This window comes from Sporosarcina siberiensis (assembly GCF_042681925.1).
In the GTDB taxonomy this organism is placed as follows: Bacteria; Bacillota; Bacilli; order Bacillales_A; family Planococcaceae; genus Sporosarcina; species Sporosarcina siberiensis.
The window spans coordinates 403,700-461,370 of sequence record NZ_JBHUGI010000032.1 but is presented as its reverse complement, the minus strand read 5'-3'; the positions used below and the strand labels follow the sequence as shown (position 1 = coordinate 461,370).

57 protein-coding genes and 1 other annotated feature (1 of these 58 cut by a window edge) are annotated in these 57,671 nt (G+C 40.1%); of the genes, 52 read left to right on the top strand and 5 right to left on the bottom strand.

The genetic code is table 11. The features are described from left to right. The first annotated feature begins 409 nt into the window (after nt 1-409). The gene (locus ACFSFY_RS13170; protein WP_381538732.1) at nt 410-1,006 is read left to right on the top strand and encodes a protein kinase; all 597 of its coding nucleotides are present in this window, start codon (nt 410-412) and stop codon (nt 1,004-1,006) included. Nucleotides 1,007-1,219: 213 nt separating this feature from the next. Here ACFSFY_RS13170 and ACFSFY_RS13165 read toward each other — a convergent pair whose 3' ends face one another. Together ACFSFY_RS13165 and ACFSFY_RS13160 are read right to left on the bottom strand one after the other, a co-directional pair. Next, nucleotides 1,220-1,663, bottom strand: coding sequence for a DUF4279 domain-containing protein (locus tag ACFSFY_RS13165; RefSeq protein ID WP_381538730.1), 444 nt, complete (start codon nt 1,661-1,663; stop codon nt 1,220-1,222). 29 nt (nt 1,664-1,692) lie between these two features. Then, on the bottom strand, nt 1,693-2,040 hold the full coding sequence (locus ACFSFY_RS13160) for a hypothetical protein (protein WP_381538728.1): 348 nt from the start codon (nt 2,038-2,040) through the stop codon (nt 1,693-1,695). 1,125 nt (nt 2,041-3,165) lie between these two features. Between ACFSFY_RS13160 and ACFSFY_RS13155 the strand changes: the two genes are divergently transcribed. Continuing rightward, nucleotides 3,166-3,543 carry a YhfM domain-containing protein gene (locus ACFSFY_RS13155; RefSeq protein WP_381538726.1) on the top strand — a complete coding sequence of 126 codons (378 nt, stop codon included), beginning with the start codon at nt 3,166-3,168 and terminating at the stop codon, nt 3,541-3,543. Between the two features lie 193 nt (nt 3,544-3,736). Here the strand turns inward: ACFSFY_RS13155 and ACFSFY_RS13150 are convergent, their stop codons facing one another. After that, nucleotides 3,737-4,648 (bottom strand): glycerophosphodiester phosphodiesterase family protein, encoded by a 912-nt coding sequence (locus ACFSFY_RS13150; RefSeq protein WP_381538724.1) that lies wholly within the window; start codon nt 4,646-4,648, stop codon nt 3,737-3,739. A gap of 134 nt (nt 4,649-4,782) precedes the next feature. On the opposite strand from ACFSFY_RS13150, the gene ACFSFY_RS13145 reads away from it, so the two are divergent. Genes ACFSFY_RS13145 through coaD form a run of 4 tightly spaced genes read left to right on the top strand, consistent with a single transcriptional unit; the run spans nt 4,783 to nt 7,576 of the window. Further along, nucleotides 4,783-5,055 carry a YlbG family protein gene (locus ACFSFY_RS13145; protein WP_381538723.1) on the top strand — a complete coding sequence of 91 codons (273 nt, stop codon included), beginning with the start codon at nt 4,783-4,785 and terminating at the stop codon, nt 5,053-5,055. A gap of 40 nt (nt 5,056-5,095) precedes the next feature. Further along, nucleotides 5,096-6,538 (top strand): hypothetical protein, encoded by a 1,443-nt coding sequence (locus ACFSFY_RS13140; protein WP_381538721.1) that lies wholly within the window; start codon nt 5,096-5,098, stop codon nt 6,536-6,538. Then, a complete protein-coding gene (gene rsmD, locus ACFSFY_RS13135; RefSeq protein WP_381538719.1) occupies nt 6,535-7,083 on the top strand; it encodes a 16S rRNA (guanine(966)-N(2))-methyltransferase RsmD in 549 nt (182 codons plus the stop codon). Before ACFSFY_RS13140 ends, rsmD begins: the two co-directional genes overlap by 4 nt. A 10-nt stretch (nt 7,084-7,093) precedes the next feature. After that, nucleotides 7,094-7,576, top strand: coding sequence for a pantetheine-phosphate adenylyltransferase (coaD, locus tag ACFSFY_RS13130; RefSeq protein ID WP_381538717.1), 483 nt, complete (start codon nt 7,094-7,096; stop codon nt 7,574-7,576). A gap of 45 nt (nt 7,577-7,621) precedes the next feature. Here coaD and ACFSFY_RS13125 read toward each other — a convergent pair whose 3' ends face one another. Continuing rightward, complete coding sequence (locus ACFSFY_RS13125; RefSeq protein ID WP_381538715.1) at nt 7,622-8,509, bottom strand: hypothetical protein; 888 nt, start codon at nt 8,507-8,509, stop codon at nt 7,622-7,624. 166 nt (nt 8,510-8,675) lie between these two features. Here ACFSFY_RS13125 and ACFSFY_RS13120 point away from each other — a divergent pair, with 166 nt between their 5' ends. After that, nucleotides 8,676-9,722: a SepM family pheromone-processing serine protease gene (locus ACFSFY_RS13120; protein WP_381538712.1), complete on the top strand. Its 1,047-nt coding sequence runs from the start codon at nt 8,676-8,678 to the stop codon at nt 9,720-9,722. Here ACFSFY_RS13120 and ACFSFY_RS13115 read toward each other — a convergent pair whose 3' ends face one another. Beyond that, entirely contained in the window at nt 9,723-10,943 is a 1,221-nt protein-coding gene (locus ACFSFY_RS13115) for a nucleotidyltransferase (RefSeq protein ID WP_381538710.1), read from the bottom strand. It lies immediately after the preceding gene. A 124-nt stretch (nt 10,944-11,067) separates the two neighbouring features. On the opposite strand from ACFSFY_RS13115, the gene ACFSFY_RS13110 reads away from it, so the two are divergent. From ACFSFY_RS13110 to ACFSFY_RS12890, 45 genes are all read left to right on the top strand, one after another. Further along, nucleotides 11,068-11,601, top strand: coding sequence for a YceD family protein (locus ACFSFY_RS13110; RefSeq protein ID WP_381538708.1), 534 nt, complete (start codon nt 11,068-11,070; stop codon nt 11,599-11,601). Nucleotides 11,602-11,626: 25 nt separating this feature from the next. Beyond that, the gene (gene rpmF / locus ACFSFY_RS13105) at nt 11,627-11,800 is read left to right on the top strand and encodes a 50S ribosomal protein L32 (RefSeq protein WP_381538706.1); all 174 of its coding nucleotides are present in this window, start codon (nt 11,627-11,629) and stop codon (nt 11,798-11,800) included. Nucleotides 11,801-12,217: 417 nt separating this feature from the next. Then, nucleotides 12,218-12,991, top strand: a complete 774-nt coding sequence (locus ACFSFY_RS13100) for an enoyl-CoA hydratase/isomerase family protein (RefSeq protein WP_381538704.1) — start codon at nt 12,218-12,220, stop codon at nt 12,989-12,991. A 93-nt stretch (nt 12,992-13,084) separates the two neighbouring features. Next, a complete protein-coding gene (locus ACFSFY_RS13095) occupies nt 13,085-14,440 on the top strand; it encodes an acetyl-CoA carboxylase biotin carboxylase subunit (protein ID WP_381538703.1) in 1,356 nt (451 codons plus the stop codon). Continuing rightward, nucleotides 14,441-14,656: an acyl-CoA carboxylase biotin carboxyl carrier protein subunit gene (locus tag ACFSFY_RS13090; RefSeq protein ID WP_381538701.1), complete on the top strand. Its 216-nt coding sequence runs from the start codon at nt 14,441-14,443 to the stop codon at nt 14,654-14,656. A 57-nt stretch (nt 14,657-14,713) separates the two neighbouring features. Further along, complete coding sequence (locus ACFSFY_RS13085; RefSeq protein WP_381538699.1) at nt 14,714-16,255, top strand: acyl-CoA carboxylase subunit beta; 1,542 nt, start codon at nt 14,714-14,716, stop codon at nt 16,253-16,255. A 116-nt stretch (nt 16,256-16,371) separates the two neighbouring features. After that, a complete protein-coding gene (locus ACFSFY_RS13080; RefSeq protein WP_381538697.1) occupies nt 16,372-16,761 on the top strand; it encodes a DUF3397 domain-containing protein in 390 nt (129 codons plus the stop codon). Between the two features lie 85 nt (nt 16,762-16,846). Beyond that, entirely contained in the window at nt 16,847-18,463 is a 1,617-nt protein-coding gene (gene bshC, locus ACFSFY_RS13075; RefSeq protein ID WP_381538696.1) for a bacillithiol biosynthesis cysteine-adding enzyme BshC, read from the top strand. A gap of 205 nt (nt 18,464-18,668) precedes the next feature. Continuing rightward, complete coding sequence (gene mraZ, locus ACFSFY_RS13070) at nt 18,669-19,100, top strand: division/cell wall cluster transcriptional repressor MraZ (protein ID WP_381538694.1); 432 nt, start codon at nt 18,669-18,671, stop codon at nt 19,098-19,100. 43 nt (nt 19,101-19,143) lie between these two features. After that, a complete protein-coding gene (gene rsmH, locus ACFSFY_RS13065; RefSeq protein WP_381539078.1) occupies nt 19,144-20,076 on the top strand; it encodes a 16S rRNA (cytosine(1402)-N(4))-methyltransferase RsmH in 933 nt (310 codons plus the stop codon). A 16-nt stretch (nt 20,077-20,092) separates the two neighbouring features. Further along, nucleotides 20,093-20,464 (top strand): cell division protein FtsL, encoded by a 372-nt coding sequence (ftsL, locus tag ACFSFY_RS13060; RefSeq protein ID WP_381538693.1) that lies wholly within the window; start codon nt 20,093-20,095, stop codon nt 20,462-20,464. Then, nucleotides 20,461-22,668 (top strand): penicillin-binding protein, encoded by a 2,208-nt coding sequence (locus ACFSFY_RS13055; protein WP_381538691.1) that lies wholly within the window; start codon nt 20,461-20,463, stop codon nt 22,666-22,668. The genes ftsL and ACFSFY_RS13055 overlap by 4 nt, the downstream gene beginning before the upstream one ends. 57 nt (nt 22,669-22,725) lie before the next feature. Next, complete coding sequence (locus ACFSFY_RS13050) at nt 22,726-24,639, top strand: penicillin-binding transpeptidase domain-containing protein (protein ID WP_465270269.1); 1,914 nt, start codon at nt 22,726-22,728, stop codon at nt 24,637-24,639. Nucleotides 24,640-24,708: 69 nt separating this feature from the next. After that, the gene (mraY, locus tag ACFSFY_RS13045) at nt 24,709-25,689 is read left to right on the top strand and encodes a phospho-N-acetylmuramoyl-pentapeptide-transferase (protein WP_381538689.1); all 981 of its coding nucleotides are present in this window, start codon (nt 24,709-24,711) and stop codon (nt 25,687-25,689) included. After that, complete coding sequence (gene murD / locus ACFSFY_RS13040; protein ID WP_381538687.1) at nt 25,690-27,039, top strand: UDP-N-acetylmuramoyl-L-alanine--D-glutamate ligase; 1,350 nt, start codon at nt 25,690-25,692, stop codon at nt 27,037-27,039. A gap of 34 nt (nt 27,040-27,073) precedes the next feature. Next, entirely contained in the window at nt 27,074-28,168 is a 1,095-nt protein-coding gene (ftsW, locus tag ACFSFY_RS13035; RefSeq protein WP_381538685.1) for a putative lipid II flippase FtsW, read from the top strand. Nucleotides 28,169-28,183: 15 nt separating this feature from the next. After that, nucleotides 28,184-28,972 carry a cell division protein FtsQ/DivIB gene (locus tag ACFSFY_RS13030; RefSeq protein WP_381538683.1) on the top strand — a complete coding sequence of 263 codons (789 nt, stop codon included), beginning with the start codon at nt 28,184-28,186 and terminating at the stop codon, nt 28,970-28,972. After that, nucleotides 28,953-29,675, top strand: a complete 723-nt coding sequence (locus ACFSFY_RS13025; RefSeq protein ID WP_381538681.1) for a DUF881 domain-containing protein — start codon at nt 28,953-28,955, stop codon at nt 29,673-29,675. Before ACFSFY_RS13030 ends, ACFSFY_RS13025 begins: the two co-directional genes overlap by 20 nt. A gap of 21 nt (nt 29,676-29,696) precedes the next feature. Then, the gene (locus tag ACFSFY_RS13020) at nt 29,697-30,416 is read left to right on the top strand and encodes a DUF881 domain-containing protein (protein WP_381538679.1); all 720 of its coding nucleotides are present in this window, start codon (nt 29,697-29,699) and stop codon (nt 30,414-30,416) included. 3 nt (nt 30,417-30,419) lie between these two features. Beyond that, nucleotides 30,420-30,791, top strand: coding sequence for a small basic family protein (locus ACFSFY_RS13015; protein ID WP_381538677.1), 372 nt, complete (start codon nt 30,420-30,422; stop codon nt 30,789-30,791). Nucleotides 30,792-30,884: 93 nt separating this feature from the next. Then, nucleotides 30,885-32,168 (top strand): cell division protein FtsA, encoded by a 1,284-nt coding sequence (ftsA, locus tag ACFSFY_RS13010; protein ID WP_381538675.1) that lies wholly within the window; start codon nt 30,885-30,887, stop codon nt 32,166-32,168. A 43-nt stretch (nt 32,169-32,211) separates the two neighbouring features. Then, entirely contained in the window at nt 32,212-33,411 is a 1,200-nt protein-coding gene (gene ftsZ, locus ACFSFY_RS13005) for a cell division protein FtsZ (RefSeq protein ID WP_381538673.1), read from the top strand. A gap of 564 nt (nt 33,412-33,975) precedes the next feature. Beyond that, the gene (locus ACFSFY_RS13000; protein WP_381538672.1) at nt 33,976-34,830 is read left to right on the top strand and encodes a sigma-E processing peptidase SpoIIGA; all 855 of its coding nucleotides are present in this window, start codon (nt 33,976-33,978) and stop codon (nt 34,828-34,830) included. Then, nucleotides 34,820-35,530, top strand: a complete 711-nt coding sequence (gene sigE / locus ACFSFY_RS12995; RefSeq protein ID WP_381538671.1) for an RNA polymerase sporulation sigma factor SigE — start codon at nt 34,820-34,822, stop codon at nt 35,528-35,530. The genes ACFSFY_RS13000 and sigE overlap by 11 nt, the downstream gene beginning before the upstream one ends. A 94-nt stretch (nt 35,531-35,624) precedes the next feature. Beyond that, nucleotides 35,625-36,410, top strand: coding sequence for an RNA polymerase sporulation sigma factor SigG (gene sigG / locus ACFSFY_RS12990; protein WP_381538668.1), 786 nt, complete (start codon nt 35,625-35,627; stop codon nt 36,408-36,410). Nucleotides 36,411-36,495: 85 nt separating this feature from the next. Further along, entirely contained in the window at nt 36,496-36,741 is a 246-nt protein-coding gene (locus ACFSFY_RS12985; protein WP_381538667.1) for a PRC-barrel domain-containing protein, read from the top strand. Between the two features lie 69 nt (nt 36,742-36,810). Then, entirely contained in the window at nt 36,811-37,503 is a 693-nt protein-coding gene (locus ACFSFY_RS12980; RefSeq protein ID WP_381538665.1) for a YggS family pyridoxal phosphate-dependent enzyme, read from the top strand. Then, the gene (locus ACFSFY_RS12975; RefSeq protein WP_381538663.1) at nt 37,500-37,964 is read left to right on the top strand and encodes a cell division protein SepF; all 465 of its coding nucleotides are present in this window, start codon (nt 37,500-37,502) and stop codon (nt 37,962-37,964) included. Before ACFSFY_RS12980 ends, ACFSFY_RS12975 begins: the two co-directional genes overlap by 4 nt. Before the next feature lie 27 nt (nt 37,965-37,991). Then, nucleotides 37,992-38,279: a YggT family protein gene (locus ACFSFY_RS12970; protein WP_381538661.1), complete on the top strand. Its 288-nt coding sequence runs from the start codon at nt 37,992-37,994 to the stop codon at nt 38,277-38,279. Nucleotides 38,280-38,318: 39 nt separating this feature from the next. Next, nucleotides 38,319-39,095, top strand: a complete 777-nt coding sequence (locus ACFSFY_RS12965; protein WP_381538660.1) for a YlmH family RNA-binding protein — start codon at nt 38,319-38,321, stop codon at nt 39,093-39,095. A gap of 78 nt (nt 39,096-39,173) precedes the next feature. Further along, the gene (locus ACFSFY_RS12960; protein ID WP_381538658.1) at nt 39,174-39,680 is read left to right on the top strand and encodes a DivIVA domain-containing protein; all 507 of its coding nucleotides are present in this window, start codon (nt 39,174-39,176) and stop codon (nt 39,678-39,680) included. Between the two features lie 71 nt (nt 39,681-39,751). Next, nucleotides 39,752-39,971: a binding site (T-box leader), on the top strand. 302 nt (nt 39,972-40,273) lie between these two features. After that, nucleotides 40,274-43,045 (top strand): isoleucine--tRNA ligase, encoded by a 2,772-nt coding sequence (gene ileS, locus ACFSFY_RS12955; RefSeq protein WP_381538656.1) that lies wholly within the window; start codon nt 40,274-40,276, stop codon nt 43,043-43,045. Between the two features lie 144 nt (nt 43,046-43,189). Then, nucleotides 43,190-43,672 carry a signal peptidase II gene (lspA, locus tag ACFSFY_RS12950; RefSeq protein WP_381538654.1) on the top strand — a complete coding sequence of 161 codons (483 nt, stop codon included), beginning with the start codon at nt 43,190-43,192 and terminating at the stop codon, nt 43,670-43,672. Further along, the gene (locus ACFSFY_RS12945; protein WP_381538652.1) at nt 43,672-44,598 is read left to right on the top strand and encodes an RluA family pseudouridine synthase; all 927 of its coding nucleotides are present in this window, start codon (nt 43,672-43,674) and stop codon (nt 44,596-44,598) included. The genes lspA and ACFSFY_RS12945 overlap by 1 nt, the downstream gene beginning before the upstream one ends. 564 nt (nt 44,599-45,162) lie before the next feature. After that, nucleotides 45,163-45,705, top strand: coding sequence for a bifunctional pyr operon transcriptional regulator/uracil phosphoribosyltransferase PyrR (gene pyrR / locus ACFSFY_RS12940; RefSeq protein WP_381538651.1), 543 nt, complete (start codon nt 45,163-45,165; stop codon nt 45,703-45,705). A gap of 37 nt (nt 45,706-45,742) precedes the next feature. Further along, complete coding sequence (locus ACFSFY_RS12935) at nt 45,743-47,017, top strand: solute carrier family 23 protein (protein ID WP_381538648.1); 1,275 nt, start codon at nt 45,743-45,745, stop codon at nt 47,015-47,017. A gap of 18 nt (nt 47,018-47,035) precedes the next feature. Continuing rightward, nucleotides 47,036-47,914 (top strand): aspartate carbamoyltransferase catalytic subunit, encoded by an 879-nt coding sequence (locus tag ACFSFY_RS12930; protein ID WP_381538646.1) that lies wholly within the window; start codon nt 47,036-47,038, stop codon nt 47,912-47,914. 2 nt (nt 47,915-47,916) lie between these two features. Next, complete coding sequence (locus ACFSFY_RS12925) at nt 47,917-49,194, top strand: dihydroorotase (protein ID WP_381538645.1); 1,278 nt, start codon at nt 47,917-47,919, stop codon at nt 49,192-49,194. Further along, nucleotides 49,194-50,294, top strand: coding sequence for a carbamoyl phosphate synthase small subunit (locus ACFSFY_RS12920; protein ID WP_381539075.1), 1,101 nt, complete (start codon nt 49,194-49,196; stop codon nt 50,292-50,294). Before ACFSFY_RS12925 ends, ACFSFY_RS12920 begins: the two co-directional genes overlap by 1 nt. After that, the gene (gene carB / locus ACFSFY_RS12915) at nt 50,287-53,484 is read left to right on the top strand and encodes a carbamoyl-phosphate synthase large subunit (RefSeq protein WP_381538644.1); all 3,198 of its coding nucleotides are present in this window, start codon (nt 50,287-50,289) and stop codon (nt 53,482-53,484) included. Before ACFSFY_RS12920 ends, carB begins: the two co-directional genes overlap by 8 nt. Then, complete coding sequence (locus ACFSFY_RS12910; protein ID WP_381538643.1) at nt 53,481-54,257, top strand: dihydroorotate dehydrogenase electron transfer subunit; 777 nt, start codon at nt 53,481-53,483, stop codon at nt 54,255-54,257. Before carB ends, ACFSFY_RS12910 begins: the two co-directional genes overlap by 4 nt. Further along, entirely contained in the window at nt 54,254-55,168 is a 915-nt protein-coding gene (locus ACFSFY_RS12905) for a dihydroorotate dehydrogenase (RefSeq protein WP_381538641.1), read from the top strand. Before ACFSFY_RS12910 ends, ACFSFY_RS12905 begins: the two co-directional genes overlap by 4 nt. Beyond that, on the top strand, nt 55,165-55,875 hold the full coding sequence (gene pyrF, locus ACFSFY_RS12900; RefSeq protein WP_381538639.1) for an orotidine-5'-phosphate decarboxylase: 711 nt from the start codon (nt 55,165-55,167) through the stop codon (nt 55,873-55,875). The genes ACFSFY_RS12905 and pyrF overlap by 4 nt, the downstream gene beginning before the upstream one ends. Further along, nucleotides 55,875-56,504: an orotate phosphoribosyltransferase gene (gene pyrE / locus ACFSFY_RS12895; RefSeq protein ID WP_381538637.1), complete on the top strand. Its 630-nt coding sequence runs from the start codon at nt 55,875-55,877 to the stop codon at nt 56,502-56,504. The genes pyrF and pyrE overlap by 1 nt, the downstream gene beginning before the upstream one ends. 882 nt (nt 56,505-57,386) lie before the next feature. Continuing rightward, nucleotides 57,387-57,671, top strand: partial view of a PH domain-containing protein gene (locus ACFSFY_RS12890; RefSeq protein ID WP_381538636.1) — the 5' portion only. Its footprint extends 171 nt past the window's final position; only the first 285 of its 456 coding nucleotides appear in the window; it begins with the start codon at nt 57,387-57,389; its stop codon lies off the right edge, out of view.

Below are 57,671 nucleotides of genomic sequence, written 5' to 3'. Positions count from 1 at the left end.
TTACCTCTGGTATAATAGAGACTAGGAATGGAATTTGATACTTAAACAAATAGGCTGAAAAAATGAATGTAGAAAAACTGTTGCTTTGCGTTCCGGCGCACGCTTTCCGGAGGGCTCACGCTAATCCTCCCGGAGTCGACGCCTGCACTCCAAGCAACGGAAAGTAGTATGTTCAGAGCTAATTCCAGAATCGGGCCAGAAAGTAGTATGCGAACAGTTGCTTTCCGTTCCGGCGCACGCTTTCCCGAGGGCGTGGCTTGAGCCTCCTCGGTCGCAAAGGGCGCGACACTGCGGGGTCTCAAGGCTCACGCTGATCCTCCGGGAGTCGGCGCCTGCACTCCAAGCAACGGAGTGTACTATGTGAAAAAGCATCTTCAGTTAACGGGCCATTTTGAGGGAGAGGAAATAATTGCTTGAAGAAATAATTGATAACTGGAACTCGTATTGTAAAGATGAAAACTTTGTTGGTATTGGCTCTACACGAAAAGTATATAAGGTATCGAATTATGTAATAAAAGTACACTTACACTCAAATGGTTATAAGCAATCACAAAATGAACTCCAAGTTTTCAGCGCAATGGAGAAAAAAGGGCTCGCTTCAATACTTGCCAAAACTTATTACGTGGATGACTTCATTTCCATACAAGATTACTATCTCCCTTTAGAACTCATAGATAACCAATCCTATGATATCAATCCTGAAATTCACAGTCACCTCATCCCTGATCGTTTTGAAACGGTTATGAATGAGTTGGATAAAAACTTCGATTGCTTTGATTTAAAAGACAGCAGTAATTTTGGTTTGAATAATAACGGGAAACTTGTTTTAACTGATTATGGTATGACAAAAGAATTGTACGAAAAAGAGTGGGTTCCATTAGCTGAAGAAGGGTTGCTTCCACAAATATATTTTGAGTCATGTAACACTTGTGGAGAAAAGAAAGAGTTACGGATATATGGTGATAATGATATAGACAAACGTTGCTATGATTGTGGGAAAGAATAAAGCACGTTGCTATTATTCGGAAGATTGGCAAACTATCTTCCGTTAATGGGGGCAGTTGTGGAAGATGGACTGTACCTGAAACGGGCCAGATTAAAAGGGATTAATTAAATATTAAGAAGTGTTGTTGGGGTCTCATTTAAGCTAATATCCATAGGTTTAAAAGTATGTAAGAATTAGAAAAGTACCCACTAAGTAAATGGGTACCCTTTATTTTTATTCATCATCCAAATCATCTTCAGAAAATCCATAAACGTATTCATCGATTTCGATTAGTGTGTCGATACTCACCGCAAATTTCATAACCTCTATTGGAAAAGAATATCCCGGAGAGCGTCCATCGTACACATTAGTAACTGCACAAAATGAAGTTTTCAGACCTAGTTCATCTTTCAATTCGTTAATAATGTCAACTTTATTTTTAAATATGCTAACTACTTTTTGTAATTCCTTTTCAAAATCAGTTGTTTCAATAACTCCTGTACTATATTGCCATTGTGTAATAGTGGATCGTCTTTTGGATGTAGCCCACTCATCGACTTTCACAGTTTCAGTTGGAGATATTTCTAATTTGTCTGTTATAGCTGTCAAAGAAAAGTCCCAATCCGGTTCGAACTTTCTGAAATCCAAATATACTTCGACTGTTGTTTTTTTGTTCATAACTAATTACTCCTTCATCTTGGTCAATTTTATAAGGGGATAGGACGGTAGCCGTCTGCTGCAAATATATTGTGATGCGTTACATAAAATGTTTTAGTTGAGGTATGATGAAGTAGAATATCACCTTTTTGAAACGGCTTTTTTGATGATTTCACTTCATACATATTATAATGCGCTATTGTGGTATCTTTTTGGTTTTTAACCATTGTTGTTTTAAATTTATGAGCATTTCCATAACCCAGTGTCACAGCATTACTGTTTGCTCTAGAGGTAGATACAAAAATACCAGAAGGTATACCCCCAGAAGGTGGTAATTTTTCAATTAGTTTAACATTGTACGTGGATATTTCAGGTTCTTCTGATACTATTTGATTCATTTCGTCTGTCATTTCTTTATCAAGTTCTATAATTTTAATCAGAATTTGTTCTTTTGAATCTGAGCTACCAATTTCATCCGCATAAGTAACATTCCCGCTAATAAATAATGACGCTACAAGGATAAATAAATATTTTTTTCATTATTTTAAAAATCTTCAAAATAAACCCACCTTTTCTATTATTGTCTAAAAGCTCAAATCAATCAAAGAAGCTTTTGAGTTTTATTTCATTTTTTGAAAATTCCCCCTCCTCTCTCTATTCATAGTATATATTATTTGACAAAACCCTCCAACATTCCTTCTTTATATTTGAAGGTTTAAATTTATTGAGATTATGCTGGAATACACGCCATAATCGGTAATAAATATTGAGAATGTATTATTTCGTAAACGTTGGCAGTTGCTGAAGTTTGACTGTGCCTTAATGGGGCCATTTTATTATGTCGAAAAAGGAGTGTTGGTATTTCGAAAATGTCATAATTGTGAAATGCCTTTCAGCTGGAGTAAAGTTTACAAAGCGTTTTTGGTTTGGATAAACAAGTCAGTTTAATATGATAATTGTGGTGTAGAACATAGATTGACTTTTGAAGGTAGGTTGATTTTTGCACCACTTACTGCTTTGCCAATGCTTCTCTTTGTCATTTTCTTTTCACCTTTCAATAATCTTTTTGCTACGCTAGGTGTAGGACTCGCCATACTAAGTATTGGCTCTTTGTTCGTACCGTGTTTTGTTAAATTCAAAGTTGTTTGAACTAGTTGTATTTACTGATGACGGCAGTTATCTTAAGATATTTTCTTTCATCAATCGGGGGCTATTGTGAAGTACTACACTTTAAGTTGATTGGAGTGCAAGCCTTCGACTCCGGGAGGATTAGCGTGCGTCTTGAGACCCTGGACGTAGCGAAGCGAAGGAAGCGGCTCAAGCCACGCCCTCCGGAAAGCGTAAGGCTGGAACGGAAATCAACGTTTGCAAGCCTATACTAAGTCTTGTAATTCTAAAGGCTTTGTACAACATAAGGGTGAAGTTGTCGCATAGGGATCGTGTTTCAAACGGGTCAGCTTGTGAAATGCGTATGAAACTTTTTTGTTAGAGATTACGACTAACTTTAATAAGGGAGTGAATCCATGAAGAAATATTTAATTATATCAATTTTTCTTTTTGCCTTAATAGCATCACTAAGTGGTTGTAGCAAGGGAATTAAAGAGGTTAAGGAAGTAAATATTTATGAGATGGAAAACTTTTCCGAGGTTAAAGAAGATTCCTTAGTCACCTTCACAGATAAGAAAGCAATTAAGCAATTTAAAAAAGCTTTTAGCAGTGCTAAAAAGCAACTAGTTGTAGTGGATATGGCAGACCCGCAGTATAAAGTGGAATTGGGTGAAAAATCATTTTTCCTTTGGTTAAGTCAAGACCATGGAACAATAATGGATGTCGAAGATACTAACACTATATACACTTTAACAAATCAGTCAGTTGAAAATGTAAAGAACATATTCCGTTAAAGGATGCTTATATGTAGTATAGCTTTCGACCGTATTCAACGTAAACAGTTAAACGATATTGAATTCTAAACTTCAATTATTCAATAGAAAAAACACCCCAAGAGTTAGATTTTAACTCTAATGTTCGGGGTGCAGTACTAACGGAAATCAGCGGATTACAGTATTCTCAAGTTTTATATGTTGTATAAATTTATTATTGACCAGCGTTTTCTTGAACGATTTCCATTGCGAATGTGGGGCGGTCTGTTATGAAACCAGCGGCTCCGGCATTTATGAGACGTACGATAGAATCTCGTTCATTCACATTATTGAAATAGACAGGAACATTCAATTGCGCAAGAAACTTTATAAAACCCTCTGTGTTCAGTGGGAAAATTCCAAGCTTTTCTGGAATCATAAATAAATCTTCACGTGGACTGTAGAGATGACCAAATTGACTTGTGAAAGCTGTGTATGCTTTCTTGACTTCATCCTCGCCAGCACCTGTCGCAACGCGGCTTTGTGCATAAAGGTTGAATCGATCTGTTTGTTCGTCGAACGTGCTTGTTACTAAAACACGGTCCTGGGCTCCAAGATCTTCAATCAGTCTCCATAGCTTAGAAGGCATTAAACTTCCTTCATATGTTTCGGGAGAATCTTTCAAGTTAATACTGATGAACATATGTGGGAATTCTTCTAAAAGTTCCTTTAGTGATAGGACCTTTTCTTCTTTATCGCGATAAGAATGGTCGCCATTTTCATCTTCAAAGTTATATCCGGCATTGGCTTCTTTTAACTCATCCAATGTGAATTCCGATATTTTTCCAACTAGGTCAGTTGTACGATCTGCATGTTCGTCATGGAAAACAAGAATTTCCTCATCTTTCGTCAGTCGAACGTCTACCGCAAATCCGTTTACGCCGAGTGCGGCTGATTTAGAAAAGGCGGCTCTCGTGTTTTCGGGTGCTTCGAGAAGGCCTCCTCGATGTGCAAGTATAACTGTTTGATCAAATTCTAGAGCTTTTTTCGCTTTGCGGGGAATAGGTTTTGCAACTGCTTTGGATGTTGCCCATGCTGCGATTCCAGCAGCACCAAGCGTAAGGGCTACTTTTGTCTTTCTACCCATTATGGAACCTCCTCTTCAATTAAGATGTACTGACTTCATTATAGTGTAAAAGACGAGATGTGTCAGCTAAGGATTATGTTGCAGGCCTTTTCAGACTTATGGTATTGTATGGGTTAGGAAACGAGGGGAAATTTATGGTCGATCGTCAAGGAATTATCATTTATCTCCATCATCTAAGACAAGCAAAGTCTTTCAGGAAGTATGGTCATGTTCATTATATTTCTAGAAAAATGAAATATGTGGTCCTTTATTGCGATAAAGAAGATATAGATGCTGTCATTAATAAAGTGGAGCGACTTCCATCGGTGAAAAAGGTAGTGCCTTCTTATAAACCTTTAGTTAAAACATTTTATGAAAATGCAAAACCAGATAAAGCGAAAGAATACGATTATAAGACTGGACTTTAATAAATTGAGAACAACAATACAACCTTATGAGGTGTGGTAAGTGAAATTTATCGCAAGGACAGTGGTTCTTCTTCTCGTCATTAATGGTTTACTGCTCTATATGCATTTTAGTCAAGCGGGCAGGGCTTCTGGTGAGGATATAAATGCACGAACCTATTCTCAAGAAATCGAAGTTACAAACCGTCCAGATGCATTGCATATACGGCATCATTTTAGAGGTTTAACAAATGGTCGTTACGAGATTGTTTGGCCGGAGGTAAGTACCGAACGTTCCTGTTATGGAATTGCCGAAACAGAATGCTCCCGCTTGGAAGAAAAAATGACTGCTTTAATTGAAGGAGAAGTGGACCAACAATCCATTTCGTATGTAATTCCAAAGAATGAGCCTATGGGCGATTCTTATCTATTCAAAATGCCGTTTGTCGAACTTCATGGTGTTGGGGTGCGTTCAACGATCCTGCACTTGACAGATGAAACAGGAATCGGCGGTTTTTGGGTAAATGGTTTAGAACAAAAGGGTCAAAAAAGTTTAGAACTCATTGATTACGCATTGTTCCGTGGAAGTGGGAAAATTTCCGATTTATACTGGCAAAAAGATATGCTTCCACTTGAGTATGCGGGTGAACGTTTGACTGTCTATGGTGCGGTTGCAAATTTAAAAGCACTCGAAGAAGCGGATGCCGCTCTTAAAAGCGTCGATGCTGAGCATTCAATCGTTGTTATTGATAAAGAGAAATCGGCTCTTCGGTCAAAACGATTTGTTGTCACGGATACAGTGGACGCAGCTAGAATCGCAGATCGATTTATGATTGATAGTATGTTTTCTCGATTTGAGATACCGAATAGTCAATATATAATAGCGGAGTCTGTGGCATCAGTACTTATTGGGACGGGCATAGGTTCTGAAAAATCACAATCCCTTTATGATGAATTAACAACTGTAATAACTCCGAATGAACTGGAGTTATTCGTGCAAAAGCTAAGGACCAAAACAGGTGAACCCGTTGATGCTGAAATTTTAGATGATTTGATTGTTCAAGTAACAGGCTTTGGAACATCGTATTTTTCTGAAAATAATAATGATGAAAAACATGTATATCCATTTTTATTTGAAGATGCTCGAGAAGTTCTTGTTTCTGGAGAAAGTCATCCTGATATAAAAGTCATTATAAAAGATGGAAAAACACTCTATCCTATTGAAGAAGTTCTAAGTCAATCAGGCTATGATATTAGAAAGAACGACCGGTCCATTTATATTGAAAATGAGGCTAGAAAGTTTCGTTTTCCTTTAAAAGAACCATTTTATGTATACAATGAGCGAAAGTTCGATCTCGTTTCAGTTCCATTTGACTTGATTGATGATCAATTGTATTTTGAAGAAAGTTGGTTTATTCGTTTATTTCTTTTTGATATTGAAAAGAAATCCGAGACTATTAACTTAGTTCCGAAAACACAATTTCCAAATGAGGGAGCGGTCAAATGAGGATTGTAGCGGGTTCAAGAAAAGGTATTCCACTAAAGTCTTTAGCTGGAAATGAAACACGGCCGACTACGGATAAAGTAAAGGAGTCAATCTTTAATCGAATAGGTCCTTATTTTGACGGAGGTATTGTTGTAGAGTTGTTTGGCGGCAGCGGGGCACTTTCACTAGAAGCATTGTCCCGCGGTGCTGATAAAGCAATTGTTTTTGAAAAGAATTCGAAAGCATGTGCAATTATCAAAATGAATGCTGAAAAAACAAAGTTTACGGACCAAGTACATATTGAACGATCAGATGCCCGTAAAGCCGTCAGTCTTTTGAAAAATAGGGTTGAAAGTATTGATTACTTATTTATTGATCCACCTTATGCGGAAAAAGAATTTTATGAACTTGCGGGAACACTTGCAGAAGCGGGTCTTCTTTCCAATCATGCAGTTATTGTTTGTGAACATGATAAAAAGCTAGAGTTACCGGAGTCTTTTGATTTGTTTTTAAAAGTAAATTGTTCAAATTACGGAAACAGTGCAGTATCCATATATAAGAAATGAGGTTACGTAATTGTCTAAAATTGTCGTTGTACCTGGAAGTTTTGATCCAATCACAAATGGGCATCTTGATATTATTAAGCGTGCAGCAAAAGTATTTACTGATGTCCGAGTTGCTGTAATGAACAATTCATCGAAAAACTCTCTTTTTTCAGTTGAAGAACGAGTTGCATTAATTGAAGAAGTGACTGCTGGTATTCCGAATGTAAGGGTTGAGTCTTCTTCAGGACTTCTAATTGATTATGCGAAAAGCATCGGTGCTTCAGCAATTGTCCGAGGACTTCGTGCGGTATCCGATTTTGAGTATGAAATGCAAATTACATCTATGAACCGCGTACTGGATGAAAGCATTGAAACTTTTTTCATTATGACCAACAATCAATACTCCTTTCTCAGTTCGAGTATCGTTAAAGAAGTCGCGAAATATGGTGGGGAAATATCAGTACTTGTACCAAAATCCGTTGAACTCGCTTTGAAAAAGAAATACAATCAATAAAATAAGAGAAAAGGCGATTCAATGATAGATATTGAATGGCCTTTTTTATAAAAGTAAATAGAAGATAATTGGAACAAGAACGATACTCCAAATTCTACCGACAACATATGGAAGCATCGATAAATTGGCTGATTTTGCAATTACAGCAACTTGCATATGAATGCTTAGGCCATTCATCGATAGTATTAAAGCGATTAAAATCGGAAAAATTTCGAGTGTGCTGAAGTGATCTGTTGCAGATTGTACGCCAATTGTCATTTCAAAAAAGGCGAGAAGTGCAGTTGTGGCGATTCCCATGTCCAAGTGGGTCGCGGTTGCAAGTACTTTTGCTAAAACTGTACCAAGTGCAGAAAAGAAAATAACAGTTGTAGCAATTAACGTGATGATTGTTGTGCTGTCTTTGATTGCTTCAAGAAGCGGGATTCCTTTTGGTTTTTTGGCTTCAGGTACTTCTATAGTTTCATTTTCATCGGAGTTTTTTAGAAGGAATAGTGTTAAGAAGAAAAAGAGTATATTTGCAATGTGTATTGAAATGAGTAATTTCCATCCAATGGTTACATCGCCAAGAAGTTCGGCACCAACGAATCCAATCACGAACATAGGCCCAGGGGCGTGACAAGCAGCGAGTAGGAATTCACTTTGTTTCTGTGTCAATTGGTCGTTTTTTTTCATTTCGACAACTGTTACTGCGCCAACAGGGAATCCTCCAAATGATCCAAGCACGAATGCTTTAACAAATCTCCGCCATACCGGACTGTTCGTAGATGTACTGGGCATTTTCAATAGCCATTGGGTCAATATGATATAAGGCAACAAATAAGGAAGAAGTGCATGTATGAAAAGTTGTCCACCAGCAACCGCACCGTCATGAGCAGTGCCTGGTTGGATAATAAAAAGTATGATGAGACCCCATATAACTGCAATATTTAGCATATAATCAAATCGGACCTACATGTGCTCGAGTGCTCATGCATTTCGCTCCTTTCGTTTTCTGAACCAAGTGTTGAGTGGGTAGTTAATTCTTTATCTGAAGTTTTTCTGGTGCTACACTAATATATATGTGAAGAGAGTACAGGCTATTAACGGAGGTGGCACCAAAATGAGAAATAAAAGACTTGGTAAATTACTTATTGTATTAATGATTGTTGCTGCCCTATTTTTATTTCCGATTGATTCTTATATTTCAAAACCTGGTGGGGCTTATGATTTAGCGCCGCTTGTGGAGGTAGAAGATGGAGATTTGAATGACGTAGGTACGTTCAGTTTGATGACGATATCCTTATCAAAGGCAACGCCGTTAACGTATGCGTTTGCAAAAATTTCCGACAAGAGAAAAATTCTTCCGGCTGTAAATGTAAGACGACCAAATGAAAGCGACAAAGACTATAATGTACGACAGAAAAAATTAATGTCTGATTCCCAATTCAACGCAATAACGGTTGCTTTTAAACAGGCTGATTTACCAGTGGATATACAATTCGATGGTGTTTTCATCGTAAGTGTCTTGGAAGGTGGAGCAGCGTACGAAGTATTAGAAGTTGGGGACAAAATTTACTCGATTGACGGCAAAAAACTTGAAGAGTCCGGTGATTTTTATAAGATAATAGGTAATAAAAAACTCGGAGACAAAGTTCAAATGTCTATCGAAAGAGATGAGAAATTCCTGGATGTGTCCGTTACGATTAAAGAAATACCAAAAAGCGAAGGACGTATTGGTCTTGGAGTTCAATTCCAAGAAGACAAAACGCTAACGACGGATCCTTTAGTGGAGTTCCAAACGTCTAATATCGGTGGACCTTCAGCAGGCTTATTATTCACTCTTGAAATAATGAATCAATTAATGGATGAAGATTTAACAAAGGGATACAAGATTGCAGGTACAGGCGAAATGCTGGAGGACGGAACAGTTGGAAGAATTGGTGGTGCAGACTTTAAAGTAATCGCAGCATCACGTGATGGTGTAGAAATCTTTTTCGCTCCTGAAGACGAAATACCGACAGAAGTATTGGACCGCAATCCGGGTTTGAAAACGAATTATGCTGAAGCGGTAGAAATGGCGAAAAAAATAGGTACGAAAATGAAAATCGTACCCGTTAAATCGATTGAGGATGCTCTTGACTATTTAGAGAAATTAGAACCAAAGTGATTACGGTAGTATAATGGGTGTCCTTTTAAAATCTCCTCCAACAATAGGAGGATTTGTATTGTGTGCGATTCCCAGAGCATACATATCGGCTGAGTGAATATCCATTTGTAAAGATGGATCTGAAAAGGCGGCTGCTTTGCTTATGAGAGGAAGCTTCAGCTTTTTTTTGTTTTTATTCAAATATAATTGACCTTTTTCCGTCATACCCAAAAGTCGTAAATACGATGCTGAACCAATTTCGTTTCGGTGTTCATATGTAAAACCAGTGTATATATGTGTCAGCATTCTCTGAATTCGTGTCCATGTATATCGTTTGGATTTGACTTCACTCATGAACCCTTCGAATGTATTGTTGTTTTTCGCAGCCCGAAACATTAAGTTTTCAATACCTTCGGCGATGTCAGCGATCTCTGCTAACCGTTTAGGTCCCTCACGGAGTATTGTGAAGCGTAAGAGCGGATAAAAGGAGTCCCAGTTACCGAAAGATCCTTTGTCGTCACGCCAAGCAGTTAAGGTGTTAAATGTTCCTTGTGGAAAGAAGTTTCGGACAGAATCTAACGTATCGAAATCGAAAAAGGATTTACGGATTCCGGTTGCACTTGCAATTGTCTGTTCATCATCCGCATCATCATGGTACCCAGCAATGATGCGGGGAATTGTTGCAGCAGCCATTGTAGAATTTATTTCCCGAGCTGCTTGCATATAATGAAATCCTAAAATATTGTTCGGTTTTGTTAAATCTGCAACTGGTAAACTTTGTCCGGACAACTGAACAGCATAAAGATATGCCTCATTCAGCGCTTTTGGATAACTTAATCCGCTCTGAACTGCTTCTTTCACTATTTGTTCATATTTGTCGCCGGCGTTTTGAAGGACTGAAATACTTTGCTCAAAAGGCTTAATGTCTCCATCTTCACTTCCAAAGCAAAATGCATCACAACCGATAGCGTCCAGTAATTCGATTGCGCCTTTTGCAAAAACAGGAGCATGAGCTGTTGCATATACGTAAGGCAATTCGAGTACTAAATCTGCGCCACCTTGCAATGCCATCGTTGTCCGAGCCCATTTATCAACAAATGCCGGCTCGCCTCTTTGAAGAAAATTACCACTCATGACCGCAATTACAACATCTGCTGAAGTCGATTTTCGGGCTTGTTCTATGTGATAAACATGCCCATTATGGAACGGATTATATTCAACGACTATCCCTATAGCTTTCAAAGAGAGACCTCCTTTGGTATACTAGTATTTATTATAACGATGTGGCTAACGATGTGACAAGAGATTGTCTTGACATCCCTTTTCGCACATTATATAATCAAGAATGTTGTCTTGAGGTGATCGCATGAAATGGTCCATCAATCAATTGCAAAGATACAGGCAAGGAGATATGCCGCTTGACGAAGTGGTCAACCTTGATTCCGTTAAGAAACGGAACCCGGAAATCCGGAGCATCAAGCCTATCCAGGTCACCGGAAGTTGTAAAATCGGTCCGAGAGATATCACGTGCCGATTCCGACTCGAAGGTACAATGATTCTACCTTGTTCCCGAACTTGGGAAGATGTTGACTATCCGTTTGTTATCGAATCGGTTGAGCAATTCAGCTGGGATGAGACGGTATTGGCAACAAATGACGAAATTCATCCTGTTGTAGGTGATTTCGTTGTTCTAACACCTGTATTTGAGGAGCTCGTCCTCCTTGAAGTACCCCTTCAAGTTTTTGGCGCAAATGCCGACAAAATGAAACAGGCTGATGGAAAAGGTTGGTCGTATGTAACTGACGAGGAATACAATGCTCGGCTCCTCGAAGAGCAAAAAACAAAAGTGGATCCGAGATTAGCTGGATTAGCAAACTTTTTCGACAAGCAAGACGAATAGGTAATATAGTAAGGAGGTGCCGAAGATGGCTGTACCAAAAAGAAGAACATCAACAACAAAAACAAAAAAACGCCGGACGCATTATAAATTGCAAGTTCCAGGCATGACGACATGTGATAACTGCGGCGAAATGAAACTATCTCACCGTGTTTGTAAATCATGCGGTCAATACAAAGGAAAAGAAATCATAGCTGAATAATTCTATTCTGCTACTAACGCCACCGAAGACCATGGCTTCGGTGGCCTTTTTCTATTAAAAAATAAATAACACAGGGGTTTCGTTCCAACTAGATAGTACTTTAAATTCAATTGAGCTTTTATCTTGAACACAATCTTAGCTGATTGGAGTGCAGACCGGCGACTCTGGCGGGAATCAGCGTGACAGTCGAGACCCCACAGGAGCGTGGTTTTCGCGACGAGGAGGCTCGACGCACGGCCCTAAGAAGAATGGTTTTTATTCTTCGACAGCAGAAAGCGTCCGGTCGGAACGGAAATCAGCGTGAAGAAGGATTTTTTGTTCACCACCATATATTTTATAGTTGTTTACATAGACAATCATAGAACCAGTCATGGATAATGAATACAGACATTTGACTAACTATTCGGAGGGATTCACTTGACCTATACGATTACCATTGAAAACGAAATTGCTCTTTTTACAATCAATCGCCCTGAAAAAAGAAACGCTATCAACGCAGAAGTGATGAACGGGTTTGAAGAATTCATTGAACAAATAGAGAAGAGTCCTGAAATTGCTTTCGCTGTTATTACAGGCGCAGGTGACCAAGCATTTTGTTCGGGTGGGGACTTAAGTGAATTTCACAAATTACAAACAGCTGAAGAAACACTCCCGATGTTAAATAGAATGGCAGGAATTTTATATAAAATAGCCACGCTGCCAATACCTACAATCGCCTTAGTAAACGGTTCCGCTGTTGGCGGTGGTTGTGAAATTGCAATGGCTTGTGATTATCGGGTCGTATCAAGCACTGCGAAGGCTGGATTTATACAAGGAACACTTGCGATTACAACCGGTTGGGGCGGGGCTACATTGTTGTTTGAAAAGGACGGCAAACATGACCGTGTTTTTCGATTCTTATCGGAAGCAAAAGTTCTTTCTGCGGATGAGTTGCTTGAAATGGAATGGGCTACTGAAATTTACGAGGGCACTGCAGAGAATGGCCTGAAAAACTTTCTTACACCAATGTCCAAAATTCATAAATCTGTTCATGGTGCATATAAGAAAGTTGCGATTCGGAAGTGGACAGCGGACTTTATGCGTGATCGAATGTTTGAAGAAGCACGTCAATGTTCAATTTTATGGGAAAATGAAGCACATCATAAAGCGGTAGAGTCTTTTTTGAGTGGTCAAACATCTTCAAAGATTTAAATTTATTTACAACAAAGCTTGAAAACGTTTTCATCTATCGTTTAAACTAATAGGGATGGGTTTTTTACGATCATCTAATTTGGGGGTTGAATTATGAAAAAGATTTTAATTGCGAATCGTGGGGAAATCGCAATGAGAATAATGAAGACTTGTAAACGCCTTGGGATTGCGACAGTTGCTGTTTATTCGGAAGCGGATAAGGACATGCCTTTCGTACACGAAGCAGATGAGGCGTTTTTACTTGGACCACCACCGGTTCAACAGTCGTATTTGAAGTCAGAAGAGATTATTCGCATCGCTTTAGAAAATGGAGTGGATGCAATTCATCCAGGGTACGGGCTGTTGTCGGAGAATGCAGACTTTGTTCGAAAAATTGAAGCTGCAGGTATTAAATTTATAGGGCCAGATGCCGATACAATTGTAAAGATGGGCGATAAAATTGGTTCTCGCGTAACGATGCAGGGGGCTGGTGTTCCAGTTGTTCCTGGAACGAATGAAGGCATAGCCACATTAGAAGATGCAATAGGGTTCGCTGAGGAAATTGGTTATCCAATTATGCTTAAAGCGAGCGCTGGTGGCGGAGGTATCGGAATGGTGCTTTGTGAAACTGAGCAAGCACTCAGTCAGAATTTTGAAACCGTAAAAAAACGCGCAAAGATCTATTTTGGAGACGATGTTGTTTTTCTTGAAAAATATATTGCGAATGCTCGTCATATTGAAGTGCAAATCTTTGGCGATAATCGTGGAAATGTTGTGCATCTCTTTGAGCGTAATTGTTCAGTACAAAGACGCAATCAAAAAGTTATTGAAGAGTCACCTTCACCGGAACTACTTGAGGAAACACGTGGAAAACTCCATGCTGCGGCAGTTAATGCTGCAAAAGCGGTTCAGTATAAAAATGCTGGAACAGTAGAGTTTATTGTAGATGAATTAAATGAAATCTACTTTCTTGAAATGAACACGCGTTTACAAGTAGAACATCCTGTTACGGAAGAAATAACCGGGTTAGATTTAGTTGAATGGCAAATTGAAGTAGCAAAAGGCAACGACCTTCCTATTACGATTCAAGAAGAGATTAAGTCTGATGGCCATGCAATTGAATTCCGTATCTATGCAGAAGATCCAATTAAATTCATGCCGTCGCCTGGACCCTTACATAAGATGGATTGGGGAAACACAGATGGAGTTCGAGTAGATTTTGGATATGTTGAAGGAAATCAGGTAACGCCGTTTTACGATCCACTCATTTCAAAAGTGATTGTCCATGCGAAGACTCGTGAGGAAGCGATTGAGAAGTCGAAAACATTCCTTGCAGGAGTAAAAATAGAGGGGCTTAAAACAAACCTTCCTTTATTTACAGAGTTTCTTGATTTTGAACGCTTTCAAAAAGGAAATTATACTACAGCGGTATTAACACAATGGTCCGAACATCAAAAGGAGGAAAAATAAATGACGAAATTAAAATCAACAATGGCAGGAACAGTATTTACGGTAGATGTAGCAATAGGGGACGAAGTTAAGGCAGGACAGGTTGTTATGGTTCTAGAATCAATGAAAATGGAAATTCCTATTGAATCAGAAGAATCCGGTAAAGTAACTGAAATCAATGCACAAGTTGGCGATTTTGTTAACGAAGGTGACGTTGTAGTAACACTCGGAGAATAAAGCGTACCAAGTACGAATTTTGTTTGAAGTTAGGTATTAGTAAAAGGGGGAATTCGAATGCCGAACAATACGGGATACAATAAAGTACTTGAAAAAAAGTTGGAAGAAATATTTTCTGGGGGACATCCGAAGTATCATGAAAAACTAAAAGAACAAAACAAGTTATTTGTTCGGGATCGACTAGAGTTGCTGTTTGATGGTGGAAAATATACTGAAGACGGCAGATTTGCAAACTATGAAGCAGGGGACTTACCTGCGGATGGAGTTGTTACGGCAACTGGAAAAGTAAATGGTCAAACGGTTTGTGTGATGGCAAACGACTCTACCGTAAAGGCTGGTTCTTGGGGTTCTCGTACTGTAGAAAAAATTATACGAATTCAAGAAATTGCTGAAAAAATGCGCGTGCCAATGTTGTATTTAGTCGATTCGGCTGGAGCACGAATTACAGATCAGCTCGATATGTTTCCAAATCGCAGAGGTGCGGGTAAAATATTCCATAACCAAGTAAGACTATCGGGTTTTATTCCACAAATATGCGTCTTGTTTGGTCCTTCCGCAGCAGGTGGAGCTTATATACCGGCATTTTGCGATGTTGTCATTATGGTCGATGGAAATGCATCGATGTATCTAGGTTCGCCGCGAATGGCTGAAAAAGTGATTGGTGAAAAAGTGACACTTGAGCAAATGGGTGGAGCTCGTATGCATTGTTCGATTAGTGGATGCGGAGATGTGCTTGCCGCGAATGAGGAAGAAGCAATTGCCGAAGCGCGTCGATATTTAGAATACTTTCCGGCGAACTTTACAGAAGCAGCTCCATTAAAAGAGGCTGTGGCAGCAAAAGTTGGACGCACTCTTGAGGAAATCATTCCTGAAAATCAGAATGCTCCTTTTGATATGTACGAAGCGATTGATGCATTAGTCGATGAGGGAAGTTTCTTCGATGTAAAGAAATTATTCGCAAAAGAAATCATTACAGGATTAGCCCGAATTGATGGTCGTCCTGTTGGTATTATTGCAAATCAGCCCAAAGTGAAGGGCGGCGTCTTGTTTGTCGATTCGGCAGACAAAGCAGCGAAGTTCATTACACTTTGCGATGCCTTTTCAATTCCGCTTCTATTCTTAGCGGACGTACCCGGTTTCATGATCGGTACTAGTGTGGAACGTGCGGGGATTATTCGTCACGGTGCGAAACTGATTATGGCGATGAGTTCTGCAACGGTTCCAAAAATATCTGTAATTGTTCGTAAAGCTTATGGAGCTGGACTTTATGCAATGGCTGGTCCTGCGTTTGAACCTGACGTATGCATCGCGCTCCCGACTGCACAAATTGCTGTAATGGGACCTGAAGCGGCAGTCAATGCAGTGTATTCCAATAAAATTGAAGCCATTGAAGATCCGAAAGAACGTATTGCATTTGTTCAGGAAAAGCATAAGGAATATACCGAGGAAATCGATATTTATAAACTAGCGTCCGAATTGATTATAGATGAGATTATCGCACCATCTAGTTTAAGAGATGTACTTATCGAACGTTTTAATGATTATAGTACAAAAAATGTTCCACAACCGCCTCGTAAGCATCCGGTCTATCCTGTGTAAATCGGCTGTTCATTTAACCGTAAAAAACTGTAGGTACAATATAATCAAAGACACTAATCACATAGGGGTTAGTGTCTTCCTATATGTTGTTCTATTGATGGAAAAGAGGAATAACCATGAGTACAGTTATCTCCGTTTTGCTTGGAGTTTTAATCGTCTTTCCATTTCTACTGACATTTCTTATACTTATATTCTTTCGTAGAAGGGGTAGAGCACCGGTAACTGTTATTGGGCTTGCTGCAGATCTTACAACGCCGTTTTTGTTTTTGGCAGTTTATATTATTTTTCGTGCAATTTTTGATAAAGGTGTGGGAGTATATATTGCAGTAATCGCAATTGTTATAACGATTGTCTATGCATTTCTAGAAAGATTCAAAGTAAAGGATTTTCAGATTGTTCGTCTTTTACGCAAGACATGGAGACTTTTATTTCTAATTCTGGCGGCGGCCTATTTTATATTATTGATCATTGGAATGGTATTAAAAATTATGGACTCTCTGAATTGAGAACACTATAAGCGTATATTTTTCAAAAAAACCTTTAGAAATGCTATACTCTGTAAAGATAAATTGTCAAAAAGGGGCATGAAAAATGAACTTAGAAATGTTGACATTACCCGAAAAAAACAAGGTAATGCAGTCTTATACGAATGATCCTGAATTTGTACATACGTATTTTGATTACACTGTTGAAGAAAGTTCATTTTTCATACGGAATAAAGAACTTTCGGAAAGATCCTTTCAAAGAAGCGCGTTAAAAGAAGTATTATCCTCATTTATGAAGCCGTTCGGAATTTCCGATGCAGCAAAAAAACATATTGACGAACTTGCAGTAAACGGAGTTGCGGTTGTTGGTGGGCAACAAGCTGGTTTACTGACAGGCCCTTTATATTCTGTACATAAAGCGATTTCTGTCCTATTGCTTGCGAAGCAGCAACGTGAATTATTAGGAATACCTGTTGTTCCTGTTTTTTGGGTCGCTGGAGAAGATCATGATTTGAATGAAATAAATCATGTGAATACAGTTGCTGATTATCGCATATCTAAAAAACAGTATCGCGAGAAATATATATTAAAGCTAATGGCATCGGACGCGACTTATAAACAGGATGAAATGGCCGAATTCGTTAAAGAGATATTTGGCACATATGGTGAAACGATTTATACAAAAGAATTACTAGCTGAAGTTCTTGAAGCGTTACAAAAAGAATCCACATTCACCGGTTTTTTTGTACGACTGATGAACGGTCTTTTTCAAGATGAAGGTTTACTCTTTCTGGATTCGGCATATCAACCACTTCGGGAAATGGAAAGTGAGTATTTCAGCCAACTGATCAATGAGTCGGAAAAAATTGCTTCTGTGATTCATCAGAAAGAACTGCAATTCGAATCAGCTGGATTTGGGACTCCGATGAATGCACAGCTCGATGGGGCAAATTTATTCTTTATTCATGAAACAGGTCGTGTTTTACTGACAAGAGAAAATAATTGCTTTATAAATGAAAGTGCGGGAATTCGTTTTACGGAGGAAGAACTGCTTAAAATTGCAAAACAGGAGCCGTGGCTTCTAAGTAATAACGTGGCGACAAGACCTATAATGCAAGATTTCGTTTTTCCAGTACTCGCTTTTGTTGGCGGTCCTGGTGAAATTGCTTACTGGGCAGTTTTAAAGGAAGCATTTCATCATTTGCAAATGAAAATGCCAATCATCGTACCAAGAATGTCCATAACACTTGTTACTTCAAAAACGAAACAGGCTCTCGATTCCAAATCATTGTCTTTTAGTGATGTCCTATCTGGAGAAGTCATCGCGGTAAGAGAAGAGGTCATTGATAATTTGCGGGATGACGCGTTCAATGATGCAGTGGATGAAACAAATGAAATGATTGAAAAGCAATACGATAAATTAAGTGAACTCATCAATAAAGAAGATACGAATTTCATAGAGCTCTTACAAAAAAACTTGAATTTTCATGAGCGCCAGTTGGATTATTTAAAAGAGAAGTCAGAAGAAAATATATATATCAAACACGATGCATTACTTCGGACGTTCGGAATTATAGAATCTGAATTATTCCCTGAAGGTTCATTACAAGAACGAATGTATACTCCGTACGCATATTTGAATAGCTACGGACCGACACTCATTCGTGATTTACTCGAGTTGCCATTTAAAATGGATGGGACGCATAAGATCGTCTATCTTTGACAACAATTAAAGCAACACTCTTGCAAGCACAATAGTGCGGGCGGGGGTGTTTTTTGTATTTTGTTTCCGGATGTATGCCCATAGAAATCTCAATGTAACAAGTACTATAGACACATTTTCAGTCATATCGATAACTTTATTATAAAACAGGTGGAGGAATGTGGGGGGATGTGGTACATTTATTTTATATAGTGGGGTGAAGAGTATGTTTATGGGAGAATATCAGCACACCGTAGATGCGAAAGGTAGACTTATTGTTCCTTCTAAATTTAGGGAACATTTAGGTGCTGGTTTTGTGTTGACTCGTGGACTTGATAACTGTCTCTTCGGTTACCCTATGGATGAATGGAAATTGCTTGAAGAAAAATTGAAAGCTCTACCCGTAACCAAAAAAGATGCTCGCGCATTTACTCGGTTTTTCTTTTCTGGAGCCACAGAAGTCGAACTCGACAAACAAGGGCGCATTAATATTCCATCATCCTTATTAAACTACGCGAAAGTAGAGAAGGATTGTGTTGTAATCGGTGTTTCGGGTCGTATTGAAATATGGTCTAAACCACTATGGGAAGTCTATTACGACGACTCAGAGCAATCGTTCAATGAAATCGCGGAAAACATTATAGACTTTGACTTTTAACAGTGAAAAACAACTATTAATAATTAGAAAGTAGGCGGACCACATATTCAATCATACGACAGTGTTGCTGAATGAAGCCGTCGATGGCTTAAATATAAAAGACGATGGTATTTATGTAGATTGCACGCTCGGCGGCGCAGGCCACAGCATGGAGATTTTAAAACACTTATCTCCACAAGGAAAACTTATTTGTTTCGATCAGGATTCAACAGCTATTGAAGTGGCAAAGGAAAGATTAAAAGACCATCTTGAGCAAGTTATTTTTATTCGTTCAAACTTTAGATTTCTAAAAGAAGAATTAGAAAAAATAGGAATTACGAAAGTGGATGGAATTCTGTACGATCTTGGTGTTTCATCACCACAACTGGATACTCCAGAACGAGGGTTTAGTTATCATTTAGACGCTCCTCTCGATATGAGAATGGATATGGATGCCCCTCTTACTGCTTACGAAGTTGTGAATGAATGGTCCTATCAAGATCTCATACGTATCTTTTTTAGATATGGTGAAGAGAAATTTTCTAAACGTGTTGCACGGAAAATCGAAGAGGTTCGAAAAGAAGCTCCGATACGTACAACTGCAGAACTTGCTGAAATCATTAAAACAAGTATACCTGCTGCAACAAGAAGAACTGGTGGACATCCAGCGAAAAGGGTATTCCAAGCAATTCGAATCGCAGTAAATGATGAATTAGGTGCTGCCGAAGATTCTTTATCGGATGCAATCACATTGCTCGGTTCTGGTGGACGTCTAAGTGTCATTACCTTTCATTCACTTGAAGATCGTCTGTGTAAAACGCTATTCAAGGAAGCGTCTTCACTGCCTGAATTACCGCCCAATTTGCCAATCATTCCTGAAGGGATGGAACCAATAGCAAAACTAATCACACGTAAACCGATTGTTCCAAGTGATGATGAAGTGGAAACAAACAAACGAGCAAGATCTGCAAAACTAAGAATACTCGAGAAAATATAAAGGGGGATGTTGAACGATGGCATTAGAGCAAAGAAGAATAGTATCTTCATACATACGTGAACAAGAAATACATGATATACCTCAACAACAACAACAGAAACAACCTTTACGTAAAAGAGTATCTTCTGGTGAGAAGTTAATATTCGTGCTTTTTTCAACAATCCTCGTTTTATTTTCATCGATGATTTTGCATACACAAGCACAAATAAATGACGTGAATCGTGAAGTTCAAGTACTCGATAGAAGTATTATGGAAACTAAGAAAGAAAATGCGGACTTAGCGATTGAGGTGAAAGAAAAATCCACATATGAACGCGTATGGGAGAAAGCGAAGGAACTTGGTTTGGACCTAGATAAAAACAACGTAAAGGTTGTGTCTGGACAATGAAGAAGAAAAAATTTCGTTTCCAATTGGGAGCCTTTCTGATGTTTTTAGCTTTTGGAGGGCTCTTTTTGCTTTTATTCGGAAGGATTGTATATATTCAGATAACAGGCGAAGCGGAAGGGAAAGTCATGTCTTCTCTTGCTGAGGCCAAGTATGCACGAGAATCCTTACTCCAAGCGGATCGGGGAACGATTGTAGATCGAAACGGTGAGTTAATTGCCTCTGATACATTAAGTTACCGACTTGTTGCTATTTTAAGTGAAGATGCAACGCCAAAAGGTTCTAAGAGGGACAGGCATGTTGTGGATTATGAAAAAACTGCGGAAATACTAGCAGAGTATATTCCGCTTGAAAAATCATTCATCCTTGACCACATGCTTGAGTATTCTGAAAGTGGGAAATATCAAGTTGAATTTGGTAAAGCCGGACGTGATTTAAGTCATGAAACGGTTGCTGCTCTGAAAAAGTTGGAACTTCCAGGACTTGAATTTGTGGAAGATAAGAAAAGGTTTTATCCAAATGGTGTTTTTGCATCCTATCTTGTAGGATTTACTTTAAGAGAAGAAGATGAAGATAAGAATGTTCATACTGTAGGCAAGATGGGACTTGAAGCAACATACAATAAAGAGTTGAGTGGAACGGATGGCAAGGTTGAATTCGATTCAGATCATTGGGGATTCGTTCTTCCAAAATCTGAAAAGTTAATACAACCCGCTCAAGATGGTTTTGAAATTCAACTGACACTAGATAAAACAATTCAAAACTTTGTAGAAGATGCGATGAAACGTGTGGACGATGAATATTCGCCAGATAAAATGCTCGCTGTGGTCGTTAATCCGAAAACGGGTGAAATTTTGGCTATGAGTCAGCGCCCAGCCTTTAATCCTTCAAATCGTGAAGGACTGACCGCGAACTGGTTGAATGATGCGATTGAGAATACAGTAGAACCCGGTTCAACTATGAAGATGTTTACGATTGCAGCTGCTATTGAAGAAAAAAAGTGGGACCCGATGGCTTATTTTAAATCAGGTCAATACACAATCTATGATAAAACCATTCGAGATGTAAATCGGACGGGGTGGGGAACGATTACTTTCCTAGAGGGTTTCCAACGTTCTTCTAACGTTTCAATGGCTTACTTGCTTGAGAGAATTGGTGATCAGAAGTTTTTAGAATATATTAAGGGTTTTGGTTTCGGACAAAAGACTGGAATCAGCTTACCCAAAGAAGTACCTGGAATTATTTTAGATAAAAATCCCAGTGAACGTTTAACGACGACATACGGGCAGGGTTCAACAGTGACTCCGCTACAAATGCTTCAAGCCGCAACGGCAATAGCGAATGACGGCATTATGATGCAACCTTATGTAATCGATAAAATTACAAATCCAAATACGGATGAAATTGTACAAGACGAAAAACCTATTGAAAAAGGGAGTCCAATTTCTGCGGAAACAGCAAAAGAAGTGAGAGAGATTCTTGCGTCTACTGTTACATCGGATCACGGAACCGGACGAAGATTTGCGATAGATGGCTATACAGTAGCCGGTAAAACGGGTACTGCTGAAATCCCCGGAGCGTCGGGTGGATACTTAGCAGGCGGATCTAACTATCTATATTCGTTTCTTGGAATGGTGCCTGCAGAAGACCCGGAACTCCTATCGTATATAATTGTCCAACACCCTAAATTGAAAGCAGGTCAAGCGGGTTCCGAACCTGTTTCAAAGCTATTTAATTCCATTATGGAAAACAGTTTAAAGTATATGAATATTGTCCCAGAAGGAATCGAAACAAAGGAAACAGTTCATTTAGGTGACTTTACAGGGAAAAGTTCTGAAGAGGCAATTTCGCTGCTCGCAAAAGATGGTTTTACTCCTGTAGTGATTGGTGACGGGGAAGTTATAAATTCCCAGTATCCAAAAGAAGGGGTAAGGCTTGCGGAGGGAACCGTAGTCATATTAAAATCGGAAGGTCCGATTTCTTTGCCAGACTTTACGGGATGGTCAAAAAAGATGGTTCTTTCATATAAAATGTTATCGGGACTCGATATTCGAATAAACGGTAATGGATATGTAACAAGTCAAGGTTTATCCGCGGGGAGTGTTATAGGACCCGAAGACCCTGTTGTTATTAACTTGCAAGAGCCTTCAGAAATTTATAAAGAAGTTGAAATTGACGAGGAAGAAGAAAGTATTGTAGGTGGTTGACGAATAGCTGACCGCTTCATCTCATACGTTTAAAGAAAAACGAGAGGTGTATCGATACTGCGGACAATTATCGAGTTACAGTCTAAAAAGAGGTTAAGGGCGGTATTCGTCATTTTCCTCATCTTCCTTGGAATGGTGTTAGTTAAGTTGTTTTATATGCAAATTATTGATCATGAACTTTTAAAAGGACGAGCGGAAGCGAATTGGGATCGAGAAATTCCATTTGGCGGTATGCGAGGGGATATTGTAGATCGAAATGGTAAACTAATTGTGGGGAGTAGGCTTGCACCGACTTTATATTTCATGCCTACTCAAAATGACGACATACAATCTGCTGCAATTGCTCTATCCGAAATACTCGGAACCGATCCTACAGCTCTTGAGGAAAAAATGTCTCAAAAAGAGTATATGGTGAAATTAGCCCCAGAAGCTAAAAACATCACAAAAGAGCAAGCCGATGAAATAGGAAAACTCCAAATTGATGGCTTGTATACGGGTGTAGATTTTGTAAGGCATTATCCGAATGGTGAATTGCTATCAAGATTACTTGGTTTTACAGGTTATGATGGTCAGGGTTTGGCGGGAATTGAATATGCTTACGATGAATTTCTGCAAGGAACTGGAGATAAAATTCGCCTATTTACAGACGCTAAAGGTATTCCATTGCCCCATGTCGATGACGGTTTTAATAAGGGCTCGCAAGGAGCGTCTATTGAATTAACAATCGATTTACGTATCCAAGAAATTGTGGAACGGGAACTCATGCAGGCGATGGAGAAATACGATGCTGCTCAGGCGTTAGCCATTGTAATGGATCCTAAAACGGGTTCACTCCTATCTTTAGCCTCATTACCTACATTTCACCCATCGAATTATCAGGACGTCGATCCAAGCATTTATAATCGGAATTTACCTGTTTGGATGACATTTGAACCGGGTTCCACGTTTAAAATCATTACACTTGCAGCCGGACTCGAAGAACAGGTAGTTGACCTTGAAAATGATCGATTTTATGACCCTGGATTTGTGAAGGTTGCGAATGCACGGTTGCGTTGCTGGCAAAGGGCTGGCCACAAAGACCAGACGTTTATGGAAGTTGTAGAAAACTCCTGTAACCCTGGCTTTGTAGAAATCGGTCAGAGACTTGGTGGAAAAAAACTATCATCGTATCTTAAGGATTTTGGTTTTGGCCAACTAACGGATTCTGGAATTGCGGGGGAGTCGAAAGGGATTCTTTTCTCAGAGAAAGCATTCGGCCCTGTAGAGCAAGCAACAACTGCATTTGGGCAAGGGATTTCAGTCACTCCGATCCAACAAGTGCAAGCGGTCGCTGCGGTCATTAACGGTGGGAATCTATTTAAACCTTATATTGTCAATAAAATAACGGATGATAAAGGAGATTTATCACGTACGTTTGAACCTGAACTGAAACGGAAAGTAATCGGTGAAGAAGCATCTGCACTAGCCCGGGGAGCTTTGGAGTCGGTAGTTGCGAACGGTACGGGGCGTAATGCTTTTGTTGAGGGGCTCCGTGTTGGCGGTAAAACAGGAACTGCTCAAAAGGTTGAAGACGGTCGTTACAAAGATGGTGATTATATTGTTTCATTCATTGGCTTCGCACCTGCAGATGATCCTGAGATTCTAGTGTATATAGCAATTGATAATCCTAGAAACTCCATACAGTTTGGCGGTGTGATTGCAGCACCAATTGTTGGGCGAATCATTGAAGAGGCGGCACCACTTCTAGGGATTAATAAGCGAGAAGGTCAGATCGAGAAAGAGTATCGTTGGGGAGATGCTTTGACGCATCGTGTTCCGGACCTTACTGGATTTACTAAAGAACAACTGCGTCTTCAGTTGCATTCATATCAAATTGAATGGCATGGTAAAGGGGAAAGAGTAAAATACCAGTTACCTGCAATTGACTCTCTGATAACAGTAGATGATATTATTCATGTGTACACAGATTAAGATTTAAAAGCGAAATCTGGCATAGGCTTTTAAAGGTCTTTGTTTCAGAAAATAGAAGGAGAAATAGTCATGACACTCACTACCACGCTCATTGCGATTGCTGTAGGGTTTACCCTTTCAATCGTTTTAGGATTTTTGATTATACCGATTCTTAGGAGAATGAAGTTCGGGCAAAGTATTCGTGAAGAAGGCCCTAAAACCCATCAGAAAAAAGCGGGCACACCAACGATGGGTGGGCTGATCTTCACGCTTTCTATTATTATTTCAACCCTTGCCTTATCATACATATTCGAAGTACTGACGACGCAGACGATTGTCCTCCTTCTCGTTTTAATAGGATTTGGAGTAATTGGGTTTTTAGACGATTTTATTATTGTCGTTAAAAAGAAAAACGATGGTCTCTCTTCACTGCAAAAACTAATCGGGCAAATACTTGTTGCAGTCGCTGCATTTTTCTTATTAAAACTAGGTTCGTTTGATACAACGGTCGCATTACCGTTCACAGACTTCAAAGTTGAACTCGGCATCTTTTATGTTGCGTTCTTAATCTTCTGGCTCGTTGGTTTTTCAAATGCAGTTAATTTAACAGACGGGTTAGACGGACTTGTTGCAGGTACATCATCGATTGCGTTTGCGGCATTTGGTGTTTTAGCAATAAGTAATGATACACTTGCGCAACTTGATATTGCGATGTTCGCTTTTGTTGTATCCGGCGCAATGCTTGGTTTTCTAATATTCAATTTAAAGCCAGCACATGTGTTTATGGGAGATACGGGATCGCTTGCGCTTGGTGGAGCGATGGCGATGGTTTCTGTGTTAATGAAACAAGAACTGCTCTTGTTTATTATCGGGATTGTATATGTAGTTGAAACAGCTTCGGTAATTTTACAAGTTATCAGTTTTAAATTAACCGGAAAACGGATATTTAAAATGAGTCCAATTCATCATCATTTTGAACTCTCGGGTTGGTCCGAATGGAAAATCGTCATTGTTTTTTGGGGAGTTGCTTTCATAGCAGCGATTATCCCAGTACTTCTGGAGGTGATGTAAGTGAAAGATACGACACAATTTCTCGGGAAAAAAGTCCTTATACTCGGCCTCGCAAAAAGTGGGTTTGCCGCTGCAAAATTACTGTCATCTCTTGGCGCTGTTGTAACAGTGAACGACTCTTCGCCTGATGAAGGGAGTAAGGAAATTGCAGAACTTAGATCCGAGGGGATACATGTGATTTGTGGAGGCCATCCAGATGGGCTTCTAGATGAAGGATTTGAGCTTGTTGTGAAAAATCCGGGAATTCCTTATACAAATACAGTGATTAAAGAGGCCATTCGAAAAGAAATACCGGTATGGACTGAAGTTGAAATCGCTTCAAGGATAAGTGAAGCGCCGATTATCGGCATTACAGGTTCGAATGGAAAAACAACAACTACGACATTGTTATACCATATGTTGAATGTTGCAAAGAAAAAGCCTCTAATTGCCGGAAATATAGGAACTGTATCTTGTGCTGTTGCAGAAACTGCAACTAAAGAAAACATCATTGTTTTGGAAGCTTCGTCGTTTCAATTACTAGGAACGGATTCTTTCCGTCCGAAGATTGCGATTTGGACGAATGTGTATGATTCACATCTCGATTATCATGGGTCATCTGCGGAATACGTAAAAGCGAAAGCACATCTTTTGAAAAACCAAACTTCGGAAGATTATTTTATTTATAATGCCGATCAAGAAGTGCTTCGTGAAGTTGCATTAACATCGAATGCTATACAAATACCATTCACCTTAAAAGGGAAGCAGCAAAAAGGGATATCTGCGGATGAATCGATGATTTACTGGAACGGAGAACCTTATGTAAGTCGGTCAATTATAAAATTGCCCGGAGAACATAATCTTGAAAATATATTATCAGCAACAGCTGCAGCGATTCTCTCCGGTTGCGATAAAGAACCAATTGAAAGCGTTCTGAGCTCGTTCACGGGTGTGAAGCACCGAATGCAATTTGTCAAAGAATTAAAAGGTCGAAAGTTTTATAACGATTCCAAAGCTACGAACACACTAGCGACTAAAAGTGCTCTTGCTGCATTCCAGACACCCACTGTCTTGCTCGCTGGCGGTCTAGATAGAGGTCACTCGTTCGAAGAGTTAAGGCCGTTTATGGGGAACGTGAAGGCGGTTATAGCGTTAGGGGAAACAAAAAAGAGATTTGCTGAATTTGCTGCGTCATGTGAAGTAGAGCAAATCATTCTAGCCGAAAACATGGTAGATGCAGTAAGGCAAGCTGACCTAGTAAGCGTTGAGGGAGATACCGTTTTGTTGTCCCCGTGCTGTGCGAGTTGGGACGAATACGCTAGTTTTGAAGTTCGCGGTAATGAATTTATTGAAGCTGTTATGTCCTTGTAACAATTGTAATCATTTGATGCTATAAACTGGAAGGATGCGTAAACTGGAAGGAAAGTTGAAAATCGCATTTATTGTTTCAGCGGCGGTGCTCTCTTTGATTGGCTTAGCTTTTGTCCATTCTGCAGGTTCGTATTGGGGGGCGGTGCGTTACGCTGATTCCTCCCCGTTCATAGTTAAGCAATTCATTTATATGGTTGTCTCGGTAGGAATTGCTTTTTTCATTATGAAAAGTCCACTCACATCCAATGAGAAAACATGGACAGTTGTTTATTGGCTCTCAATACTACTCCTTGTGGCAGTTCTTATTCCGGGAATAGGGGCCTCCAGAAACGGTTCACAAAGTTGGATTGCGTTTGGTCCGTTTAGTCTTCAACCCGCAGAATTTGTCAAAGTTGCATTAATTGGCAAGCTTGCGACAGCGGTTCAAATTGCGCGTGAAGGAAAAAGGCATATACGTCTAAAACATATTGGGCTTATACTACTTCCAGCGGGACTCATCATGATTCAACCTGATTTAGGATCTACCGTAATTATGATTGTTTCTGCATTCACAGTATTGTTTATTTCAGGTTATCCTTTACGTTTTTTCGCTTTTATTGGTGCAGCTGGAATTTCGGCTTTTATCGCATTAATTGCGGCGGCGCCCTATCGTTTAGACCGTATTAAATCGTACATCGATCCTTGGAACGATCCTCTTGGAACTGGATTTCAAGGCATACAGTCGATATTCGCAATTGCTCCTGGTGGTTTGTTCGGTCATGGATACGGGAATAGCCGACAAAAGTATTTGTATTTACCAGAACCTCAAAACGATTTCATATTTTCAATAATTGCTGAAGAATCTGGATTCATAGGGGCAACGTTTGTCATCGTACTTTTCGCTGTATTACTTATATCTGCGTTTGGTATCGCAATACGTACGGAAGCCAACTTTCCTTTTCTAATTGTTTCCGGAATGTCCTCTATGTTGATTTTTCAAACGTTTTTAAATATAGGAGTTGTATCCGGATTATTGCCGGTTACAGGTGTCACATTACCGTTCATCAGTTATGGTGGATCTTCACTAATGACAACGTGGATGGCCGCGGGCGTTATTTTACACTTTGCAAGTAGACAAAAAATGAGATGAATGGAGGGGGTCTTTATGGATAAAGTAATTGATATAGAAGAGCGAATACCCTCCATGCGCGAGAAGAGAAGGAGAACAACAAATAAGAAGTTTTTGTTTGTCATCATCATCTTCATTATTGCGCTTCTCATTATTCTCTATTTCCAGTCACCGCTAAGTCGAATAAACAAAGTGACCATTAGCGGTGCAAACCTTTATGAAGAAGAGTTTTATATAAATGAAAGTGGTCTAATAAAGGACGAGCCTTTCTGGGGATTCAAGAAAAATGCTGTTGAAAAGGCTCTTAGTGAAATTGAAGTTGTGAAAAAGGTTGTTGTTACTCGGAAGTGGTTTCACGATATCGAAATTAAAATTTCGGAATGGGGAACTATCGCTTACGTTGAAGAGAAAGGTCAATACAGTTTGTTAATGGAAAATGGGGAATTATTCACTCCTGAAACGATTGTACCTGAAGATGAAATACCTGTTCTATTTGGTTTTTCTGACGTAGAAATTCGCAAACAACTGAGTAAGCAGTTAGTTAAAATGGAAGTAGAAGTTTACCATATGATTTCTGAAATCCTGTTTTCGGGTACGGATGAAGATATGGAAAGTTTAATTGTATATATGGATGACGGATACGAAGTACGAGCAATTATTCCGACATTTGCAGAAAGCATGGAATTTTACCCAGACATTACAGCTCAGTTAAATGACGTTGAAAAGGGCGTTATCGATATGGAAGTAGGTACATATTTCACGCCATTCAGTAAAATGTATGGACCAGAAGAGGAGGATGAGGTCATTGTCGAAGAAGATGAGTGAGGATTACCGAAAAAGAGGTAGACATATACTTTTCTCGCTCGTGTTTCTCGTGTTGGGCTTCATGCTTGCGTTTTCGTATAATACACTTGGCAAGAACAAAACAAATGATATTTCCAGATCCACAACATTCATTCAAGAAGAAAAGTATCGAGAAGAATTAAGTCAGCAAAAAGAGCGAAACAAAGAATTAACTGATGAAATCGCCGCCAAGCAGGAAGATATTCAGTCGTATGAACACTCTTTTTCTACGAGTGAGGAAGATCACGCAGAACTAGTGAAAGAAGCGAAAGATCTTCGCTTGCTGCTTGGTGTTGTTCCTGCGGTTGGACAAGGTGTCAAAGTAGTATTAAAAGATGCCGAATATGACCCAGTTGAACAAAATCCAAATGACTATATCGTTCATGAAAGTCACATTCTTAGAGTTGTAAATGAACTAAGAATTTCTGGAGCACAGGGACTTTCGATAAATGGTCAAAGGATAACAGCGAGCTCAAACATCAAATGTACAGGACCAGTCATAACAGTGGATGGTCGAACTTTTCCAGCTCCTTTTGTTATTGAAGCGGTTGGGGATGCAGAAGTACTGTTGGATTCTCTTTATTTAAGAGGCGGTGTTATCGATGGGCTTATTTTGGATAATATCGTTGTCACAACTGAACACTTAAAACAAATAAATTTATCAGCACTTAGAAATGAAGGATAAATAGAAGAAAGGGATGGAAGGATGATTAATCCAATAAAGTGGAAATTCACATTTGTGTTGCTCATAATTGGATTAATGGTTGCGGTGCAATACAATACAGTTAAAAGTCCTGAAGTGCGCGACACAAGAGATATTTGGGCAATACGCAATGAACTTGCAACTGAAAAAAAGCTTCATTCCGAATTATTATCTGAAATTCGTGAGCTTGACAATACAATTCATACATACGAATCACTCGAAGATAAAAATACAGGCAAGGCTTTAACTGAAACCGTGGACAAGCTCTATCAACAAGCCGGTATGACGGATATATCTGGTCCGGGTATGGTGATTAAAGTGAAGCCGTCAAAGGAAAGCATTGCGTATGGTATACCAATCACCGGTATATCTCCGGAACTTCTTACACGTTTTGTAAATGATTTGAATCGCTTTAAAGGGAATGTATTAGAAGTGGATGGAAAACGATTTACAACACTAAGTTCGATTAGAGATATTAACGGTATTACAGCAGTGAATGGACTCAATGTTTCAAATCCACCATTTGAAATGAAAATCATTACGCCGTCCTTTTCAGACGGAGAAAAGCTGTATAATTATTTACTTGCATCATCGATTCACGATGACTTCTATTTAGACAATCTAATTCTTGAAATAGGTAAACCGAAAAATAACATAAAGATTCGCGGATGGCACGAAAAATTTGAAAATCGTTTTTTAAATGAATTACCGAAAGGAGAATAAGATATGTGGCTACCTTTATTAGGTCTTGTACTGGGGATATCGCTTGGTCTTTTAACAGATATTGAAATCCCACAAGAGTACGGCAACTATCTTTCGATTGCCGTTCTTGCAGCACTCGATACTCTTTTTGGAGGCATACGGGCACATCTTCAACAGGTTTACGATGATAAAGTATTCGTTTCTGGATTCTTTTTTAATATCGTTCTTGCCGCAGGTTTGGCTTTTCTAGGTGTGCATTTAGGTGTTGATTTATACTTAGCGGCTGTGTTCGCATTTGGGGTGAGATTGTTCCAAAACATTGCTGTCATTAGGAGAATTCTTCTTGCGAAATGGGATGACCGAGAAAAGAAATCGAGTACAAAAGTTTCCGAATGAAAGGATTTGAACATAAGATGTCGAAGTTCTTTAGACAATACTTCAATAATGCAATAGAATGGAATATAAGAGTTGTTAGGGAGGTGCCAGTCGTTGAGCCAATCAGAATTATACGTATCGCTTGATATAGGTTCTTCGTCAATCAAAGTCTTGGTTGGTGAAGTAGATGGGGGATCACTCCATGTTGTAGGGGTTGGAAATGTTCAGTCGGCAGGTATTCGCAAAGGTACAATTATCGATATCGATGCAACAGTTCAATCCATCAAAAAAGCGGTTGAACAGGCCGAAAGAATGATCGGTATGAAAATCAATGAAGTTGTCCTTGGTATACCTGCGAATGGAGTATTGCTGCAAGATGTAAAAGGTGTAGTTGCTGTTAATAGTGAAAATCGTGAAATTACCGATGATGATCTTGATCGAGTTATGAAATCTGCTCAAGTGATGTCCGTTCCACCAGATAGAGAAATCGTAAATATTATTCCAAAGCAGTTTATTGTTGATGACTACGGGGAAATTACAGACCCACGTGGAATGATTGGTGTCCGTTTGGAAATGGATGGAACACTTATCACTACTTCAAAAACACTTGTCCACAATATATTACGTTGTGTTGAACGTGCAGGTCTTAACATTCGTGAAATATACTTGCAACCACTTGCAGCAGGTACATTTGCTCTTACGGAAGACGAAAAAGACCATGGTACAGCATATATCGATATAGGTGGAGGTTCTACTACAGTTTCAGTGTTTGCAGAAAACAGACTTATGTCGACTTCTGTAATTCCAGTTGGTGGTGACCATATCACAAAAGATTTATCGATTATATTGAAAACACCAACGGAACAAGCACGAAAAATTAAACATCAATACGGACATGCATTTTATGATGATGCTTCAGATGACGAACTATTTGAAGTTCCCGTAATTGGTGCAGATTCAAAAGATCAATATAGCCAGCGATACATATCGGAAATTATCGGAGTTCGACTAGAAGAATTATTCGATCTTGTTCTAGAAGAATTATTCCAAATGGGCGTGCGTGATTTGCCAGGCGGTGTCGTATTAACTGGTGGCATTACCAAAATGGACGGTATTCTCCAGTTGGCCAGACATGTGATGAAGACAAGAGTACGTGTTCATACACCTGAGTATATTGGTGTTAGAGAACCAATGTACACGACTTCTGTTGGATTAATACGTTATGCGCATATGCAAGAAGAATATTTTGGTAAGTTATCTGACGCTTCTCCTGTCTTGGCGATTGAAGGAACTGAATACAACACAAGTACTAAGAAAAAGGCGTTCGAAAAAAATACAGTTAAAAAACCAGGTATCTTTAGTAAAGCTAAAAATGTGTTCGACAACTTTTTTGAATGATTCATTACAACCATAGAGTTAAGAATGACTAGGAGGAGAGACCATGCTAGAATTTGATACGAATATTGATCAGCTTGCAATCATTAAAGTCATTGGTGTTGGTGGTGGAGGAAATAATGCTGTTAACCGAATGATTGAACACGGTGTAAAAGGTGTAGAGTTCATTGCCGTGAATACGGATGCTCAAGCACTAAATCTTTCAAGTGCTGATGTGAAACTACAAATAGGTAACAAGCTTACTAGAGGTTTAGGTGCCGGAGCAAACCCTGAAGTTGGGAAAAAAGCTGCGGATGAAAGTAAAGAACAAATTGAAGAAGCGTTGCGTGGTGCCGATATGGTATTTGTTACTGCAGGAATGGGTGGAGGTACTGGAACAGGTGCCGCTCCGGTTATTGCACAAATCGCAAGAGATTTAGGTGCACTGACAGTAGGTGTTGTTACGCGTCCATTCACTTTTGAAGGACGTAAGCGTCAAACACAAGCAATCGGTGGTATTACAGCGATGAAAGATTCGATTGATACACTTATTGTTATTCCGAATGATAAACTTCTTGAAATTGTTGATAAAAACACTCCTATGCTTGAAGCGTTCCGTGAAGCGGACAATGTTCTTCGACAAGGTGTTCAAGGTATCTCCGATTTAATCGCAGTACCTGGACTGATCAATCTGGATTTTGCAGATGTTAAAACGATTATGTCTAATAAAGGATCCGCACTAATGGGGATTGGTATTTCTACAGGAGAAAACCGAGCTTCAGAAGCTGCGAAAAAAGCAATTTCGAGTCCTTTACTGGAAACTTCTATTGACGGAGCAAAAGGTGTGTTAATGAATATTACAGGCGGTTCAAACTTAAGTCTTTTTGAAGTGCAAGAAGCTGCGGATATTGTAGCATCTGCTTCGGATGAAGATGTGAATATGATTTTTGGATCTGTTATTAATGATAATTTGAAGGATGAAATCATTGTTACTGTTATTGCAACAGGTTTCAATGAAGTTCAGCTGATCCCGGCACGTCCTACTCGTAGTTCAGGTTTTGGAGCAAGCCAGTCTGCACGTCCTGCTGTTCGTGAGCCTCAACAGCAACAACAAAGTCCAAGCCAGTCCAGAAATCCGCGTGCTGAAGAGTCTCGTCAGTATCAGGAACAGCCCGAGCATGAGACGAATCGTCCTCATCAAGGTGGACAACCTGAAGATGCTCTTGATGTACCAACGTTTTTACGTAATAGACAACGTCGCAAATAATAGTGGTTATCCACAATATAACTAATTAAAGACTTTCCGATGTATGCATAATGCATAGTTGGAAAGTCTTTTTTTGTGTTGTGGAATAAATATTGAAGAAAGGATTCTACTATCCCAGTTGCTTTCCGTTCCAGGCGGACGCGTTCCACGGGGCGGGCGTTGAGCCTCCTCGCTCGCTGTCGCTCCACTGCGGGGTCTCAACTGTCCCGCTTGATCCCGCTGGAGTCGCCGCCTTGCACTCCAAGCAACTTAGTTTGCATATTGAAAATATATATATGAATTATGTTTTCACACTTTTTAGCTGAGTGGAGTGCAGAGTGGCGACTCCAGCGGGATCAGCGCGAGCTGAAGACCCCACAGGAGCGCGCTTTTCGCGACGAGGAGGCTGAAGCCGTGCCCCGTGGAACGCGTCCACTCGGAACGCAAATCAGCGGGTTGGCAGAATCCTCAATTTAATTCATTGTACATTATCAAAATAAGTCGAATGATTTTTTTGTTTTCATCCCCAAACCGACAAACATTTTAGGACATGGATGATAATGTTACTAGTAGGGAGGGCGGCCTATGTATGGGGAAGTAATCGTCGGAGTGAATATGCTCTTCAATTTTGTAATTCTTTCATTTGCGAACAAAGTTGGAAATGCAGGTGCTACACACAGGCGTTTACTTCTTGCTTCTTTCGTTGGCGCTTTGCCCGTTACGTTATTTCCTGCATCTTTCATTGTGGTACTTGTATCCTTTTTGGCGATGACTGTTTGTGCATTTGGAAGAGTATATGAGTCGTGGAAAAAGTCTGCAGTTGTCGTTTTAGTTGGCGCTTTATTTGCTGGAGGAATGTTGACTGCTTTTCAATACCGAATCCATGCTATTTTAGGTTCGTATACTGTTCTTTTGTATGCAGTAGTTGCTTATGTGGCTCTTTATTTATTTAAAAAGAATTGGCTTGATGTACGAACGGTTCGTCGTCTTTCGGAACTGACAGGGAAATCCAATCTTAAAATATGGGGGGAAACGATTCGACTGGATATTTTTGTGGATACCGGAAACAGTTGTACAGAACCGTTGTCAGGGGCGCCTGTTCATTTTGTATCTTTAAAAGCAATTGAAAATACGATTCCTGATGATTTAAAGGAACCTTTATTGTTATGGAATCCTAGTGAGTCTACGTCGCTGTCTGAGTTTCCAAGTGCTTATCAAAAGGATATGAGACTGGTGCGACTTCAGACTGTAGAAGGGCAATCTTGGGCAATTGGATTTAAATTTGAAAAATGGTTGGTTGAGGGTGACAACGCTCTTCATCCAGGATATATCGTACTTACAAAAAGCAGTCATCATTATCCAACCGGTGCCGATGCGATTTTACATGTATCTGCCATGGAAACTTTAAATCTTGAAAGGGGAGCTGTTCATGCTGCATGAGTTGAAAAAATGGGTATCGGTCATTGCCTCGTTTTTTAAAAAGAAAAATGGTGTGTATTATATTGGGGGACATGAATCCCTTCCAAAACCACTGACGCGCGAAGAAGAAGCGATTACGATTCGGGCGTTTATGGAAGGAGATATGGGTGCGAGAGATACACTTATTGAAAAGAATTTACGACTAGTTGTGTATATTGCTCGTCGATTTGATAATACGAATACGCATATTGAAGATCTTATTAGTATCGGTGCAATCGGACTTATTAAAGCAATTGAAACATTTAAAGTCGATAAAAACATTAAACTTGCAACGTATGCATCTCGTTGTATTGAAAATGAAATTCTGATGCATCTGAGAAAAACGAATCGTCTTCGGTCTGAAATTTCTTTTGACGAACCATTGAATTCTGATTCGGATGGTAATGAATTATTGCTTTCTGATATTTTAGGAACAGATGAGCATATTATTATTGATGATGTTGAAAAGAAAATAGAACGACAGCATATGATTGAAGCGATTCATATTTTAGATGAACGCGAACGTTATATAATGGAGTGCCGCTTTGGTCTTACTGGACAAATCGAAATGACTCAAAAAGAAGTTGCTGAATTACTTGGAATTTCTCAATCTTATATTTCTCGACTTGAAAAGAAAATAATTACGGACCTTCGTGAAAGGCTCAATCATCCAATTGCATAATGGTTGAAATTGGCGATTTATTTCTCCGCATATTCTGTAGGTCGACGGACAGACTATATTGTACAGTCATCTACAGAATACGGAGGAAGAGCGAATGGTACGTACAAAAGTCGAAATATGTGGTGTAAATACGTCCGAATTGCCTTTATTCACGAATGAAGTGATGAAAGAGACCTTTATTAGGTTGCAAAGTGGAGATCACTCCGCTAGAGAAGAACTTGTTGTTGCAAACTTACGACTCGTTTTAAGTCTTGTTCAACGATTTGCATACCGGGGAGAACAGGCGGATGATTTGTTTCAAGTGGGTTGTATTGGGCTTTTGAAATCAATAGACAACTTTGACTTGAAACATAATGTCCGATTTTCAACGTATGCAGTTCCTATGATTATTGGGGAAATCAAACGTCATCTACGTGATCACCATGCGGTGCGCGTATCGAGATCTTTACGTGATATTGCTTATAAAGCGATGCGGGCAAAGGAACAGTTTATTAATGAAAATCTAAGAGAACCAAGACTTTCGGATTTAGCAGAGGCAACGGGAATTAAAGAAGATGATATTTTATTTGCTCTTGATGCAATACAAGATCCGATGTCGCTTCATGAACCAATGAATGGTGGCGAAGGGGATCCGGTATTTATGATGGACCAATTGCATGACAAATCAGTTTCAGAAGAAACATGGTCCACATATGTCGCAGTTAAAGAGACCGTCTCAACATTAAATGATAGGCAACAAACAATCCTTTCCAAGCGCTATTATTTAGGAGAAACACAAACTGAAATTGCGAAAGAATTAGGGATTTCACAAGCTCAAATTTCGAGATTGGAAAAAAATGCAGTCCAAATAATTCGGGATGGTATGGCTCAACAGGATTGACCTTGGAATCGCAGTGCAGATCGTTGCACTGCGTTTTTTCTTTTTTCACTCTTTCAAGCATATGCTTATATAAAGGAGGGATTCCATGAAGTTTTCGGAAATCCAAAAAAAAGAAGTTATTGATGCAACTAAGGGAACTTTGCTTGGGTACGTCCAAGACGCGACAATTGATATTGTGAATGGAAAAGTAGAGTCTTTGCATATTGGTGAAGGAGAGCGGAATATTTTTTTTGACTCGAAAGAAAAAGACACTCGAAAAGTTCGACTACAAGATATTACAACAATAGGGAAAGATATTGTACTTGTTGGTAGGAAAGACGGAAAAAAATGACTTATCATTGATATGTAAGTCTTAGCTTGTTACAATGGAGAGAACAATTGATGAAAAGTAGTGATTAGAATGGGTTATTTAACGGAACGTATACAAAGAATCGAACATTCAATACAACAAGCTTGTGAAAACTCCAGTAGAAGTCGTTCTGAAGTAGAAATTGTTGCAGTTACAAAGAGCGTTTCAACTGCAAGAGCGAATGAAGTAAAAGAAGCGGGTATTATACAACTTGGTGAAAACCGTGCGGAGGAGCTTCTCGTAAAACAAGAGGCAATCTCTGATGGTGTAGAATGGCATTTTATCGGTAATTTACAAAGTCGTAAAGTACGTGATATTATCAATGAAATTGACTATTTACATTCACTGGATCGAATGAGTATCGCCAAAGAAATTCAGAAGCGAGCACTGAATGAAGTTAAGTGTTTCATACAAGTGAACGTATCTGGGGAGAGTTCAAAGTCCGGTATTACACCTGAAGAACTGGACGATTTTGTATCAAGTTTAAAGTCTTATGATAAAATAAAGGTTGTTGGATTAATGACAATGGCCCCACATGTCGAAGACGAAAAGGTATTGCGAACCGTTTTTAAGGACATGAAAACGTTACGCGATCGCATCATGGCACAACAACTCACTCATGCACCTTGTACAGAATTATCAATGGGAATGTCTAATGATTTTGTAATTGCGGTCGAAGAAGGAGCAACCTATGTACGAATAGGTACTGCACTCGTCGGAGCAGAAAGCGAGGGATTCAATTGAGCTTGAAAAATAAACTACAAAACTTCTTCTACTTGGACGATGAAGAAAGAGAAGTAGAAGCGCCAAAAACATCCACCCGTCAGCAGGAAGAAAAAACTCCTGTGAGGGAACAACCTAAAAAGATGAATTCAAGAAGGCAAACAGCACCTCCTAGAGAACCATCACAGCCCGCAACGGTTGTAAGTCTACAAAGTGCTCAGAAGTCGTCTAAAGTAATTTTGGTTGAACCACGTGTGTATGCCGAAGCACAAGATATATCAGAGCATCTGAAAAACAAAAGAGCGGTTGTCGTGAATTTGCAGCGTATTGACCGCGATCAAGGAATTCGTATTGTCGATTTTCTTAGCGGTACAGTGTATGCAATTGGCGGAGATATTCAAAGAATTGGAACGGATATTTTTCTTTGTGTTCCTGAAAATGTGGAAGTTGCAGGCGCTATATCCGACTTCTTTGAACAATAGAAACTATAACGAGGTGTACGTTTACTAATGATTCCAATACTAATTACCATTAGCAATTTATTAGAACAAGCAATATCCATATACAGTTTATTACTTATTGCATATATACTTATGTCATGGGTTCCTTCGATGCGTGAAACGGGTTTTGGCGTATTCTTAGGTAAAATCGTTGAACCGTATCTTTCTTTTTTCCGAAAGTTCATACCACCACTTGGAATGATTGATATTTCACCAATCGTAGCAATATTTGCTTTACGCTTCATATCAAGCGGGGTTCGAAATGTTTTCGGTATGATCATTAATTTTATTGCATAAACCTGTTATTTACTGAATTAACTTAAGGGGTAGGAAAACGTGGAAACAATTTTACAGCATTTCAGGAAAGATGAGCAGCCATTTATAGAGAGTGCAATCGGTTGGATACGTGAAGTAGAGGATACCTACTCCCCGAAGTTAACTGGTTTCCTAGATCCGAGACAGCAATTTATTGTTGAATCGCTCGTTAGGGGAAGTGGATTGTTATTTGAAATGAATGGTGAGTTTCCTGAAGCTGAACGTGTGAGAGTACTTATATATCCTGATTACTATGTTCCTGAAAGTAGCGATTATAATATATCCGTATTTAAAGTGAAGTACGCATCGAAGTTTTTACAACTTGGCCATAAAGATGTTTTAGGTTCGATGATGTCACTTGGAATTGATCGTACAAAATTTGGTGATATTCGAATTGCTGAAGATGAAGTTCAATTTGCAGTAGCGGATGAGCTGAAGGATTATATGATTGCCAACTTTACGTCGATAGGAAAAGCCAAAGTAACGGTGGACGAACTTACAAGTTCAGATGAGTTAATAGCTTCCCATGATACTTGGGAGGAATCCTTTTACGTCAGTAGTTCAATGAGACTCGATACAATTGTTTCTGTTGTCCTAAACATCCCGAGACAAAAAGCGGCTGCACTTGTTCACGGAGATAAGGTGAAATTGAACTGGGTCGTTCGCAATCAACCGGCTTTTGAACTGTTTGAATTTGATATGTTGTCCATCCGAGGATTCGGCCGTTTTAAGATTATTGCGATAGAAGGCATCACTCGAAAAGAAAATATTCGACTCATTATTGGTAAGTTGGTATGATTTTTCTGATAATTGCTGTTATTGATGGCACCAACATGTATAATGAAGTTTGAATAAGTAAAGAAGGAGATGCATCAGATGGCTTTGTCACCAATCGATATACATAATAAAGAATTTGGTCGTTCAATGTTTCGCGGCTATAATGAAGATGATGTAAATGAATTTCTAGAGCAAGTTTTAAAAGATTATGAAAATGTGCTTGAGGAAAATAAAAAGCTAAAAGATAGCTTAGAGCAAACGAAAGAACAAGTTGTTCATTTCAATTCAATTGAAGCGACGTTACACAGTTCGATTCTTATTGCACAAGAAGCTGCAGAAGATGTACGTCGGAATTCTATGAAAGAGTCTCAGTTGATTGTGAAGGAAGCGGAAAAGAATGCAGATCGCATTGTTAACGAAGCTCTATCTCGTGCCCGTGAAATTTCCATGGAAGTGGACGATTTGAAAAAGCAGTCGAAAGTTTTCAGAAGCCGTTTCAAAATGCTTATAGAAGCACAGCTTGATTTGATACAGGCGGATGATTGGGATCGGTTATTGGAGACTGAAATTGGCACAGAACAAATTGAGTTTTCAAAAAAAGGTTAAATTACAAATAAATGAATATACTTAACTTGACTATGTATTTGTAAGCAATTATACTAAATTTCATATATTTACTTAAAGCGTTGATGGAGACAGTAGTTTCTTTTGTTAGTTATAGCGAGCCGGAGACAGTGAAAGCCCGGTCAATACAATTGAAGTGAACATCACTCCAGAGCTTAGACGTACATTTTTTGTAGGTCTCGGGAAACACCCCGTTATCGTGTCTGAGTGGCAGCATGAAGTTTCGTGCTGCAAGTTAGGGTGGTAACGCGGGTACAATACCTCGTCCCTTTTTTTAAAGGGGCGGGGTATTTTTATGTTTGTGTTCAGTGGTAGTTTTAACAATGTTATCCAATTGCCACGTTGCTTTCCGTTCCAGGCGGTGAACCGCATCGGATCGCTATCGCTCCCTGCTGGGTCTCACCTGTCCCGCTTCATCCCGCTGGAGTCATCTTTAGCCGCGGGCCCACACGAAGTGGGTCATGCAGTCGTTACGACAGGACGTCGTGGTTTTAGACTGCCTTGCACTCCAAGCAACTAAGATTGTACATTTAGATTAATGGATTTTCGAATAACTATTCCTAGGAGGATGACTAATGGATTATAAAGACACACTACTTATGCCGAAAACAGATTTCCCGATGCGTGGAAATTTACCGAATAGAGAACCTGAAATGCAAGCGAAATGGGAAGAGATGGAGATTTATAAGAAAGTACAAGAACGTACTGAAGGACGTCCGCATTTTATTTTACATGATGGTCCCCCGTATGCTAACGGAGATCTTCATATGGGACATGCGCTTAATAAAGTATTGAAAGATATGATCGTTCGACACAAATCAATGACGGGTTTTCATTCGCCGTATGTTCCGGGTTGGGATACTCACGGATTGCCAATTGAACAAGCACTTGTGAACAAAGGTGTAAAAAGAAAAGAGCATTCGATTGCTGAATTCCGTAAAATGTGTGAAGAATATGCACTTGGTCAAATTGATAGCCAACGCTCTCAGTTTAAACGGATTGGTGTTCGTGGGGATTGGGATAATCCATATATCACGCTGAAGCCATCTTTTGAAGCACGTCAAATTCAAGTTTTTGGTGATATGGCTAAAAAAGGATACATCTATAAAGGATTACGACCTGTTTATTGGTCCCCATCAAGTGAATCTGCATTAGCAGAAGCTGAAATTGAATATCAAGATAAAAAGTCTGCATCTATTTACGTAAGTTTCCCTGTAAAAGACGGTCTTGGTGTACTTGAAGAAGATGTCAACTTCCTAATTTGGACAACGACACCTTGGACAATTCCTGCGAATCTAGGAATTTCAGTACATCCTGAATTTACGTATGTAATTGTTAAAGCTCAAGATGAGAAGTTTTTAATTGCCAAAGATCTTCTTACATTTGTTGCTGAAGAAATTGGTTGGGAAGACTATACGGTTGAACGTGAACTGCAAGGATCAGAGCTGGATCGTGTAGTTGCTAAGCATCCACTTTATGATCGTGATTCACTTGTAATGCTCGGAGAACATGTATCTGCTGATGCTGGTACAGGTTGCGTTCACACTGCACCTGGTCATGGTGAAGACGATTTCTACATTTCTCAAGCGTACGGAATTGATGCACTTTCACCTATAGACGATCGTGGTGTTATGACGGATGAAGCACCTGGATTTGCAGGGATGTTTTATGAAGATGCGAATAAAGCAGTAACTGAAGCACTTGATAAAGTAGGTTGTTTGAAGAAACTATCATTCATCACTCACTCGTATCCACATGATTGGCGTACGAAAAAACCGGTAATTTACCGTGCAACTGCTCAGTGGTTTGCTTCAATTAAAAGTTTCCGTCCTGAATTACTTCAGGCGATTAAAGATACAAAGTTTACACCTTCATGGGGTGAAACGCGTCTTTATAATATGGTTCGTGACCGCGGTGACTGGTGTATCTCACGTCAACGTGTGTGGGGAGTTCCGATTCCTGTGTTTTACGGAGAAAATGATGAACCGATCATTACGGATGAAACCATTGCAAGCGTTGCAGCCATCTTCCGTGAACACGGCTCTAATGTATGGTTTGAATGGGATGCGAAAGATTTACTTCCTGAAGGATTTACACATCCAAGTAGCCCGAATGGTGTATTCACGAAAGAAACGGACATTATGGACGTTTGGTTTGACTCAGGATCTACACATCAAGGTGTACTGGAAGAGCGCGATGACCTTGTTTACCCAGCGGATCTTTACTTGGAAGGGTCTGACCAGTACCGTGGGTGGTTCAACTCTTCATTGACAACAAGTGTTGCAATAAACGGACATGCACCTTATAAGGGGATTTTAAGCCATGGCTTTACTCTTGATGGAAATGGCCGTAAAATGAGTAAATCGCTTGGAAACGTAATTGTTCCTGCGAAAGTAATGAACCAAATGGGTGCGGACATTCTTCGTTTATGGGTTTCTTCAGTAGATTATACTGCGGATGTTCGAGTGTCAGATTCAAACTTTAAACAAGTTTCGGAAGTTTATCGTAAAATCCGTAATACATTCCGTTTCATTCACGGAAATACATCGGATTTCAATCCAGCTACAGATCGTGTTCAATTTGAAGATTTACGACCGGTAGATCAGTATGTCTATCTAAAACTTCAAGATTTGATCAAAGAAGTTCGCGAAGCTTATGAAAACTATGAATTTGCAACGGTTTATCATGCTACGAACAATTTCTGTACAGGTGTTTTGAGTTCGTTCTATTTGGACATTGCGAAAGACGTTGTTTACATTGAAAACAAAAATCATCCACATCGTCGTGCAATGCAAACGGTTATGCACGATACGTTAATGGCTCTTGTTCAATTGTTGACGCCGATTTTACCACATACAACTGATGAAATGTGGGCTCACTTTGACCATGTTGAAGAAGAGAGTGTTCAACTGACGGATATGCCGGAAGCTCAAGATTTAGGAGCTGAAGCAGAAAAACTTCGTGAGCAGTTCGGAACGCTTATGTTAATTCGTGATGATGTTCTAAAAGCTCTAGAAGTTGCTCGAAATGAAAAAACGATTGGTAAATCACTTGAAGCAAAATTGACAGTATGTGTTCCTGAAGCATATAAAGATGTATTCAAAGCGAAGGACATCGATTTTGCACAGTTCTTTATCGTGTCTGAGTTTACAGAAGGCGACATCGAGAATGTTCCTGAACATGCATTGAAACTGGATACAGTAAGTGTTCTAATCGAAGCTGCAAACGGTGAGAAGTGTGATCGTTGCTGGACAATCTCTGAAACAGTTGGTTCAGATGAACTGCATCCAGAGATTTGTGAAAGATGTGCGTCTGTTGTAAAAGAACACTATACAGTGACAGAATAACTCGTCTAATATGAAGTGGCGGCGGCAGTCTGATTGTACAGATTGCCTACGCTGCTTTTTTTATATTTAATGAGTAAGATTTAACGTCTATGGTAGATCATTTGTGGTAAAATAAAATCAATTGTTATATGGGGGTTATGGGAAATGTTTATTTATTACGGATTGGCCATACTTGTGATTTTCCTAGATCAATTGACGAAATGGTTAGTTGTTAGCAACATGAAACTTGGGGAAAGAATAAGCATATCCGAACCCTATCTTGGACTTCTATCACATCGTAATAAAGGTGCGGCTTGGGGAATGCTTGAGGGACAGATGTGGCTCTTTTATATTGTTACAATTATTGTGGCCGCTGGAATTATTTATTATTTTCATAAAGAAGCAAAAGGAGAACCATTATTTGCACTCGGTTTAATGATGCTTTTAGGTGGCGCAATTGGTAATTTCATCGACCGTGTCATTCGAAAAGAAGTTGTCGATTTCATTGATGTGCTTATACCGTTTGTAAATTATGAATTTCCGATATTTAACATAGCAGATGCTGCTTTGACCGTTGGTGTTGTTTTAGTAATTATCCATATTCTTATGGATGAAAAGAAGAATATGAAAAAGAAAAAGGTGTCTTAATGGAGAAATTTGTAGTAGAAATAACAGAAGAATTTGAAGGAAGCCGAATCGATAAAGCACTCATCGATGCACGACCGGAATGGTCTAGAAGCCAAGTTCAACAGTGGATGAAAGACGGTTTTGTACTTGTTGGTGGAAAACCCGTAAAAGCAAGTTATAAAATGAAGAGCGGCGATATACTAACCGTTCAAGAGCCCGAACCAGAAGTTCTTGATGTAATTGCTGAAGATCTGAATTTAGAAATTGTCTACGAAGATTCAGATGTCCTTGTCGTCAACAAACCACGCGGAATGGTTGTGCATCCAGCGCCGGGCCATCCAAGTGGTACAGTTGTGAATGGTCTTATGCATCATTGTAATGACTTATCAGGTATTAACGGCGTACTTAGACCTGGAATTGTACACCGCATCGACAAAGATACATCGGGACTTCTTATGGTTGCCAAAAACGACAAAGCCCATGTATCGCTTGTGAATCAACTAGTGGATAGATCGGTGACTAGAGTTTACACAGCTCTTGTTCACGGTCATATACCCCATGATAACGGCACGATAGAGGCACCTATTGGTCGTCATCAGCGTGAAAGACAGAGTATGACGGTTACGGATAAAGGTAAACATGCTGTGACTCATTTTAAAGTACTTGAACGTTTTGGGAATTTTACTCTTGTGGAATGTAAACTTGAAACCGGCCGCACACATCAAATCCGTGTGCATATGAAGTATATCGGATTCCCTCTTGCAGGAGATCCTAAATACGGACCTAAAAAAACAGTCAACTTTGAAGGTCAGTTGTTACATGCGGGTACGGTAGGCTTTGAACATCCTGAAACAGGTGAGTATATGGAGTTTACAAGCCCACCACCGGAAGATTTTTTAGCGATGATCGACAAAGTTCGAGTGAACGTTGACAAATCAGAAGAGTAAACTGTATACTGATAAAAGTAAATGAATAGCGATACCTTTAAGATCAGTCCAGAGAGGCTGGGAAGGTTGCACGGAAGTATGGTAGGGATTGCTGCGGCAATTTTTCTGCTGTACGTATTTTCTGCATGTAAACCCTCCCGCCAATTATGGCTGGAGGGATTTTTTTATGCCTAGATTACAGTTAGCCAGTTGATTTCCGTTCCATGCGGACGCTTTCTACGGGGCGGGCGTTGAGCCTCCTCGCTCGCTTTCGCTCCGCTGCGGGGTCTCAACTGTCCCGCTTAATCCCGCTAGAGTCGCCGCATTGCACTCCAATCAACTTAGATTGAACTTTAAATTCAATTGAACTTTTATCTTTAACACAATCTTAGCTTATTGGAGTGCAGACCGGCGACTCCAATGGGATCAGCGCGAATGTCGAGACCCCACAGGAGCGCGGTTTTCGCGACGAGGAGGCTTGACGAGTGCCCCATGGAACGCGTCCGGTCGGAACGGAAATCAGCGGGCACGAAGAACATCCATTTTAATTCATACATAATCGATTTTAATTAGGAGGAGAAAATAGTGGCGGAGAAAGCAAATATATTGGACGAGCAAGCGATTGATAGAGCACTTACGCGGATTGCTCATGAAATTATTGAACGCAACAAAGGAATTGATGAGTGTATCTTAGTTGGCATTAAAACAAGAGGTGCATTTTTAGCGAAACGATTGGCACTGAAGATTGAACAGTTTGAAGGAAAAAAGATTCGGTCGGGTGAACTGGACATTACGCTTTACCGGGATGACCTAGTATTGAAAAATGACAACAAAGAGCCACTCGTTCAACAAGTAGACATCGAACACGATGTGACCGATATGAAAGTGGTTTTGGTAGACGACGTTTTATACACAGGCAGAACCGTTCGTGCAGCAATGGATGCTGTGATGGACTTAGGAAGACCCGCATCTGTACAACTCGCAGTACTTGTGGACAGGGGACATCGTGAACTTCCGATACGTCCGGATTATGTAGGGAAAAACATTCCTACATCGAGTGGAGAACGAGTTGTTGTGAGTGTCGAAGAAACGGATGGTAAAAACAGCGTTTCAATTCATTCAATATAAATAACAAAATAAAGAAATTAGCATGGGGGAAACGAAGGTGTCTGAAAAAGTCTTGGATGTACATGAAAAACCGAAAATGGGACATTGGTTAACGCTGAGTTTACAACATATGTTTGCAATGTTTGGTGCAACAATATTGGTTCCTCAACTCGTTGGGTTAAGCCCAGCAATTGCCTTATTAACGAGTGGAATTGCAACAATCGTTTTCATCATCGTTACACGCTTTCAAGTTCCAGCGTACTTGGGTTCATCGTTTGCATTCATTATTCCAATACAAGTTGCGACGGAGAGTGGGGGAATTGGAAGTGCGATGATTGGGAGTACGTTCGTAGCGCTTGTCTACGGAATTATTTCTTTAATCATTTGGAAAACGGGATCGGGTTGGATTATGAACGTATTGCCTCCGATTGTTGTTGCTCCGGTTATTATCGTAATTGGTTTAGCGCTTGCGCCAACTGCAGTCGGAATGGCAAGTACTGTTAACAATGAATACAACTTGCTTCATTTCTCCGCTGCGCTTGTGACGCTGTCCGCAGCAATCATTTGCTTAATGTTCTTTAAAGGGATTATCAGTTTAATGCCGATCTTAATCGGAATTATCGTCGGCTATATTTACTCAGCGGCTATTGGAATATTGGATTTCACGAAAGTAATAGAAGCAAAAGTTCTCGTGTTTCCTGAAATGCTCATTCCTGGGGTTGACTACGACTTTGTTGTTACACCCACACTGCTCTTAGTTATGGTACCGATCGCAATTGTTACGATATCTGAACATATTGGACATCAGCTTGTCCTTGGAAGAATTGTTGAAAGAGACTACATAAAAGACCCAGGTTTACACCGTTCTTTGCTGGGAGATGGGCTTGGAACACTCCTCAGTGGTTTGATCGGTGGACCTCCGAAAACAACATACGGTGAAAATATTGGAGTTCTTGCAATCACTCGAGTGTATAGTGTATACGTAATTTTAGGAGCTGCGGTATTCGCAATCATCTTCTCTTTTTTCGGAAAAGTAATGGCCTTAATCGCAACGATTCCTACAGCGGTTTTGGGTGGAATATCCATTCTATTGTTCGGAATCATTGCATCTTCAGGCCTTCGGATGCTTGTAGATCATAAAGTAGACTTTGGCAATCAACGAAATCTTGTAATTGCATCGGTCATCTTAGTCATCGGGATTGGTGGAGCATCCATCAAGTTCAGTGAAACGTTTGAAATAGAAGGAATGGCTCTTGCCGCAATCGTTGGTGTTGTTTTGAATCTTGTACTTCCAGGAAAAACGACCAAAAAGCTCACAGACGAAACTGCATAAAGTGGAAGGGGAATTCAAATGAAACATCTTGTATCGATGAAAGATTTGAGCGAATTACAAATAATAGAACTACTGGATAGAGCAGAACGTTTTAAAAAAGAAGGAATTCATGAATTACCTGGAAACTATACAATAAGTAACTTGTTTTTTGAACCGAGTACTCGAACGAAGATGAGCTTTGAAATGGCAGAACGTAAATTGGGTTTAGAAGTACTACCCTTCGAAGCAGGATTTTCAAGTGCATTAAAAGGGGAATCCCTTTACGACACAGTAAAAACACTGGAGTCGATTGGTTTAGATGTACTGGTCATTCGTCATCCCGATGATGGATATTATGAAGAGCTGATCAATAAGACAAGCTGTTCGATCATAAACGGCGGCGACGGATCGGGACAACATCCAACTCAATCCTTACTGGACTTGTTTACTATAAAAGAAGAGTTTGGAACATTTGAAGGGATAGAGGTTCTTATTGTCGGTGATATTGTGCACAGTCGTGTGGCGCGTTCAAATGCAGATGCACTGACAAGATTAGGTGCAAATGTTACGTTCCTTTGCCCGGCTGAATGGTCAGGAGAATTTGAATCTGTAAATGATTGGGAAGATTATGCTGAAAAAAGTGACGTAATCATGTTGCTAAGAGTTCAAAATGAACGTCATAAGGACGGCGAAAGTTACAGCGGAGAAAGTTACCACGAACGTTATGGTTTAACGTTAGAACGTGCTTCGCGAATGAAAGAAACAGCAATCATTATGCATCCTGCGCCTTTTAATCGAGGAGTTGAGATTGCAGATGAATTGATTGAAAATGCGAACTCTCGTATTTTTATGCAGATAAAAAATGGTGTGTATGTTAGAATGGCAGTATTAGAGGCAATTTTGAAAGGGAGGAATTAAGTTTGGATAAACTAATTCAAGGCGTACAAATGGTATCTGAAAGTGGAGAGTTAATCATTGGAGATGTTGGGATTACGAGAAATGTAATTAGTGAAATTGGGACCGAACTTGATGCCGGTAATGCAAAAATTATAAATGGGAATGGATTATTCCTATCTCCAGGTTTTATAGATGTGCATGTACATCTTCGTCAGCCTGGTGGAGAACATAAAGAAACTATTGAATCGGGTACACATGCTGCTGCAAAAGGTGGTTATACAACGATTTGTCCGATGCCGAACACAAGACCTGTTCCAGATACAATCGAAAATCTTACACTTGTGAATGACTTGATTGCTAAAAATGCTTTGATACGTGTTCTTCCATATGCATCCATCACGATTCGTCAAGCGGGTAAAGAACGAGCAAATCTTGCGGAACTAAAAGAGAATGGCGCATTTGCATTTACGGACGATGGTGTGGGGGTACAAGAAGCGGGAATGATGTATGAAGCAATGCAAGACGCTGCTAAAATAGACATGGCGGTTGTTGCACATTGTGAAGACAATTCACTTATATACGGCGGCGCACTACATGAAGGAACGAAAAATAAAGAGCTGGGGTTACCTGGAATTCCTTCAATCGCAGAATCGGTACATATTGCAAGGGATATATTATTAGCTGAAGCGGCAGGCGCACATTATCATGTCTGTCACGTAAGTACGAAAGAATCGGTTCGAGTGATTCGGGATGGTAAAAAAGCGGGAGTTCGCGTAACCGCAGAAGTGAGTCCACATCATTTGCTGTTATCGGAAAATGACATTACGAAAGACGATGCAGATTGGAAAATGAACCCACCACTTCGAGGTCAAGACGATTTGGATGCACTTCGCGCTGGACTCTTAGACGGAACACTTGATTTTATCGCAACAGATCATGCACCGCACACAGCTGAAGAAAAAGCAGTGGGCATGAAAACAGCACCGTTTGGTATTACAGGTTTAGAAACAGCATTTCCACTTCTGTATACGAACTTTGTAAAAGAAGGAATTTGGACAATGAAACAACTCATCGACTGGATGACTAGTAAGCCTGCAGAGGTCTTTAATCTGCCTTACGGAAAACTAGAAGTGGGTGCAGAAGCAGATTTGGTATTGATTGATTTGAATAAGGAACAGAAAATAGATCGTTCTACATTCGTATCGCAAGGGAAAAACACACCATTTGACGGCTGGGATTGCTTTGGATGGCCAGTAATGACGATTTACGGCGGAAAAGTTGTTTGGGAGGATGGAAAATGATGAAAACAAGAATGCTTATTTTGGAAGACGGTACGGTTTTTGAAGGTGCTGCATTCGGTAGTGATCGAGCATCGATCGGAGAAACAGTATTCACGACAGGTATGACGGGTTATCAAGAAGCCATTTCAAATCCATCGAGCTTTGGATCGATTCTCGTTATGACGTATCCTCTAATTGGTAATTACGGCATTAACCGCGATGATTTTGAATCGATTGAGACGTCTGTCAACGGCCTTGTTGTTCGTGAGTTGGAGGAAGAGCCATCAAACTTTAGAAGCGGCATGAGTCTTGGAGCTGTTTTGGAAATGAAGGGTGTGCCTGGAATTCAAGGAATTGACACTCGTAAGTTAACGAGAATTTTACGCGATAAAGGTCCTCTAAAAGGCTATCTAACAGCAGTTGAAGAAGAAGTATCTTTGGTCGATAAAATAGCGGAAATAGCAGCTTATCAATTGCCGACAAATTTAGTTTCTCGAGTTTCAACGAAGAAACCTTATCCAAGCCCAGGGCGCGGAGATCGAGTTGTCTTAATCGATTGCGGCATGAAGCACGGGATTTTAAGAGAACTCAATAAAAGAGATTGCGATGTCATTGTAGTTCCATTCGATACTTCAGCAGACGTCATACTTTCTTTATTCCCAGACGGCATTGTTTTATCAAATGGTCCGGGAAATCCTGAAGATGTTCAAGTCACTGTAAATATAATCAAAGAATTATTAGGTAGAGCACCTATTTTCGGTATTGGTTTAGGACATCAATTGCTGGCACTTGCGAATGGCGCAACAACGATTAAGTTGAAAAACGGTCATCGCGGAGGCAATCACCCTGTAAAAGATTTATTGTCTGGAAGAACAGAATTGACGTCACAAAATCACGGGTACGCTGTGGATGAAAATTCTCTTGAAGGAACAAATCTTGAAATCACTCATAAAGCACTTAATGATGGATCGATTGAAGGGTTAAAGAGCACTCTGTATAACGCTTTTTCGGTACAATTTCACCCTGAAGCATCCCCTGGACCTGAAGATTCGAACCACCTATTTGATCGATTTATCGACTTAATGAAAACGAACAACCGGAAGGAGAATTTTAATGCCTAAACGTACAGACATTGAAACAATATTAGTAATCGGTTCGGGTCCAATCGTCATCGGACAAGCAGCAGAATTCGACTATGCGGGAACACAAGCATGTCTTTCATTAAAAGAAGAAGGATACAGAGTAATCTTGATCAACTCGAATCCTGCAACAATAATGACCGATACGGAAATCGCGGACAAAGTGTATATTGAGCCGTTGACGCTTGAATTTGTTAGTGGAATCATTCGTAAAGAACAGCCGGATGCACTTCTTCCAACACTTGGTGGACAAACTGGACTGAATATGGCAATTGAACTGCATGAATCAGGTATTTTAGATGAACTGGGTGTCGAGATTTTGGGTACGAAACTCGATGCGATTCATAAAGCAGAAGACCGTGATTTATTCCGCACGCTTATGAACGAACTTGGGGAACCTGTTCCTGAGAGTGACATCATTCATAATCTTGAAGAAGCTTATGCATTTGTAGAGCGCATCGGTTATCCCGTTATTGTTCGCCCAGCATTTACAATGGGGGGGACAGGCGGCGGTATTTGTGAAAACGATAAAGAGCTTGAAGAAACAGTATCAAGCGGTTTGAAGTATAGCCCAGTTACGCAATGTCTCCTTGAAAAATCGATTGCGGGATATAAAGAAATTGAATATGAAGTTATGCGAGATTCCGCGGATAATGCGATTGTCGTATGTAATATGGAAAACGTCGATGCCGTTGGAATTCATACGGGTGATTCGATTGTTGCAGCACCTTGTCAAACATTGACAGACCGTGAAAATCAGATGTTGCGAAATGTTTCACTTAAAATCATTCGTGAACTCAAAATCGAAGGTGGATGTAACGTTCAACTTGCACTCGATCCGCATTCGTTCAACTATTATATTATCGAAGTGAATCCTCGTGTAAGTAGATCGTCTGCACTTGCATCGAAAGCAACAGGATATCCAATTGCTAAAATCGCAGCTAAAATCGCTGTTGGTTTAACGCTTGATGAAATGATGAATCCGGTAACTGGAACGACATATGCTTGTTTCGAACCGTCACTCGATTACATCGTTACGAAAATTCCACGCTGGCCGTTTGATAAATTCGAATCTGCGAAACGGAATCTTGGTACGCAAATGAAGGCGACTGGAGAAGTAATGGCAATTGGCCGTACATTCGAAGAGTCGATTTTAAAAGCGGTACGTTCACTAGAAACGGGACAATTTGACTTGTCTCTTAAAAACGGTTCTGAAATGACGGATGAGTGGATTGAAAAACGGATTCGTCGTGCAGGAGATGAGCGTTTATTCTTCATCGGCGAAGCAATGCGTAGAGGCGTTTCTGTAGAAACAATTCACGACTGGAGTATGATTGATGTATTTTTCCTTCGTAAACTCGAAAACATTGTGCGATACGAAAATGACTTGAGAAATAATCCGTTCGACCGGGCTACATTGTACAAAGCAAAACGTATGGGCTTTGCGGATGTTACGATTGCCAAGCTTTGGGAGTCCAATGAAAAAGCGATTTATGAGTACCGAAAAGAACAGGGAATTATTCCGGTCTATAAAAAAGTAGATACGTGCGCGGGTGAGTTTGAATCCGATACACCCTATTTTTACGGAACATATGAAGACGAGAATGAGTCGATGAAGTCTGAAAAGAAAAGCATCGTCGTGTTAGGTTCGGGTCCAATTCGAATCGGACAAGGTGTTGAGTTTGACTACGCAACGGTTCACTCAGTTTGGGCGATTCAACAAGCGGGATACGAAGCGATTATTATTAACAACAATCCGGAAACTGTTTCAACGGATTTCTCAATCTCAGATAAATTGTACTTTGAACCTCTTACTCTAGAAGATGTGATGCACATTGTTGATCTTGAGCAACCTGAAGGTGTAGTTGTTCAGTTCGGTGGACAAACGGCGATTAACCTTGCTGCTGGCCTTGAAGATCGCGGTGTGAAGATTTTAGGAACATCTCTTGAAGATACAGATCGTGCTGAAAATCGTAATAAGTTCGAGAAAGCTCTTCATGAAATTGACATTCCACAACCACTTGGAAAAACGGCTGTATCTGTTCCAGAAGCAATTGTAATTGCCAATGAAATCGGCTATCCAGTACTCGTTAGACCTTCTTATGTTTTAGGTGGACGTGCAATGGAAATCGTTTATAGAGAAGAAGAACTGATTTATTATATGGAGCATGCGGTTGACGCAAGTCCTGAGCAACCGATTCTCGTCGATCGATATTTAACGGGTGTAGAAATTGAAGTAGATGCCATTAGTGACGGTGAAAACGTATTGATTCCAGGAATTATGGAACATATCGAACGCGCAGGAGTTCACTCAGGTGACTCGATTGCAGTGTATCCACCACAAAACTTATCGGACAAACATATTCAAACAATTACGGATTATACGACGAGACTGGCTCGTGGACTGAAGATTATTGGTCTGATGAACATTCAATACGTCATTTCAGATGATGAAGTGTATGTGATTGAAGTGAATCCACGTTCAAGCCGAACGGTACCGTTTTTGAGTAAAATCACGAACATTCCAATGGCGAATATTGCTACGAAAGCCATTCTTGGACACTCCATTACATCACAAGGATACAGAGGTGGACTTGCAAAAGCTCCAGCTGGTGTGTACGTGAAGGTTCCCGTGTTTTCATTCGCAAAACTTCGTCGTGTAGACATAACGCTTGGGCCTGAAATGAAATCCACAGGTGAAGTTATGGGGAAAGACGTAACGCTTGAAAAAGCACTTTACAAAGGCCTTGTTGCATCAGGTATGGAAATAAAAGAATACGGAACTGTACTTATGACTGTTTCGGATAAAGATAAAGATGAAATGATTGGAATCGCGAAACGCTTTACGAACATCGGGTATCACGTGATGGCAACTGAAGGAACTGCAAGAGTATTAGAAGCCGCTGGAATACGTGTGAAAAAGGTTGGTAAAATAGGTTCTGAAGGTCAGACACTTCTCGATGTCATTCAAAAAGGTGAAGCACAGTTTGTCATCAATACATTGACGATTGGAAAAGAACCGGCACGTGACGGCTTTAGAATTCGTCGTCAATCGGTAGAAAACAACGTTCCATGCTTTACTTCATTAGATACTGCTGAAGCAATGCTCAGTGTGATTGAATCCATGAAGTTCCAAACGGAGGCAATGACGAAAAGGGAGGTTTTAAGTTGATCATCCAAGATCGTATGAAAATAACTTCTCAAAATCGTTTAGCCCATAATATATTTGAAATGAAGCTCACTGGAAAACTGGTCGGAGAGATTTCTTCTCCGGGGCAGTTTATCCACATCCGGGTAAGTGATTCGTATGAATTGCTTCTCCGGAGACCCATTTCAATCGCATCTATTAATGAAGAAAAGACTGAAATAACGATTATATACCGTGCGGAAGGGAAGGGGACAACCGAGCTTTCAAAGAAACGTGAAGGCGATGAAGTGGATGTTCTTGGACCTCTTGGCAACGGTTTTCCGGTAGAAGAAACGGCAGCAGGCGAAACGGCAATTCTCATAGGCGGCGGTATCGGTGTTCCCCCGCTTTATGAGCTGTCGAAACAACTGACGGCTAAAGGCGTAAAATGTGTTCATGTATTAGGATTTCAATCCGAAAATGTCGTATTTTATGAAAAAGAATTTGCAGAGCTCGGTGAAACGCATATTGTAACAGTGGACGGAACGCATGGTACTGCAGGATTTGTCACGACTGTTATGGAGAAGTTTGAAGAAAAGTTTTCAACGTATTACAGCTGCGGGCCTATGCCAATGCTGAATGCCGTAGAGCAAATGTACAAAGGACAAAAAGGGTTTCTATCATTTGAACAACGTATGGGGTGCGGAATTGGGGCTTGTTTTGCATGTGTGTGCAGAACGACTGAAGGCTCGGACAAACCGTATATTAAAGTATGTTCGGATGGACCCGTCTTTCCAGCAGGGGTGGTGTCGATATGAATAGACTCTCAGTTGATTTACCAGGACTGCAACTAAAAAATCCGATTATGCCGGCATCGGGTTGCTTTGGATTTGGTCAAGAATACGGCAATCTGTATGACTTATCCCTTCTTGGCGCGATTATGATTAAAGCTACAACGCTAGAAATGAGACTTGGAAATCCTACGCCACGTGTTGCTGAAACGTCTTCAGGAATGCTGAATGCGATAGGACTTCAAAATCCAGGACTTAAAAGTGTTATGGAAAACGAATTGCCTTGGTTGGAAAAGTTTGATGTGCCGATCATTGCGAATGTTGCAGGTACGGAAACATCGGATTATGTTGAAGTGGCACGAGTCATTTCAAGTGCGCCGAATGTGAACGCGTTGGAATTAAACATTTCATGCCCGAACGTTAAAGAAGGCGGAATCACATTTGGAACGGATCCAATCGTTGCTGAGAAATTGACAGCGGCTGTAAAAGCTGTTTCAAAAGTACCGGTGTACGTGAAACTTTCACCAAACGTTACCAATGTAAGTGAAATTGCACGTGCTGTTGAAGCGGGTGGTGCGGACGGTATTACGATGATCAATACACTTCTTGGTATGCGTTTGGATGAAAAAACAGGACGTCCTGTCATTGCCAATTTAACCGGTGGATTATCCGGACCGGCAATTAAACCAGTCGCCATTAAAATGGTCTATGAAGTGAGTCAAGCCGTCCGAATTCCGATTATTGGGATGGGTGGAATTACAGAAACGTCTGATGTCATTGATTTCCTATCCGCCGGCGCAAGTGCGGTTGCAGTAGGAACAGCGAACTTTGTCAATCCTTTTATATGTCCAACGATTATTAAAGAATTGCCGGCTAAATTAGATGAACTTGGAATCAATCATATTTCTGAGCTCATTGGAAGGAGTCACCGTCTGTGAAAAACACACCGATTATTGCACTCGATTTTCATTCGGCTGAAAAGACATTTGAATTTCTTAGTGCGTTTGACGGAGATGTCCATGTCAAAGTAGGCATGCAACTGTATTACAAAGAAGGCCCAGCGATTGTTTCTCGTTTGAAAGAGTTGGGGTATGATGTATTTCTCGATTTGAAGTTGCATGATATTCCAAACACCGTGAAGTCTGCGATGGAAGTACTCGCAGGCTTTGGTGTGGACCTTGTGAACGTTCATGCTGCAGGCGGCAAGGCGATGATGGAGGCGGCACTTGAAGGACTTGATAAAGGTACACCTTCAGGTCATAAACGTCCAGCGCTCATCGGTGTGACTCAGTTGACGTCGACGGATGATCGACAAGTTCGTGAAGAGCAATTGATAAACGTCGCTCTTAGAGACTCTGTACTGCATTATGCACAGCTCACGAAAAGTGCAGGCTTGGACGGCGTGGTTTGTTCGGTTCACGAGTCGGCTGTGATTCAAGAGGCGTGCGGCACTGAGTTTTTAAAAGTGACGCCAGGAATACGACTTTCAGACGGCGGAGTTCACGATCAGAAGCGGATCGCGACACCAGAAGAAGCACGACTTGCGGGTTCGACACATATCGTTGTTGGAAGAGCGATTACAGGAGCAGTAGATCCACGTGCTGCGTATGAAGAAATCAATGCACTTTGGAAGGGGCTAGTATAATGACTGAGAAAAAAGACATTGCAAAAATTCTATTGAATGTTGGAGCGATTGAGCTTAGTCCAAATGAGCCGTTCACATGGGCTTCAGGAATAGAATCCCCAATTTACTGTGACAACCGTTTAACGATGGCAGATCCTGTGGGACGGAAACAAATTGCAGAAGGCTTGGCACGCATCATTCGTGAACAGTATTCGGATACGACTGTAATCGCAGGTACTGCAACGGCTGGGATTCCACATGCAGCATGGGTTGCGGATATTTTAGGGTTACCGATGGTGTACATCCGGTCAGCAGCTAAAGGACATGGCAGAAGCCGTCAAATCGAAGGTAAAATTACTTCGGATGATAAAGCAGTGATTATCGAAGATCTGATTTCAACAGGTGGAAGCAGTTTGAATGCTGCAGAAGCACTTCGTTCAGAGAATGTTGAAGTGACGGGCATTGTCTCTATATTTACATATGAATTGCAAAGTGCAGACAAAGCGTTCGCAGCGGAAAACTTAACGTATACAAGCTTAACGAATTTCGGCGCTCTCATTGAAGCGGCAGAAGAAAGCGGCGCGATCAGTGATGAATCGATTGACAGTTTGCTTGAGTGGCATGGTAAGTTGAAAATAGGTGCATTGTAATGAAAAAAGGCGATTCCACAGTGGAATCGCTTTTTTTATGCTGTTGAAGTGCTCTTTTTGTGTGAGTGCTCTTGAGTGACTCGTTTTTGGGTGGGTGGAAAGTCATGATTTGCAAGCAGATCGCGTGGGGTGCAAGCAAACGGGTGTTGAGTGCAAGGAAAGTGGTGTGGGGTGCAAGCAAACGGGTGTTGAGTGCAAGGAAAGTGGTGTGGGGTGCAAGCAAATGTATGGTGAGTGCAAGGAAAGTAGCGTGGTGTGCAAGGAAAACAAATGCCGTTGAAACGTAATTGAATTGTGAAAAGCACTTGAGTAGCTTGGGTTTAAGGTCATCGTTTGCAAGCGAATCTCGTGGGGTGCAAGCAAACCGGTGTTGAGTGCAAGGAAAGTCGTGTGGGGTGCAAGGAAGCGCGTGGTGAGTGCAAGGGAAATGCCATGGGGTGCAAGGAAGACAAATGCTGTTGAAACGTTATTGGATTGAGAAGAGCACTTGAGTAGCTTGGGTTTAAGGTCCTCGTTTGCAAGCAAATCTCGTGGGGAGCAAGCAAACGGGTGTTGAGTGTAAGGAAAGTGGTTTGAGGTGCAAGGAAACGCGTGGTGAGTGCAAGGGAAGATGTTAAGCATATTGAATCAACGGAAAACAGAATGTAAAGAGCATCGCAATTTAGCGATGTTCTTTTTTATCTATTAAACTCAATAAAATTTTCTTTTTAGGAACATATTTGGATATCTTTGGTATAGTAATTGGAATGTGAAGACTATAGGACAGTTCGGTGAATTCATAACCTTCGGGATAATGAAACTTTTATGCCTTCTGAACGTATCAATAGTATGTACCGCAAACGAAGCCGATCATTTAATTACTGTCGATTGGAGGTGAGGTTATTGTATTTTCCAACTAAGAAAGATATTTGGTTTTCTATAATTATTTTTGGCTTCATACTTTTTATGATTTTGATTTACATATTTGGTGGAGAACCTATTGGTTGGCAACTGATAACCTATAAAAGTATACCGGGATATATCATAGGTGCATCGATTGTAACTTTGTTACTTTGGATTTGGTTTGGAACAGGTTATAAGATTGAAGGGGAGTTTCTAAAGGTAAGATATGGTCCATTCAAAAGTAAAATTAACATTAAAGAAATCAAAACAATTCGCCGAACCAAA

What these genes read in the sequence shown, in the direction of transcription:
- ACFSFY_RS13165 (WP_381538730.1), bottom strand. Translation starts at nt 1,663, where the DNA reads ATGAACAAAAAAACAACAGTCGAAGTATATTTGGATTTCAGAAAGTTC.
- ACFSFY_RS13160 (WP_381538728.1), bottom strand. Translation starts at nt 2,040, where the DNA reads ATGAATCAAATAGTATCAGAAGAACCTGAAATATCCACGTACAATGTT.
- ACFSFY_RS13155 (WP_381538726.1), top strand. Translation starts at nt 3,166, where the DNA reads ATGAAGAAATATTTAATTATATCAATTTTTCTTTTTGCCTTAATAGCA.
- ACFSFY_RS13150 (WP_381538724.1), bottom strand. Translation starts at nt 4,648, where the DNA reads ATGGGTAGAAAGACAAAAGTAGCCCTTACGCTTGGTGCTGCTGGAATC.
- ACFSFY_RS13145 (WP_381538723.1), top strand. Translation starts at nt 4,783, where the DNA reads ATGGTCGATCGTCAAGGAATTATCATTTATCTCCATCATCTAAGACAA.
- rsmD (WP_381538719.1), top strand. Translation starts at nt 6,535, where the DNA reads ATGAGGATTGTAGCGGGTTCAAGAAAAGGTATTCCACTAAAGTCTTTA.
- ACFSFY_RS13125 (WP_381538715.1), bottom strand. Translation starts at nt 8,509, where the DNA reads ATGCTAAATATTGCAGTTATATGGGGTCTCATCATACTTTTTATTATC.
- ACFSFY_RS13120 (WP_381538712.1), top strand. Translation starts at nt 8,676, where the DNA reads ATGAGAAATAAAAGACTTGGTAAATTACTTATTGTATTAATGATTGTT.
- ACFSFY_RS13110 (WP_381538708.1), top strand. Translation starts at nt 11,068, where the DNA reads ATGAAATGGTCCATCAATCAATTGCAAAGATACAGGCAAGGAGATATG.
- rpmF (WP_381538706.1), top strand. Translation starts at nt 11,627, where the DNA reads ATGGCTGTACCAAAAAGAAGAACATCAACAACAAAAACAAAAAAACGC.
- ACFSFY_RS13095 (WP_381538703.1), top strand. Translation starts at nt 13,085, where the DNA reads ATGAAAAAGATTTTAATTGCGAATCGTGGGGAAATCGCAATGAGAATA.
- ACFSFY_RS13090 (WP_381538701.1), top strand. Translation starts at nt 14,441, where the DNA reads ATGACGAAATTAAAATCAACAATGGCAGGAACAGTATTTACGGTAGAT.
- ACFSFY_RS13085 (WP_381538699.1), top strand. Translation starts at nt 14,714, where the DNA reads ATGCCGAACAATACGGGATACAATAAAGTACTTGAAAAAAAGTTGGAA.
- ACFSFY_RS13080 (WP_381538697.1), top strand. Translation starts at nt 16,372, where the DNA reads ATGAGTACAGTTATCTCCGTTTTGCTTGGAGTTTTAATCGTCTTTCCA.
- bshC (WP_381538696.1), top strand. Translation starts at nt 16,847, where the DNA reads ATGAACTTAGAAATGTTGACATTACCCGAAAAAAACAAGGTAATGCAG.
- mraZ (WP_381538694.1), top strand. Translation starts at nt 18,669, where the DNA reads ATGTTTATGGGAGAATATCAGCACACCGTAGATGCGAAAGGTAGACTT.
- ftsL (WP_381538693.1), top strand. Translation starts at nt 20,093, where the DNA reads ATGGCATTAGAGCAAAGAAGAATAGTATCTTCATACATACGTGAACAA.
- ACFSFY_RS13055 (WP_381538691.1), top strand. Translation starts at nt 20,461, where the DNA reads ATGAAGAAGAAAAAATTTCGTTTCCAATTGGGAGCCTTTCTGATGTTT.
- mraY (WP_381538689.1), top strand. Translation starts at nt 24,709, where the DNA reads ATGACACTCACTACCACGCTCATTGCGATTGCTGTAGGGTTTACCCTT.
- ftsW (WP_381538685.1), top strand. Translation starts at nt 27,074, where the DNA reads ATGCGTAAACTGGAAGGAAAGTTGAAAATCGCATTTATTGTTTCAGCG.
- ACFSFY_RS13030 (WP_381538683.1), top strand. Translation starts at nt 28,184, where the DNA reads ATGGATAAAGTAATTGATATAGAAGAGCGAATACCCTCCATGCGCGAG.
- ACFSFY_RS13020 (WP_381538679.1), top strand. Translation starts at nt 29,697, where the DNA reads ATGATTAATCCAATAAAGTGGAAATTCACATTTGTGTTGCTCATAATT.
- ACFSFY_RS13015 (WP_381538677.1), top strand. Translation starts at nt 30,420, where the DNA reads ATGTGGCTACCTTTATTAGGTCTTGTACTGGGGATATCGCTTGGTCTT.
- ftsZ (WP_381538673.1), top strand. Translation starts at nt 32,212, where the DNA reads ATGCTAGAATTTGATACGAATATTGATCAGCTTGCAATCATTAAAGTC.
- ACFSFY_RS13000 (WP_381538672.1), top strand. Translation starts at nt 33,976, where the DNA reads ATGTATGGGGAAGTAATCGTCGGAGTGAATATGCTCTTCAATTTTGTA.
- sigE (WP_381538671.1), top strand. Translation starts at nt 34,820, where the DNA reads ATGCTGCATGAGTTGAAAAAATGGGTATCGGTCATTGCCTCGTTTTTT.
- sigG (WP_381538668.1), top strand. Translation starts at nt 35,625, where the DNA reads ATGGTACGTACAAAAGTCGAAATATGTGGTGTAAATACGTCCGAATTG.
- ACFSFY_RS12985 (WP_381538667.1), top strand. Translation starts at nt 36,496, where the DNA reads ATGAAGTTTTCGGAAATCCAAAAAAAAGAAGTTATTGATGCAACTAAG.
- ACFSFY_RS12980 (WP_381538665.1), top strand. Translation starts at nt 36,811, where the DNA reads ATGGGTTATTTAACGGAACGTATACAAAGAATCGAACATTCAATACAA.
- ACFSFY_RS12970 (WP_381538661.1), top strand. Translation starts at nt 37,992, where the DNA reads ATGATTCCAATACTAATTACCATTAGCAATTTATTAGAACAAGCAATA.
- ACFSFY_RS12960 (WP_381538658.1), top strand. Translation starts at nt 39,174, where the DNA reads ATGGCTTTGTCACCAATCGATATACATAATAAAGAATTTGGTCGTTCA.
- ileS (WP_381538656.1), top strand. Translation starts at nt 40,274, where the DNA reads ATGGATTATAAAGACACACTACTTATGCCGAAAACAGATTTCCCGATG.
- lspA (WP_381538654.1), top strand. Translation starts at nt 43,190, where the DNA reads ATGTTTATTTATTACGGATTGGCCATACTTGTGATTTTCCTAGATCAA.
- ACFSFY_RS12945 (WP_381538652.1), top strand. Translation starts at nt 43,672, where the DNA reads ATGGAGAAATTTGTAGTAGAAATAACAGAAGAATTTGAAGGAAGCCGA.
- ACFSFY_RS12930 (WP_381538646.1), top strand. Translation starts at nt 47,036, where the DNA reads ATGAAACATCTTGTATCGATGAAAGATTTGAGCGAATTACAAATAATA.
- ACFSFY_RS12920 (WP_381539075.1), top strand. Translation starts at nt 49,194, where the DNA reads ATGAAAACAAGAATGCTTATTTTGGAAGACGGTACGGTTTTTGAAGGT.
- carB (WP_381538644.1), top strand. Translation starts at nt 50,287, where the DNA reads ATGCCTAAACGTACAGACATTGAAACAATATTAGTAATCGGTTCGGGT.
- ACFSFY_RS12905 (WP_381538641.1), top strand. Translation starts at nt 54,254, where the DNA reads ATGAATAGACTCTCAGTTGATTTACCAGGACTGCAACTAAAAAATCCG.
- pyrE (WP_381538637.1), top strand. Translation starts at nt 55,875, where the DNA reads ATGACTGAGAAAAAAGACATTGCAAAAATTCTATTGAATGTTGGAGCG.